This is a genomic window from Gordonia sp. p3-SID1431 (assembly GCF_025143765.1).
Lineage (GTDB): Bacteria > Actinomycetota > Actinomycetes > Mycobacteriales > Mycobacteriaceae > Gordonia > Gordonia hongkongensis.
Map to the genome: position 1 here is coordinate 1 of NZ_JAMBDT010000032.1, position 51,263 is coordinate 51,263.

The 51,263-nt window shown below is 68.4% G+C and carries 46 protein-coding genes; 27 read left to right on the plus strand and 19 right to left on the minus strand.

The genetic code is table 11. The features are described 5' to 3' along the window. Positions 1-16: 16 nt before the first annotated feature. Entirely contained in the window at positions 17-2,254 is a 2,238-nt protein-coding gene (locus tag M4D77_RS10340; RefSeq protein WP_259936149.1) for an NADP-dependent isocitrate dehydrogenase, read from the minus strand. 327 nt (positions 2,255-2,581) lie between these two features. Further along, the gene (gene sigK / locus M4D77_RS10345; RefSeq protein ID WP_058249824.1) at positions 2,582-3,136 is read right to left on the minus strand and encodes an ECF RNA polymerase sigma factor SigK; all 555 of its coding nucleotides are present in this window, start codon (positions 3,134-3,136) and stop codon (positions 2,582-2,584) included. A gap of 255 nt (positions 3,137-3,391) precedes the next feature. Here sigK and M4D77_RS10350 point away from each other — a divergent pair, with 255 nt between their 5' ends. The 3 genes from M4D77_RS10350 to M4D77_RS10360 are packed head-to-tail and all read left to right on the plus strand — an operon-like array spanning position 3,392 to position 5,165. Continuing rightward, positions 3,392-3,997 (plus strand): DNA-3-methyladenine glycosylase I, encoded by a 606-nt coding sequence (locus M4D77_RS10350; RefSeq protein WP_259936150.1) that lies wholly within the window; start codon positions 3,392-3,394, stop codon positions 3,995-3,997. A 29-nt stretch (positions 3,998-4,026) separates the two neighbouring features. Further along, positions 4,027-4,773 carry an Asp/Glu/hydantoin racemase gene (locus M4D77_RS10355; RefSeq protein ID WP_068971208.1) on the plus strand — a complete coding sequence of 249 codons (747 nt, stop codon included), beginning with the start codon at positions 4,027-4,029 and terminating at the stop codon, positions 4,771-4,773. Beyond that, positions 4,770-5,165: a PPOX class F420-dependent oxidoreductase gene (locus tag M4D77_RS10360; protein ID WP_259936151.1), complete on the plus strand. Its 396-nt coding sequence runs from the start codon at positions 4,770-4,772 to the stop codon at positions 5,163-5,165. The genes M4D77_RS10355 and M4D77_RS10360 overlap by 4 nt, the downstream gene beginning before the upstream one ends. Here M4D77_RS10360 and M4D77_RS10365 read toward each other — a convergent pair. Next, complete coding sequence (locus tag M4D77_RS10365) at positions 5,149-5,676, minus strand: DUF6611 family protein (protein WP_259936152.1); 528 nt, start codon at positions 5,674-5,676, stop codon at positions 5,149-5,151. The two genes, M4D77_RS10360 and M4D77_RS10365, sit on opposite strands and share 17 nt — an antisense overlap. Positions 5,677-6,039: 363 nt before the next feature. On the opposite strand from M4D77_RS10365, the gene M4D77_RS10370 reads away from it, so the two are divergent. Genes M4D77_RS10370 through M4D77_RS10400 form a run of 7 tightly spaced genes read left to right on the plus strand, consistent with a single transcriptional unit; the run spans position 6,040 to position 14,919 of the window. Further along, positions 6,040-6,138, plus strand: a complete 99-nt coding sequence (locus M4D77_RS10370; protein ID WP_211539599.1) for a potassium-transporting ATPase subunit F — start codon at positions 6,040-6,042, stop codon at positions 6,136-6,138. A 6-nt stretch (positions 6,139-6,144) separates the two neighbouring features. Beyond that, a complete protein-coding gene (gene kdpA / locus M4D77_RS10375) occupies positions 6,145-7,950 on the plus strand; it encodes a potassium-transporting ATPase subunit KdpA (RefSeq protein ID WP_259936153.1) in 1,806 nt (601 codons plus the stop codon). Further along, positions 7,947-10,073 (plus strand): potassium-transporting ATPase subunit KdpB, encoded by a 2,127-nt coding sequence (gene kdpB / locus M4D77_RS10380; protein WP_259936154.1) that lies wholly within the window; start codon positions 7,947-7,949, stop codon positions 10,071-10,073. The genes kdpA and kdpB overlap by 4 nt, the downstream gene beginning before the upstream one ends. A gap of 5 nt (positions 10,074-10,078) precedes the next feature. Beyond that, complete coding sequence (locus tag M4D77_RS10385) at positions 10,079-10,714, plus strand: potassium-transporting ATPase subunit C (protein ID WP_259936155.1); 636 nt, start codon at positions 10,079-10,081, stop codon at positions 10,712-10,714. Between the two features lie 19 nt (positions 10,715-10,733). Next, complete coding sequence (locus M4D77_RS10390) at positions 10,734-13,292, plus strand: sensor histidine kinase KdpD (RefSeq protein ID WP_259936156.1); 2,559 nt, start codon at positions 10,734-10,736, stop codon at positions 13,290-13,292. Next, a complete protein-coding gene (locus M4D77_RS10395; RefSeq protein WP_259936157.1) occupies positions 13,289-13,993 on the plus strand; it encodes a response regulator in 705 nt (234 codons plus the stop codon). Before M4D77_RS10390 ends, M4D77_RS10395 begins: the two co-directional genes overlap by 4 nt. After that, entirely contained in the window at positions 13,990-14,919 is a 930-nt protein-coding gene (locus M4D77_RS10400) for an aminoglycoside phosphotransferase family protein (protein WP_259936158.1), read from the plus strand. Before M4D77_RS10395 ends, M4D77_RS10400 begins: the two co-directional genes overlap by 4 nt. 614 nt (positions 14,920-15,533) lie before the next feature. Here M4D77_RS10400 and M4D77_RS10405 read toward each other — a convergent pair. Continuing rightward, positions 15,534-16,286: a maleate cis-trans isomerase gene (locus M4D77_RS10405; protein ID WP_259936159.1), complete on the minus strand. Its 753-nt coding sequence runs from the start codon at positions 16,284-16,286 to the stop codon at positions 15,534-15,536. A 54-nt stretch (positions 16,287-16,340) separates the two neighbouring features. Here M4D77_RS10405 and M4D77_RS10410 point away from each other — a divergent pair, with 54 nt between their 5' ends. The 4 genes from M4D77_RS10410 (at position 16,341) to M4D77_RS10425 (ending at position 20,540) form a co-directional block, all read left to right on the plus strand. Continuing rightward, positions 16,341-17,747, plus strand: a complete 1,407-nt coding sequence (locus tag M4D77_RS10410; RefSeq protein ID WP_259936160.1) for an amidase — start codon at positions 16,341-16,343, stop codon at positions 17,745-17,747. Continuing rightward, positions 17,744-18,280 (plus strand): DUF3830 family protein, encoded by a 537-nt coding sequence (locus tag M4D77_RS10415; RefSeq protein ID WP_259936161.1) that lies wholly within the window; start codon positions 17,744-17,746, stop codon positions 18,278-18,280. Before M4D77_RS10410 ends, M4D77_RS10415 begins: the two co-directional genes overlap by 4 nt. Before the next feature lie 10 nt (positions 18,281-18,290). After that, positions 18,291-19,079: a GntR family transcriptional regulator gene (locus M4D77_RS10420; RefSeq protein WP_259936162.1), complete on the plus strand. Its 789-nt coding sequence runs from the start codon at positions 18,291-18,293 to the stop codon at positions 19,077-19,079. A 75-nt stretch (positions 19,080-19,154) separates the two neighbouring features. Continuing rightward, positions 19,155-20,540 (plus strand): MFS transporter, encoded by a 1,386-nt coding sequence (locus M4D77_RS10425; RefSeq protein ID WP_259936163.1) that lies wholly within the window; start codon positions 19,155-19,157, stop codon positions 20,538-20,540. Here the strand turns inward: M4D77_RS10425 and M4D77_RS10430 are convergent. The 11 genes from M4D77_RS10430 to M4D77_RS10480 all read right to left on the minus strand — a co-directional run bounded on the left by M4D77_RS10430 (position 20,537) and on the right by M4D77_RS10480 (position 35,071). After that, positions 20,537-21,745 carry a M20 family metallopeptidase gene (locus M4D77_RS10430; protein ID WP_259936164.1) on the minus strand — a complete coding sequence of 403 codons (1,209 nt, stop codon included), beginning with the start codon at positions 21,743-21,745 and terminating at the stop codon, positions 20,537-20,539. The genes M4D77_RS10425 and M4D77_RS10430 overlap by 4 nt on opposite strands. Then, positions 21,742-22,980 carry a PLP-dependent aminotransferase family protein gene (locus M4D77_RS10435; protein ID WP_259936165.1) on the minus strand — a complete coding sequence of 413 codons (1,239 nt, stop codon included), beginning with the start codon at positions 22,978-22,980 and terminating at the stop codon, positions 21,742-21,744. The genes M4D77_RS10430 and M4D77_RS10435 overlap by 4 nt, the downstream gene beginning before the upstream one ends. Positions 22,981-23,169: 189 nt before the next feature. Next, complete coding sequence (locus tag M4D77_RS10440; protein ID WP_259936166.1) at positions 23,170-24,363, minus strand: M24 family metallopeptidase; 1,194 nt, start codon at positions 24,361-24,363, stop codon at positions 23,170-23,172. 45 nt (positions 24,364-24,408) lie between these two features. Further along, a complete protein-coding gene (locus tag M4D77_RS10445; protein ID WP_259936167.1) occupies positions 24,409-25,917 on the minus strand; it encodes an NAD-dependent succinate-semialdehyde dehydrogenase in 1,509 nt (502 codons plus the stop codon). Continuing rightward, positions 25,914-28,898 (minus strand): FAD-binding and (Fe-S)-binding domain-containing protein, encoded by a 2,985-nt coding sequence (locus tag M4D77_RS10450; protein ID WP_259936168.1) that lies wholly within the window; start codon positions 28,896-28,898, stop codon positions 25,914-25,916. Before M4D77_RS10450 ends, M4D77_RS10445 begins: the two co-directional genes overlap by 4 nt. Before the next feature lie 20 nt (positions 28,899-28,918). Then, positions 28,919-30,241 (minus strand): aspartate aminotransferase family protein, encoded by a 1,323-nt coding sequence (locus M4D77_RS10455; protein WP_259936169.1) that lies wholly within the window; start codon positions 30,239-30,241, stop codon positions 28,919-28,921. Positions 30,242-30,286: 45 nt separating this feature from the next. After that, the gene (locus M4D77_RS10460; protein ID WP_065629559.1) at positions 30,287-30,733 is read right to left on the minus strand and encodes a MarR family winged helix-turn-helix transcriptional regulator; all 447 of its coding nucleotides are present in this window, start codon (positions 30,731-30,733) and stop codon (positions 30,287-30,289) included. Next, entirely contained in the window at positions 30,730-31,335 is a 606-nt protein-coding gene (locus tag M4D77_RS10465) for a DJ-1/PfpI family protein (protein WP_259936170.1), read from the minus strand. Before M4D77_RS10465 ends, M4D77_RS10460 begins: the two co-directional genes overlap by 4 nt. A gap of 74 nt (positions 31,336-31,409) precedes the next feature. Beyond that, positions 31,410-32,771: an MFS transporter gene (locus tag M4D77_RS10470; RefSeq protein ID WP_259936171.1), complete on the minus strand. Its 1,362-nt coding sequence runs from the start codon at positions 32,769-32,771 to the stop codon at positions 31,410-31,412. 204 nt (positions 32,772-32,975) lie between these two features. Then, entirely contained in the window at positions 32,976-33,965 is a 990-nt protein-coding gene (locus tag M4D77_RS10475; RefSeq protein WP_065629562.1) for a 3-hydroxybutyryl-CoA dehydrogenase, read from the minus strand. After that, positions 33,962-35,071: an NAD/NADP-dependent octopine/nopaline dehydrogenase family protein gene (locus M4D77_RS10480; RefSeq protein WP_065629563.1), complete on the minus strand. Its 1,110-nt coding sequence runs from the start codon at positions 35,069-35,071 to the stop codon at positions 33,962-33,964. The genes M4D77_RS10475 and M4D77_RS10480 overlap by 4 nt, the downstream gene beginning before the upstream one ends. 134 nt (positions 35,072-35,205) lie before the next feature. On the opposite strand from M4D77_RS10480, the gene M4D77_RS10485 reads away from it, so the two are divergent. From M4D77_RS10485 to M4D77_RS10510, 6 genes are read left to right on the plus strand one after another with little or no spacing between them, the layout of a single operon-like run. Continuing rightward, positions 35,206-36,192 (plus strand): Lrp/AsnC family transcriptional regulator, encoded by a 987-nt coding sequence (locus M4D77_RS10485; RefSeq protein ID WP_259936172.1) that lies wholly within the window; start codon positions 35,206-35,208, stop codon positions 36,190-36,192. After that, positions 36,189-36,866 carry a YoaK family protein gene (locus tag M4D77_RS10490; RefSeq protein WP_101819762.1) on the plus strand — a complete coding sequence of 226 codons (678 nt, stop codon included), beginning with the start codon at positions 36,189-36,191 and terminating at the stop codon, positions 36,864-36,866. The genes M4D77_RS10485 and M4D77_RS10490 overlap by 4 nt, the downstream gene beginning before the upstream one ends. Further along, positions 36,863-37,864, plus strand: a complete 1,002-nt coding sequence (locus M4D77_RS10495) for a D-2-hydroxyacid dehydrogenase (RefSeq protein WP_159371437.1) — start codon at positions 36,863-36,865, stop codon at positions 37,862-37,864. The genes M4D77_RS10490 and M4D77_RS10495 overlap by 4 nt, the downstream gene beginning before the upstream one ends. Positions 37,865-37,901: 37 nt before the next feature. Further along, on the plus strand, positions 37,902-38,813 hold the full coding sequence (locus tag M4D77_RS10500; protein WP_068971820.1) for a hypothetical protein: 912 nt from the start codon (positions 37,902-37,904) through the stop codon (positions 38,811-38,813). 38 nt (positions 38,814-38,851) lie between these two features. Beyond that, entirely contained in the window at positions 38,852-39,430 is a 579-nt protein-coding gene (gene pyrE / locus M4D77_RS10505) for an orotate phosphoribosyltransferase (protein ID WP_259936173.1), read from the plus strand. Continuing rightward, complete coding sequence (locus tag M4D77_RS10510) at positions 39,423-40,124, plus strand: RNA methyltransferase (RefSeq protein WP_259936174.1); 702 nt, start codon at positions 39,423-39,425, stop codon at positions 40,122-40,124. The genes pyrE and M4D77_RS10510 overlap by 8 nt, the downstream gene beginning before the upstream one ends. A 119-nt stretch (positions 40,125-40,243) precedes the next feature. Here the strand turns inward: M4D77_RS10510 and M4D77_RS10515 are convergent, their stop codons facing one another. Continuing rightward, a complete protein-coding gene (locus M4D77_RS10515; RefSeq protein ID WP_068971817.1) occupies positions 40,244-40,978 on the minus strand; it encodes a VTT domain-containing protein in 735 nt (244 codons plus the stop codon). Between the two features lie 227 nt (positions 40,979-41,205). Here M4D77_RS10515 and fbaA point away from each other — a divergent pair, with 227 nt between their 5' ends. Continuing rightward, positions 41,206-42,243, plus strand: a complete 1,038-nt coding sequence (fbaA, locus tag M4D77_RS10520; protein WP_065629627.1) for a class II fructose-bisphosphate aldolase — start codon at positions 41,206-41,208, stop codon at positions 42,241-42,243. 90 nt (positions 42,244-42,333) lie between these two features. Here fbaA and M4D77_RS10525 read toward each other — a convergent pair whose 3' ends face one another. Both M4D77_RS10525 and M4D77_RS10530 read right to left on the minus strand, forming a co-directional pair. Next, positions 42,334-42,627 carry a hypothetical protein gene (locus M4D77_RS10525; protein WP_189340127.1) on the minus strand — a complete coding sequence of 98 codons (294 nt, stop codon included), beginning with the start codon at positions 42,625-42,627 and terminating at the stop codon, positions 42,334-42,336. Beyond that, the gene (locus tag M4D77_RS10530) at positions 42,624-44,417 is read right to left on the minus strand and encodes a hypothetical protein (protein WP_259936175.1); all 1,794 of its coding nucleotides are present in this window, start codon (positions 44,415-44,417) and stop codon (positions 42,624-42,626) included. Before M4D77_RS10530 ends, M4D77_RS10525 begins: the two co-directional genes overlap by 4 nt. A 379-nt stretch (positions 44,418-44,796) precedes the next feature. Between M4D77_RS10530 and M4D77_RS10535 the strand changes: the two genes are divergently transcribed. From M4D77_RS10535 to M4D77_RS10555, 5 genes are all read left to right on the plus strand, one after another. Then, a complete protein-coding gene (locus M4D77_RS10535; RefSeq protein WP_065629570.1) occupies positions 44,797-45,249 on the plus strand; it encodes a DUF3151 domain-containing protein in 453 nt (150 codons plus the stop codon). A gap of 42 nt (positions 45,250-45,291) precedes the next feature. Continuing rightward, positions 45,292-46,416, plus strand: a complete 1,125-nt coding sequence (locus tag M4D77_RS10540) for an aromatic acid exporter family protein (protein ID WP_086533916.1) — start codon at positions 45,292-45,294, stop codon at positions 46,414-46,416. A 48-nt stretch (positions 46,417-46,464) separates the two neighbouring features. Continuing rightward, positions 46,465-47,379 carry a cation diffusion facilitator family transporter gene (locus tag M4D77_RS10545; RefSeq protein ID WP_086533915.1) on the plus strand — a complete coding sequence of 305 codons (915 nt, stop codon included), beginning with the start codon at positions 46,465-46,467 and terminating at the stop codon, positions 47,377-47,379. Between the two features lie 49 nt (positions 47,380-47,428). Continuing rightward, a complete protein-coding gene (locus M4D77_RS10550) occupies positions 47,429-48,253 on the plus strand; it encodes a polysaccharide deacetylase family protein (protein ID WP_259936176.1) in 825 nt (274 codons plus the stop codon). Between the two features lie 115 nt (positions 48,254-48,368). After that, a complete protein-coding gene (locus tag M4D77_RS10555) occupies positions 48,369-49,721 on the plus strand; it encodes an MFS transporter (RefSeq protein ID WP_259936177.1) in 1,353 nt (450 codons plus the stop codon). 8 nt (positions 49,722-49,729) lie between these two features. Here M4D77_RS10555 and M4D77_RS10560 read toward each other — a convergent pair whose 3' ends face one another. Then, positions 49,730-50,386, minus strand: a complete 657-nt coding sequence (locus M4D77_RS10560; protein WP_259936178.1) for a hypothetical protein — start codon at positions 50,384-50,386, stop codon at positions 49,730-49,732. Positions 50,387-50,467: 81 nt separating this feature from the next. Here M4D77_RS10560 and M4D77_RS10565 point away from each other — a divergent pair. Then, on the plus strand, positions 50,468-51,263 hold a 796-nt coding region (locus M4D77_RS10565; RefSeq protein WP_259936179.1), incomplete at its 3' end, for an adenylosuccinate synthetase.

Sequence of the window (51,263 nt, forward strand, 5' to 3'; positions counted from 1 at the left end):
CCCCCCCACTTCCAGATCAGCGCTGCGCGTTCGCGAGTGCCTCGTTGAACGTCGTGCTCGGACGCATGACGGCGGCGGTCTTGTCCCAGTCGGGGTAGTAGTAGCCGCCGATGTCGACCTGCTCGCCCTGCACCGCGTTCAGCTCCTCGACGATCTTGTCCTCGTTGGCCGCGAGGGTTTCGGCCAGCGACGAGAAGTGCTTCGCGAGGTCGTCGTCCTCGGTCTGCGCGGCGAGTTCCTGAGCCCAGTAGAGCGCGAGGTAGAACTGGCTGCCGCGGTTGTCGAGTTCGCCGGTCTTGCGCGACGGCCCCTTGTCGTTCTCGAGCAGCTTGCCGGTGGCGGTGTCGAGGGCCTTCGCGAGGAGAACGGCGCGCTTGTCGTCGAACTTCTTGCCCACGTCCTCGAGGCTCACCGCGAGCGCGAGGAACTCGCCGAGCGAGTCCCAGCGGAGGTGGTTCTCCTCGATGAGCTGCTTGACGTGCTTCGGTGCCGAGCCGCCCGCGCCGGTCTCGTAGAGTCCGCCGCCGGCCATCAGCGGGACGATCGACAGCATTTTGGCGCTGGTGCCGAGTTCCAGGATCGGGAACAGGTCGGTCAGGTAGTCGCGCAGGATGTTGCCCGTGGCCGAGATGGTGTCCAGGCCGCGGACGACGCGCTCGAGGGTGTACCGCATGGCGCGGACCTGCGACATGATCTGGATGTCGAGGCCCTCGGTGTCGTGATCCGGCAGGTACTTGTGGACCTTCTTGATCAGCTCGTTCTCGTGCGGGCGGTACGGGTCGAGCCAGAAGAGCACCGGCATCCCGGAATCGCGGCACCGGTTTACGGCCAGCTTGATCCAGTCCTGGATGGGCGCGTCTTTGACGATGCACAGACGCCAGATGTCGCCCTCTTCGACGGTCTGGGTGAGCAGCACCTCACCGGTCTCCAGATCGGTGATGTTGGCGGTGCCGCCCGCGGGGACCTCGAAGGTCTTGTCGTGCGAGCCGTACTCTTCGGCCTTCTGCGCCATCAGGCCGACGTTGGGCACCGTGCCCATCGTCGTGGGATCGAACTGCCCGTTGGTCTTACAGAAGTTGATCATCTCCTGGTAGATGCGGGAGAAGGTCGACTCCGGGTTGACGGCCTTGGTGTCCTTGAGCCGGCCGTCGGCGCCGTACATCTTGCCGCCCGCGCGGATCATGGCCGGCATCGAGGCGTCGACGATGACGTCGCTGGGGGAGTGGAAGTTGGTGATGCCGCGGGCCGAGTCGACCATCGCCAGCTCGGGGCGATGCTCGTGGCACTTGTGCAGGTCGTCGATGATCTCCTCGCGCTGCGCGCTGGGCAGCGACTCGATCTTGCTGTAGAGATCCGACAGTCCGTTGTTGACGTTGACGCCGAGCTCGTCGAAGAGTTCGCCGTGCTTCTCGAAGGCCTCGCGGTAGAAGACCTTGACCGCGTGCCCGAAGACGATCGGGTGCGAGACCCGCATCATGGTGGCCTTGACGTGCAGCGAGAACATCACGCCGGTCTTGTAGGCGTCGTCGATCTGTTCCTCGTAGAACTTGATCAGGGCCTTCTTGCTCATGAACATGCTGTCGATGACGTCACCGTCGGTCAGCGACACCTCGGGCTTGAGCACGAGGGTCTCGCCGGCGTCGGTGATCAGCTCCATCTTGACCTTGCGGTCGCCGGAGACGGTCATCGACTTCTCGCCGTGGTAGAAGTCGCCTTCGCGCATATGGGCGACGTGGGTGCGCGACGCCATCGACCACTCACCCATGCTGTGCGGGTGCTTCTTCGCGTACTCCTTGACCGCCTTCGGTGCTCGACGGTCCGAGTTGCCTTCGCGCAGAACGGGGTTCACGGCGCTACCGAGGCACTTGGTGTACCGGTGGCGAATCGCGCGCTCCTCGTCGGTCTTCGGGTTGCCCGGGAAGTCGGGCAGGTCGTAACCCTTGCCCTGGAGCTCCTTGATGGCGGCGAGCAGCTGGGGGACCGACGCGGAGATGTTGGGGAGCTTGATGATGTTGGTGTCGGACTTCTGGGTCAGCTTGCCGAGCTCGCCCAGGTTGTCGGTGACCTTCTGGTCATCGGGCAGGAGGTCGGAGAACTCGGCGAGGATGCGAGCCGCGACTGAGATGTCGCTGGTCTCGACGGTGATCCCGGCCGCCCCGGCGAACGTGCGCACGACCGGCAGAAACGCGTGAGTGGCGAGCATGGGTGCCTCGTCGGTCAGCGTATAGATGATGGTCGGCTGTTCGGCACTCATGCGATGTGTTCTCGATTCTGTCTTGGTCGACGCGTTTGTGTGTTCGGCCTTGTGGGTCCGGTTTTACCGATATCACGACGGGGATGGACTCGCGTGACATCCACCCATGATTTTGCCTGTCCGGGCCGGGCGGCGGGAGACGTGGTCGGTGGATTCGCGTCGAACGCCAGGTGGTAACGGCTGTGACCTGGCCTGCGTCCCAAAATTTGTGTGGTCGACGCCACAGATGGTTCGCCCGGGTGCCGACATGAGTCGACCCCACTCGGTTGGCGGGTGATCGCCGTCGAGCGGGGTCGGTCGGGACGGTGGGGCTTGGCGCGGGTGGTGTCAGGCGACGCGAACCGGCACGGTCTGCCGGAGTCTGATCAGGCCGTCCCGGATGCGGGACTTGACGGTCGGCAGGGCGACGTCGAGATGCTCGGCGACCTCGCGGTAGGTGAGCCCATGGAAGTAGGCGAGCTCGATCGCCTGGCGCTGCAGCGGGGTGAGGGTTTCCAGGCCGGTGTGGATCAGGCGGGCGATCTCGCGTCGCTCCACCGATTCGCTGACCTCGTCGACCTCGCGACCGGTGTCGGCGATGCCGTAGGCGACGGTCCGGCGGGTCGCCGCCGACTCGGAGCGCACGCGATCGACCGCGCGACGATGCGCGAGAGTGAGAATCCACGACAGTGCGGAGCCGGACGCGGGATCGTAGGCGTCGGCATTGCGCCAGACCGCCAGGAACGTCTCCTGGGTGGCCTCCTCGCTGTAACCCGGATCGCGGAGGACCCGCAGCGTCATGCCGTAGACCCGGTCGCACGTCGCGTCGTAGAACTGCGCGAACGCGTCCATGTCGCCGGTGGCCACCCGGGCGAGGAGAGTGCTCAGTTCGGTGTCTTTCATCACGAAGCTCCTTGCCGCAGATGGATTGTCCCGCTCTCGGGGCTCACATCGGGCGGCATTGCGCCGGGTGGCCGAGTTGCGATGTGTCCAACGCTAGGCCCCGCGCTGCGAAAAGTGATCATCGCGACACACAACGGGACGCTTTCGCAATACTTGGTAACGGGGAGATAACGGCGGCGCTCGCGCCCTCCGAATCGCCGGTGAGCTGGGATGTCGGTGTCGCGGAGTAGCCTCCTCGCGACGAGAGGGGCGTGCATGCCTGACGACACCATAACGATCGCCGACGGTCGAGCGCGTTGCCTGTGGGCGGCGCGTGAGCCGGAGACCACCTACCACGACACGGAGTGGGGATTCCCGATCGCCGGCGACACGGCGCTGTTCGAGCGCGTCTGCCTCGAGGGTTTCCAGTCCGGGCTGAGCTGGCGGACGATTCTGATCAAGCGGGAGAATTTCCGGGCCGCGTTCGCCGGATTCGACATCGAGCGCGTGGCACGCTTTACCGACGCCGACGTCGCCAGGCTGCTCGCCGACGCCGGCATCATCCGACACCGCGGCAAGATCGAGGCATCAATCAACAATGCGCGCCGGGCCGTTGAGCTGATCGACGAGCAGGGGTCGCTGGAGTCCTATTTCTGGAAGTATGCCCCCGCCGGGGACCACGTGCCGGGTTCGATGACGACCTCGCCCGAGTCGCTCGCTCTGTCGAAGGACCTGAAGAAGCGCGGCTGGCGATTCGTCGGTCCGACCACGATGTTCGCCCTCATGCAGGCGACGGGAATGGTCAACGACCACGCCTACGGCTGCGTGATCCGCGAGGACGTGGAAGCGGCGCTGCGCAAGGCGACCCCGCACAAATTGTAGACAATCCGACAATGTGCCATCATCCCTGCATGACGGCCCAAATCGGCATCGGGATGGTGTGCCCGTTCGACATGGCTCTCGATCGTGAGCTGTGGCGGTGGATGCCGGATTCGGTGTCGCTGTACTTCACCCGCACCGGTTTCATCGACGCGCCCGTGGACGTGGAACTGTGCCGCGACCTGAACAACCACGCCGAGATCGCCGCCGCCGTGCGGGCCGTCTCGTCGGTCGGGCCGCGCGCCTTCGGTTACGCCTGCGCATCCGGCAGCTTCGTTTACGGAATGGCGGGCGCGCTCGAGATCTCGAACTGCATGCTCGCGGCCGGCGCCGACCGGGCGGTGACGACGTCCGAGGCCCTGATCCGCGCCCTTGATGCGCTGAACGTCGGTACGCTCTCGGTCGCCACGCCGTACACCGCGTCCCTCACCGGCCTGCTGTGCGATTTCCTCGCCGAGTCCGGCCGGAGCGTCGTCGCCCAGGCGGGACTCGGCCGGAACTCCGAGATCTGGACCATTCCGTACCACGTGACCGCGGACCTCATCCGCGCCGCGGACCACCCCGACGCCGACGCGATCTTCGTGTCCTGCACCAACCTGTGGACCTACGACATCCTCGCCGGGCTCGAAGCCGAACTCGGCAAGCCCGTCCTGTCGGCGAACCAGGTCACCGCCTGGGCGACCCTGTGCGACGCCGGGGTTCTCGGTGAGATCAACGGGCCCGCCGGCTCGTCGGACGGCCATGCGCAGACACTGTTTGCCCGTAGCATTGCCGCATGACCTCGAGCGCGGCGACATTCGGCGAAGCAGGCACCGCCAAGTACGTGAATCTGACGACCTACCGCAAGGACGGCACTGCGGTGACCTCGCCGCTGTGGGCGGCGCTCGACGGCGACCAGCTCGTCATGTGGACCGTCGCGGATTCGTGGAAGGTCAAGCGTCTGCGACGCGATCCGCGCGTCGTCGTGCAGGCCTGTGACGTCCGGGGCCACAAGACTTTCGGTGCACCCGTCAGCGGCACCGCCGAGGTGCTCGACGCCGCGGACAGCGGCCGCGTCAAGAAGGCGATCGCCGACAAGTACGGACTCCTCGGCAAGATCACCATGCTCGGCAGCAAGCTCCGCCGGGGCGACCACGGCAGCGTGGGGATCGTCATCACGCCTGCGGTCTGACGCGCTGCTGGGTGCACAGTCCACGGATGTGGGAGTGGCATTCGGTCCAGATCTGCTCGTGGGCGACCGCGTCGATCTGGCCGGATCGAAGCTGGTCGTCGGCTCGGCGCAGCCGTGCGGCGACCATTCGAAGTGCATCTCGCCGCTCGGTCTCGCATCTTGGGCGCATCCTGGGGTCCTCGATCCACACCTCCATCATCGCCTGGCGTGGCCGGGTCTCGCGGGTGGCGAGCCACGCGGCCACCGCCGGAATCGGTGTCAGGATCACCGCGCCGACGACCGCCACCGCACCGGAGGTACCCACCGCGGCCGCCAGGACGATGGTGACCAGGAGCAGCACCCCCGTGATCGCTGCACTGTGATGCCACGCCCGCAGCCAACGACGCTCTCGTACGGTCGCCCCGGGCGGGAAGACGGTGATTCGGTGACAGGTGTCGTGATGCGCATGGTCCGTCGTGGCGAAGCCCCAGAGGGGTCCGGCGTCGAATACTCGCGTGATGATCCCGGTCATGGCACCGATGTCTACTCGCGCCGGCGCCTCACACAGACCGTCTGAACGCGATCTGAACGTCGCAGCGGGCGATCCGTACGCGATCTTGACACCCCCGTCGACTCGGTGCGTCCGTACGATTCGCGGCCCGGATCACCGGCTCTGCCAACGCCTCGTCAATTTCGCTCCCCGGCGCGTATGGAACGCGTTAAGGACTGCCGCAGACGACGTCGATGCGCACCATCCTGTCATGAGCCCACAGATCGGTGGGCTGTGCGAAAGGGAGTGAGTGATCGTGGCGGATGTGTTGTACGTCGTGCTCGCCGTGGGAGGGTTCGCCCTGCTCGTGCTTGCATTGCGCGGAATCGACCTCAGGATCAAGAAGTGACCGTGGATGGGGTGACCAACGTCGTCCTGCTCGCCCTGGCGACGGCGGTGGTCGCCTTTCTGTTGGTGGCGCTGGTGTTTCCGGAGAGGTTCTGATCCCAGATGAGCACAACCGTTTCAGGCCTGCTGCAACTCACCGCACTCGTACTGGTGCTTGCCGCTGTGTACGTTCCCCTCGGCGACTACATGGCGCGCGTCTACACCAGCGACCGGGACCTCTTCGCCGAGCGCGTCTTCTACCGCGTGGCCCGTATCGATCCGCGGAGTCGACAGACCTGGCTGGGCTATACGTTGGCGGTTCTCGGCTTCTCGCTGATGTCGTTTCTCGCATTGTTTCTCATCCAGCGCATGCAAGGGGTCCTGCCGTGGTCGGACGGTAAGCCGGGAGTGGATCCGTCGATGGCCTTCAACACGGCGATCTCGTTCGTCAGCAACACCAACTGGCAGTCGTACTCACCCGAGGTCGTGATGAGCAACCTCACCCAGATGGTCGGGTTGGCGGTCCAGAACTTCGCATCCGCGGCCGTGGGGATGGCCGTGGCGATCGCGGTGATCCGCGGCATCATCGACCGTCGTGCCAGCGGCCAACTCGGCAACTTCTGGGTTGACCTGGTGCGAGGTGTAATCCGAATCCTGTTGCCACTCAGTCTGATCGTCGCGACGTTGCTACTGACACAAGGTGTGGTGCAGTCATGGCACTCCGGCTTCGGGTGGACCGCGCTCGACGGCACCGACGCACGCAGTGTGATCGGTCCATTCGCCTCCCAGGAAGCGATCAAGGAGCTCGGTACCAATGGCGGCGGTACGTTGTCGGCGAACTCCGCGCACCCGTTCTCCAACCCGACCCCGTTGTCGAACATCATCGAGAACCTCGCGCTCCTGCTGATCCCGGTGTGCCTGACGCGCACCTACGGAACGCTGGTCCGTGACCGGCGGCAGGGGATGACCATCCTCGGCGTCATGGCGGCCATCTGGGCAATCATGCTCACGGTCGTCTGGACGTTCGAGAGCGGCACGGCCGGAGCGGCATCCGCTGCTGCGGGGGCCATGATGGAGGGCAAGGAGGTACGGCTCGGGGTGCCGGCCTCGGCCTTGTTCGCCGTGTCGACCACCGGGACCTCGACCGGTGCCGTCAACTCCATGCACGACAGTTTCTCCGCCGCCGGCGGGGGAGCGCTGATCTGGAACATGCTCCTCGGGGAGGTCGCGCCAGGCGGGGTGGGATCGGGGCTCTACGGCATCCTGGTGATGGCGGTGATCACCGTGTTCATCGGGGGGCTCCTGGTCGGGCGGTCACCGACCTTCCTCGGCAAGCGGATCGGCCAGCACGAGATCACCTTGGCGGCTCTGTATGTGCTGGTCATGCCGGCACTAGTGCTGGCGGGTGTGGGCATCTCGATGATCCTGGGCTCGACCACCGATGCGCAAGGCAACAGCGGAGATCCGGGAACGCCGGGCTCGATCCACGGCTTCGGCGAAGTGCTCTACGCCTATGCCTCGGCCGCCAACAACAATGGCAGTGCATTCGGTGGGCTCACCGTCACCAGCGATTGGTTCCAGGCCTCGCTCGGAGTGGCGATGTTGCTCGGACGGTTCCTGCCTATCGTGCTCGTGCTCGCTCTGGCCGGTCTGCTGGCGCGGCAACGTCCCCGCGGCATCGAGATGTCGGGTGGTGACGGGGTCAGCGCAGATGCGATGCTGGCCGCCGAGATGCCAGCGGGAGGATCGAATGGGGCGCGCACCGCAGTGCTGTCCGCCCCGGCCGAGGCCGAGGAGTCGGCCCGTGCCACCCTGCCCACCCACGGACTGCTGTTCGGATTCCTGCTCGCGGCGACGATCCTGCTCGTCGCGGGACTCACCTTCTTCCCGGCGATGGCGCTGGGACCGATAGCCGAGGCCCTTCTGTGACAACGCAACTCTCTGAAACCGACGATCCCGCGGACACTCGGGACGCCCCGGATCGCGACGCCACTCCGGCACTGGTGTCGAGCGGTGCGTTCGACGCCCGCTCGCTCGTGACCTCCCTGCCGCTCGCGCTCCGCAAGCTCGACCCGCGTGATCAGGCGCGCAACCCGGTGATGTTCGTGGTGTTCCTCGGTGCGGTCGTGACCACGGTTCTCGCTGTGGCACAACCGTCGTGGTTCACCGCGACGGTGGCGGCCTGGCTGTGGTTCACCGTGCTGTTCGCCAACCTGGCCGAGGCCGTGGCCGAGGGTCGCGGACGCGCGCAGGCAGACAGCTTGCGAAAGGTCAAGCGCGACACGATCGCTCGTCGAATGCGGCAGGACGGCTCGATCGAGGAGGTGTCGGGCAGCACGTTGGCCATCGGCGACCTCGTGGTCGTCGAGGCAGGTGAGACGATCGCCGGCGACGGCGATGTCGTCGATGGGATCGCCACCGTGGACGAGTCGGCGATCACCGGTGAGTCGGCGCCGGTCGTCCGCGAATCCGGCGGCGATCGCTCGGCGGTGACCGGCGGAACCGTGGTGCTCTCCGACCGCATCGTCGTCCGGATCACCACGGCCCCCGGGGAGACCTTCGTCGACCGGATGATCGCGTTGGTCGAAGGTGCCGCCCGTAAGAAGACCCCCAACGAGATCGCGCTCGACATCCTGCTGACCAGTCTCACGGTTCTCTTCGTGCTCGCCGTGGTGGCCGTGGGGCCGATGCAGGAATATGCCGGACAGTCGCCCGACCCGGTGAAGCTGATCGCGCTCCTGGTCTGCCTCATCCCCACCACGATCGGGGCGCTGCTGAGCTCGATCGGCATCGCCGGCATGGATCGGCTGGTGCAGCGCAACGTCCTGGCCATGTCGGGGCGCGCGGTCGAGGCGGCCGGCGACATCGACACCCTGCTGATGGACAAGACCGGGACGATCACCTACGGCAATCGTCGTGCCACCGACCTGTTCCCGGCACCGGGAGTGTCCGTCGAGGAACTGGCACGGGTCGCCCACCGGTGCAGCCTCGCCGACGACACCCCAGAGGGACGAAGCATCGTCGACCTCTGCCGGACCGCGTACGGGGTGGCCGCCGCTTACCAGGGGACCGACACGATCATCCCGTTCACCGCGCAGACCCGGATGAGTGGAGTGGACTCCCGGGCCGATGGTGTGACAAGCGGCGGGGCCCCGGTCGAATACCGCAAGGGCGCCGCCGATGCGGTCACCCGGTGGGTCACGGCCGGGAAAGGCGTCGTCGACGACACGGTCGCCGCCGACGTGGAACGGATCTCGTCGGCGGGTGGCACACCCCTGGTGGTCGGCGTCCGTGCCCACGGGCAACCGGCCCGGGTCATGGGCGTGATCGCGCTGTCCGATGTGGTGAAGCCCGGCATGACAGCGCGGTTCGCGCAGCTCCGCGCGATGGGCATCCGCACCGTGATGGTCACCGGAGACAATCCGCTCACCGCACGGGCGATCGCCGACGAGGCCGGTGTGGACGACTTCGTCGCCGAGGCGACACCCGAGCAGAAACTGGATCTCATCCGGTCCGAGCAGGCCGCCGGACGGCTCGTCGCGATGACCGGCGACGGTACCAACGACGCACCCGCACTGGCGCAGGCCGACGTGGGGCTGGCGATGAACACCGGAACCTCGGCGGCCAAGGAAGCCGGCAACATGGTGGACCTCGACTCCGACCCGACCAAACTCATCGAGGTCGTCGCCATCGGCAAGCAGTTGCTGATCACCCGGGGTGCGCTCACGACGTTCTCGCTCGCCAACGATCTAGCGAAGTACTTCGCGATCCTGCCCGCGATGTTCACCGCCGTCTATCCGCAGCTCGATGCACTCAACATCATGGGACTCCACTCGGCGCAGTCGGCCATCGTGTCCGCGGTGATCTTCAACGCACTGATCATCGTGGCGCTCATCCCGCTGTCCCTGCGTGGTGTGCGATACCGGCCGGGCTCGGCGTCGACATTGTTGGGACGCAACCTGCTCGTCTACGGGATCGGCGGCGTGCTCACACCGTTCGTCGGCATCTGGCTGATCGATCTCGTCGTTCGATTCGTACCGGGAATGGGCTGATCACCATGAACACACTTCTGTCCGCATTCTTACGCCAGTGCGTTGCCGCCGCCGTCGTGCTCCTCGGCCTGACGATGCTCGTGGGGGCCGCCTATCCCGCTGCGGTCTGGGCGATATCGCGAGTGGATACGTCCAAGGCCGAGGGCTCGCGACTGACGGACGCGGCCGGTTGCACGATCGGCTCGTCCCTCATCGGTGTCGATCCCCAGGTGTCCCCGGGGGCGCCTGACCCGTATCTACACGCGCGAGTGGTCGGTGCCGAGGGCGAACCGATGGCGACTGGCGACCCATCGGCGTCCGCAGCGAGCAACCAGGGCCCGAACAGCGAGCTCCTGCTGACCAACGTCACCGCGCGTCGCGCGCTGATCGCCGCACGGGAGGGAGTGACACCCGCGCAGGTGCCCGCCGACGCGGTGACCGGGTCGGGGTCGGGACTCGACCCGCACATCAGTCCCGCCTATGCCGGGCTACAGGTCGCCCGGCTCGCGCGCGAGAACCGTCGGTCACCCGCGGAGATCGAGGCGGTCATCGCCGCGCACACCGAGGACAGACAGTTCGGATTCCTCGGTGAGTCCCGCGTGAACGTCCTCGAGGTGAACCTCGAGCTGGGGCACGTGCCGCCCGGCTGTCGCGCCCCGTGAGCGCGGTTAGACTCGGCCGATGACGTCAGCGGCGACCGGGCACCACGATGGTCGCGGCAAGCTGCGGGTCTTCCTCGGATGCGCGCCCGGTGTCGGCAAGACCTACGAGATGCTCGCGCAGGCCAGAACCCTTGTCGACGAGGGCACGGACGTCGTGATCGGGGTCGTCGAATCCCACGGTCGGGTCGCGACCGCCGCTCTCTCGGAAGGTGTGGAGGTCGTCCCGCGCACCAGACGCCCCTACCGCGGGACACCGCTGGAGGACATGGACCTCGACGCGGTGCTGGCTCGCCGGCCGCAGGTGGTGCTGGTCGACGAGCTCGCACACACGAATGTCCCCGGGCTCCGAAATCGCAAGCGGTGGGAGGACATCGAGGATTTGCTCGCCGCCGGGATCGACGTCTACTCGACGATCAACATTCAGCACCTGGAGAGTCTGAACGACGTCGTCGCCCAGATCACCGGAGTGGTGCAACGGGAGACCGTGCCCGACGACATCGTGCGTGGTGCCGACGAGATCGAACTCGTCGACATAGATCCGCAAGCGTTGCGCCAGCGCCTGTCCGCGGGCAAGGTCTACCCGAACGGGCGGGTCGACGGTGCCCTGGCCAACTACTTCCGGCAGGGCAACCTCACCGCTCTGCGTGAGCTCGCGCTGCTGTGGCTGGCCGACCAGGTCGATGACAAGCTCGCGGATTACCGTGCGGCACATTCGATCACCGACACCTGGGAGGCGCGTGAGCGTGTCGTCGTGGCCCTGACGGGCGGCGCCGAGTCCCCGACACTGCTGCGGCGTGCGAGCCGGATCGCGTCGCGGTCGAGTGCCGAACTGCTCGCGGTGCATGTGGTCCGAGGTGACGGACTCACCGGTACCGGTGTCGATCTCGCCGCGCTCAAAGAGCTCGCGACCGGGTTCGGCGCGCGGGTCCACACCGTGGTCGGCGACGACGTGCCGCGGACCCTGCTCGAGTTCGCGCGCGGCGTGAACGCCACCCAGCTGGTGCTGGGAACCTCTCGACGCCCGCGGTGGCAGCGGGTCTTCGACGAGGGCGTCGGGGCGACTGTGGTGAGCGAGAGCGGTCGCATCGACGTTCACATGGTGACCCACGATGAGACATCGCGCCGGTCCCGCCTCGACATCCGGGACACCCGATACCACCGCCCACTGAGCTGGGTGTTCGCCGCCCTCGTCCCGCTCGCCCTGACCGGGGTGTTACGTCTGCTGGATCCGTGGCTCGGCTTCGCCAGCCAGTCGGCTCTGTACTTCGTTGCGGTGCTGGCGGTGTCGATGCTGGGCGGCATCCTGCCGGCCGCCCTGTCGGCCGTGATCTCGGGCCTGCTGCTCAACTACTTCTTCACCGATCCGCGGTTCACCTTCACGATCAGCCAGCCCGACAACCTGATCACCATCCTGGTGATGCTGCTCATCGCGGTAGCGGTTGCCGCACTAGTGGATTCGGCGACCGTGCGCCGCGCCCAGGCGCAGGAGGCGACGCGGGAGGCCGAACTGCTGGCGCTGTTCTCCAGCGTCGTGCTCGGCGGTGCGGACGTACCGGTCCTGCTGGAACGGCTCCGGGAGACCTACGATCAGGCGGCGGTGTCGGTCGTGCGGCGGACCTCGCGCGAGGGCCGGATCGTCGAGGCCGCGATCGGCGGATCGCCGCCGACGGTGCCGGACGACGCCGACACCGTGTGCGTCGTGCCGGGCGACGAATTCGAGTTGCTGCTACGCGGACCGAAACTCGGAGCCCGGGATCGACGGGTGCTGGCCGCCGTGGCCGGCCAGGCCGCGGGTGCGGTGCAGCGTCATGCGCTGGAGGTCGAGGCGGCCAACGCCGAGGCCCTGGCACGGACCGACGAGCTACGGCGGGCCCTGCTGTCGGCGGTCGGACACGACCTGCGGACGCCGCTGGCCGCAGCCAAGGCCGCCGTGTCGAGTCTGCGCGGCGACGACGTCACATTCAGCCCCGAGGACACCGCCGAACTGCTCGCGACCGTCGACGAGTCGGTCGACCATCTCACGTCGCTCGTGGGTAATCTGCTCGACTCCTCCCGACTCGCCGCGGGTGCTGTCCGGCCACACCTCCGGCGGACCTTCCTCCCGGAGGTGGTGCACCGCGCGGCGGCCACGGTGACCGGCACCGGATTCGGCCCGGAGCAGGTCCCTGTGCTGGATATCGCACACGCGTGGGCCTACACCGATCCGGGGTTGCTCGAACGTGCGTTGGCGAACCTCATCGACAACGCGCGCCGACACGGCGGCGGCGGGCAGGTCGAGATCACCGCCCGGCTGACCCCCGCCGACCCACCCCGATGTGTGATCCGGGTCGTCGACCACGGAACCGGTCTCCCGGTCGCGGATCGAGACCAGATCTTCGTGCCCTTCCATCAGGGTGGCGACACCAGCGGCGCGTCTTCGGGGGTGGGTCTGGGGCTGTCGGTGGCACGGGGATTCGTCACGGCCATCGGGGGTGTGCTGAGCGTCGAGGACACGCCGGGCGGTGGCGCCACCATGGTCGTCGACCTGCCCGCGACCGACGAGGACACGCACACACAGACCGAAGGGCCCACTCGATGAGCGCCGAGAAGACGCGGGTCCTGGTCGTCGACGACGAACCGCAGTTGTTGCGGGCCCTACGGATCAACCTCAACGCGCGTGGCTTCGCGGTGACGACCGCGGCCACCGGTGCCGCCGCGCTGACAGCGGCCGCGCGGGAGAACCCGCACGTCGTGGTCCTCGATCTCGGCCTGCCCGACATCGACGGCCTGACGGTTCTCGAGGGACTGCGCGGATGGACGACGGTGCCCGTCATCGTCCTGTCGGCGCGCACCGACGCTGCCGACAAGGTCGTCGCCCTGGACTCGGGTGCCGACGACTACGTCACCAAACCGTTCGGCATGGAGGAGTTCTTGGCCCGTCTGCGAGCCGCGCTACGGCGCGGAGCAGTGTCGCACGCGACGTCGGAGTCCCCGGTGGTGGACGCGGGTGCCTTCGTCGTGGATCTGGCCGCCAAGCAGGTGACGCGGGGGGAGGTTCCGGTCCACCTGACGCCGACCGAGTGGGGCATCCTGGAGATGCTGGTGCGTCACGAGGGAAAACTGGTGTCGCAGAGTGACATCCTGACCACGGTGTGGGGCCCGGGGTACCTGGGACAGAGCAACTACCTGCGCGTCTACCTGGCGAGTCTTCGACGCAAACTCGAGGAGGACCCGGCGCATCCGCGGCACCTCCTGACCGAGGCCGGGATGGGCTACCGGTTCGTCCGTGGCGCACCGTGATCACGGCGTCGGACATCCCGGTCGGTCTGGCCGAGCAGGCCGCGCTCGGTCCGCTGTGGGTGGACTGGCTGTCGCGTCTACCGGGCGCGGTCTCGGCCCTCCTGGGCGAGTGGGGATTGAGTCGTGACGGCGACGAGTTGTGGCACGGGTTCGAGTCACTCGTCGTTCCCGTGCTCGATCGGCAGGGTGCGCGGGCGGTCCTCAAGGTGGCGTTCGACGGTGACGACGAAGGTGCGCAAGAAGCTCTGGGACTGCAACATTGGCATGGTCGCGGAGCGGTACGCATGTTGCGCGCCGATCCACGTCGTCGCGCGATCCTCCTCGAACGACTGACGCGACGCGATCTGACCACCGTCGACGATGACGAAGCATGTCGGGTGGTCGCCGGTCTCTACGGCCGGTTGCACGTCCCCGCGCCGGGGCGTCTGGCGCTCCTCACCACACATCTCGAGCGCTGGCTGGACAACCTGGCCGGCATCCCGCGGGACGCGCCGGTACCGCGACGGTTCGTCGAGCAGGCGCTGTCGGTCGGCCGAGACTTCCTGGCCGACACGGCCACGGTGGGTGTCATCGTGCACGGCGACCTGCACCACGAGAACGTCCTCGCCGATGCCGACGGCCGATGGGTCGCCATCGACCCCAGCCCGATGTCGGGGGATGCGCACTACGAACTCGCCCCCATGCTGTGGAATCGCCTCGGCCCGCGCGTATCCGACGTCCGGTACGACATCCGCCGCCGCTTCTACACCATCACCGATGCGGCGGACCTCGATCCGGACCGGGCCCGCGACTGGGTCATCGTCCGGATGATCCTCAACGCGCACTGGGCGATCGAGGACGCCGACCGCGCGTCACGCCCGCTCCGACCGGCCGACCGGGAGTGGATCACCACCTGCATCACCGTCGCGAAAGCGGTGATCGACTGATCCGTCGACCGTGCGCCGATTCTCGTTGACAGCGCGTCGAGGTCGAGGAGCCCTCCCTCCGCTGGTTGAGCCGGCACGTCTCGCTGGTTGAGCCGGCACCCCCCCTCCGCTGGTTGAGGCGGCACCCCCCTCCGCTGGTTGAGGCGGCACCCCGCTCCGCTGGTTGAGCCGGCACCCCCCTCCGCTGGTTGAGGCGGCACCCCCTCCGCTGGTTGAGCCGGCAACGAGCCGCTAGGCGAGTCGCCGTGTCGAAACCACCTGGTGACCCGAGAAACTCAACTGCCGACAATCAGGCCGGCGTCATTCCGGACTGTCTCAGGATTTCGGCCTGCCGGCGTGACACGCCAGCACGCCTGGCTACGCCTCCGCGACGACATCGACTCGACGTACACATGTGCGGCGCTTTCGGGTTGGTCGAATAAGGGCCGAGATCCATATGGGTTTGTCTGGTTACCAGGTGGTTTCGACACGGCGCCTCGCTCCGCTCGGGGCCGGCTCAACCAGCGGGTGGGGACACCCCTCAACCAGCGAGTGGGGACGCCCCTCAACCAGCGGGTGGGGACACCCTCAACCAGCGGGTGGGGACACCCTCAACCAGCGGGCGGGGACACCCCTCAACCAGGGGGTGGGCCGGGCGGAGAGGTGAACAAGCTCCCGAGTCCGGGAGCGTCGACCGTGAGCCCGGTGAGTCGGAGCCCCTCCCACGCGGTGACCTGATTCGCGGTCAGCACGGATTTGCCGAACTTGGCCTCGAGGTCGACGACCCACATCGCGGTGTGTAACGCGGTGTCGGGGACCAGGATTGCCTGTGCCGATGTGGAATCGGCGGCCGACAGCATCTCGAACAATTCGTCGCCGTCGAACATCCCTGCCTCGGTCGCCGTCCCGATGTCGTTGGCGCGCAGGACCACCACCTCGACACCCGCGTCGGCGAGAAACCCGATGAAGCGGCTCGCCAGTGGTTCCGGATAGGTGGCGGCGACCGCGACCCGTGACAGACCGAGATGCCGGCAGGCCGCGACGAAGGCCAGTGACGTCGACGACGCCGGACGGCCGGACTTTCCGGCGACATCGGCGGCCTGGCGTCGGGCGCCGTCGAAACCGAAGACGAAGCTGCCCGAGGTGCACGCCCACATCAGCGCCGATGGGTGGTGGGCCTGCGCTCGCCGCACGCCGTTGAAGAGGCGGTCCTGCTCGCCGACCGCAGCCATGGCCTCGACGGTGTGGTCGTCGGAGTCCACCTCGGTGATCACGACCGGCAATCGGACCTCGGAATGGGGCTCGACAGCGCCGATCGCGGCCTCGATCAGTTCGAAGTCGTCCTCGGCTGCGTGGCCGGGATAGAGCATCGCGACGGTGGTTGTCACGCCCACACCTCCAAGGTAGATTGTCAACAATCTACCAATCTTCCGAGGGGACGCATGACGGACGCCACGCGGTGGCTCAGCGCCACGGAACTGGCCGAGGCCTACCGTACCGGCGAGCTGACGCCGGATTCGGTGGCGGCGGAGATGCTCGACGCCATCGATGACGTCGATCCGTCCATCAACGCGTTCTGCCTCATCGACCGCGAACGCACGTGCGCCGAGGCCCGGGAGTCCACTGAGCGATTCGCCGCCGGGACACCCCGCGGACCGCTCGACGGCGTTCCGGTCTCGATCAAGGACCTGTTGCTGACCGCCGGATGGCCGACGCTGCGCGGCTCGCTGATGATCGAGCCCGATCAGATGGTGTGGGACATCGACGCTCCCGCGGTGGCACGTCTTCGTGAGGCAGGTGCGGTCCTGCTCGGAAAGGTCACCACACCGGAATTCGGATGGAAGGGCGTCACCGACAGTCCGCGCACGGGCGTCACCCGCAATCCGTGGGACACCTCGTGTACGTCGGGCGGGTCGAGCGGAGGCAGTGCCGCGGCGCTCGCGGCCGGCTTGGGTCCGCTGTCGGTCGGCACCGATGGTGGCGGTTCCATCCGGATACCGGCCGCCTACTGCGGCGTCGTCGGGTTCAAGCCGACACTCGGCCGGGTGCCCATGTATCCGCCGAGCCCGTTCGCGCCGGTCGCCCACGTCGGTCCGATGACGCGGACGGTATCGGATTGTGCTGCGCTGCTCGATGTTTTGAGCGGGTTCGATCCCCGTGACTGGTCCGCATTGCCGTCGCCGACAACCAGTGCGGTCACCGCGGTCGCCGACGTTCGCGACCTCGCCGATCTGCGTGTCGGCTACAGCGCCGATCTCGGCTTCGGCACCAACGACCCAGGCGTACAGGCCAACACCGACCGGGTGGCGTCGGTACTGGAACAGCTCGGGGCGACCGTGGAGAAGGTCGATCTCGGATGGGAGGACCCGGCCTGGGCCTACCACGTCATCTGGTTCGCGGGTGCCGACGTCGTCGTCCGCGGGCTCGGACCGCACGCGGCCGAACTCGTGGACCCGCTGCTGATCGACGCGGTGGAACGGCATTCCGGTTTCACTGCAACAGATTTCGTCAGCGCGACCGCGCTACGGATGGAGATGGGTACCCAGATGGGCCTGCTCCATGAGGAATTCGACGTCCTGCTGACGCCGACGATGCCGACGGTGGCGTTCGAGGCCGGTCGTATCGTCCCGGACGGGGCGGGGTCGCCCGACTGGACATCCTGGACTCCCTACAGCTACCCGTTCAATCTCACCGGTCAGCCGGCGATCACCGTACCGAGTGGATTCGCCGATGGTCTGCCGACCGGCGCGCAGTTCGTCGGCGCCCGGCATCACGACGCGACGGTGTTGCGCGTCGCGGCAGCGTACGAGGCGGCCGCCGGCTTCACGATGTTGGGAGACCGCGCGTGACCGACGAACAGCGAACCGGCCCCGCGGCCCGACATGACCGGTTCATCACCGTGACATTGGAGAAGCGCGGGGTCACGGCGGTCGCCCGGATGCTCGATGCCGAAGCGCCTCGCACCGCAGCCGCGGTCTGGGACGCGTTGCCGCTGGGCGGTCAGGTGTTTCACGGAAAGTTCGCCCGCAACGAGATCTACACTCTACTACCGGCCTTCTGCGCGACCGAACCGGGCATGGAGAACACCACCATCACGCCCATCCCGGGCGACCTGTGTTACTTCACCTTCGACGGGGTGCTCGAGAACCCGGCGTATGGCTACGAGCTCGGCTCGGCCCCCGCCGAGCACCGGCTCCTCATCGACCTCGCAGTGTTCTACGGCCGCAACAATCTGCTGGTCAACGGTGACGTCGGATGGGTGCCGGGCAATGTGTTCGCCACGATCATCGAGGGTCTGGACGACTTCGCCGCAGCCTGCAATGACGTCTGGATGGGCGGCGCGCGCGGGGAAACACTGACTTACGCGCGCCATTCACGGTAAGAAAGAGGGAATGACGGTGACCATGAAGGTGGGGGCGAAGACGCCGGGTCCACAGGACCCGGGGACGAATCGAACCGTCGTCGACCAGGCGAAACAGGACAAATCGCCACGTCGGCGGGTGCTGTCGCCGCTGGTCCAGGAATCGACACCGGCGATCATCGCGCGTAAGTTGCACGATGCGATCGCAAACGGGGACTTCGCACCCGGCTCGCAGTTGACGGAGTCGGGGCTGGCGGCCGATCTGGGCGTCAGTCGTGGTCCGCTGCGCGAGGCCATGCAGCGACTGACCGCGGAAGGACTGCTGGTCAGCCACCGTAACCGCGGCTTGTTCGTCGTCTCGATGGAAGAGGACGATATCCGGGACATGTACGTCGCGCGCACTGCGGTGGAACGCGCTGCTGTGCAACAGGTGATCGCGCGGCGCGAGCAGGAGGCGGTGGAGGCACTGGGCGGCGCGGTCGACGCGATGCGCGTGTTCGTCGACGAGCCGAACGGCGCGGGGATGGCCGAGGCCGACATGACCTTCCACCAGACCTTGGTGGAATATGCTAGAAGTCAACGGCTTTCGCGGTTGCACGAGACGATCCTCGTGGAGACGCGGATGTGTTTGCGAGCCATGCGAGGGACGTACTCCTCGGGAAAGGACCGGATCGACGAACACCAGGCGTTGGTGGACGCCATTGCCGCGGGAGACGCCGCGGCGGCCGATGCTCTGATGATCGAGCACATGGCCGACGGGTTGCGTCGCCTGCTCGGGGACGGCGAGGACGCCGCGAACCTGCAGGTGGCGAGGGGCTGATCGCCCGCGGCCCCGGGTCCACCGATCGCAGCAACGAGATCGACCCTCAGCGGCCCCACGACTCAGGAAGCGCAGATGAGCGACACGACGACAGCAGACAGTTACGAGCAGCTCGCACCAGACCCGAACTCACCAGAGGGCAAGAGGCTTCTCCGCAAGGCCATCGGCGCCTCGGCGATCGGCAATGCGACCGAGTGGTATGACTACGGCGTCTACGCCGCGGCCTCGGTCTACCTGACGCAGGCGTTCTTCCCGGGGGAGTTCGGAACCGTCGGCACCATGCTGGGTTTCGCGATCTCCTTCGTCCTGAGGCCCCTCGGCGGTATGGTCTGGGGACCGATCGGCGACCGCATCGGCCGCAAATCGGTTCTGGCGATGACGATCCTGCTCATCTCCGGCGCGACCGCACTGATCGGTCTGCTGCCCACGCATGCGTCGATCGGGTTCTGGGCGCCCGTCCTGCTCATCCTGCTCCGTGTCATCCAGGGATTCTCGACCGGCGGCGAATACGGCGGTGCCGCAACGTTCATGGCCGAGTACGCGCCCGACAACAAGCGCGGAAAGTACGGTTCGTTCCTCGAATTCGGCACCCTGGCCGGTTTCTGCGGCGGGACACTTTTCGTCCTCCTGCTGCAATTGGCGTTGTCCGACAGCCAGATGGATCAGTGGGGTTGGCGCATCCCGTTCCTGCTCGCACTGCCGATGGGCCTGATCGGGCTGTACCTGCGGTCGCAGATGGAGGACACGCCGGTGTTCCAGGAACTGGAGCAGGACAACGAGATCAAGGGCTCGGCCTGGACCCGGTTCAAGGATCTGCTGGTCAACTACCGGCGTCCGATCATCACCATGTTCGGTCTGGTGATCGCTCTCAACGTGGCCAACTACACCCTGCTGGCCTACCAGCCGACCTACCTGCAGAACACCATCGATCTGTCCGAGACCTCGGCCAGCATCGTCAACCTCATCGGCCAGCTCGTGATGATGCTGCTGATCCCGTTCTTCGGATGGTGGTCGGACTCGACGGGCCGCAAACCCATGTGGTGGGGTTCGCTGATCGGCCTGTTCGTCCTCGCGCTGCCGCTCTACTGGCTGATGGGGCAGGGATTCGCCTGGGCCATCGTGGCATTCGTCATCCTGGGTGTGCTGTACATCCCTCAGCTGGCGACCATCTCCGCCACCTTCCCGGCGATGTTCCCGACCCAGGTCCGATACGCCGGGTTCGCGATCTCCTACAACGTCGCGACCGCGGCATTCGGCGGAACCGCGCCGCTCGTCAACGATGCAGTGGTCGAGAGTACCGACTGGAACCTGTTCCCCGCGGTCTACATGATGGGCGCCTGCGCCATCGGCATGGTCGCCCTTTGCTTCCTGAAGGAGACCGCCGGTGCCTCGCTGCGCGGTACCGAGATCCCCAGTCTCGAGAACGATTTCACGGCGCTGCAGAAGCAGAAGGTGAACTAGGGGCCCAGCAGCCGCATCGCGGCGAGGGCGTAGGCTCTCGCCGCGATGACCAGGTCGGCGATGGCCACCGACTCGTCCGGTTGGTGGGCGTCGGTGTTGATGTTGCCCGGACCGAGAACGATCGACGGGACACCGAGGTCGCGGCTGACGAAGCCACCGTCGCAGGCGGCAGTCCAGCCGCCGACCGAGATGTCCGCCCCGGCATCGGTGACCGCACCGACCGCTGTGGTGACGAGCGGGTGCGTGGCTTCCGTCGCGAAACCGGGCATCTCCATGGTCACCCGGACGTCGACGCTGATGCCGTCGGTGTCGATTCTTCTGTCGCTGATCGCTCTTCGCAGATCGTCGGCGATCCGATGCGGGTCCTCATCGGGCATCAGGCGCCGGTCGATGCCGAGCGAACAACCCGGTGCCACCACCGAGATGCCCTGTCCGCCTGTGATGGTGCCGACATTCCAGGTGCCGTGACCGAGCAGGTCGTCGGCCGTCTCGGCCAGCCGTTCACCGTCGGCGCGGATGATGTCGACGATGGCCGCCGCGGCGTCGATGGCGCTGCGACCATCGGTGGGACGTCCGGAATGAGCCGCGCGACCGGTCACCTCGATCTCGATGTACGACGCACCGCGGCAACCCCGGACCACCTGCATGTCGGTGGGTTCGGCGACCACGCAGCCGCGGAACTCGAGGTCGGCGGGGCGGCCCACGAAGTCCCGCACCCCGGTCCCGTGTTCCTCCTCGTCGACGGTGCACACCAGGCGGACCGGTCCGGAGAGTTCGACCCCGACCTCGGCGGCCCGGCGCAGCGCGGTCATCGCCGCGACGACGGCGGCGAGTCCGCCTTTCATGTCGGTGGCACCGCGGCCGTAGATGCGGCCGTCGCGGATGCGGACCGTGTACGGGTCCGCTGACCAGCCGGGACCGGCCGGTACCACGTCCGAATGTCCGAGGAACATCAGTCCCGCTCCGGTGCCGGCAGGCACGGTGGCGACGAGATTGGGCCGCCCCGGTGCCACTTCGTGGGTCACGACGTCGAAACCGAGCGCGCGGCAGGCACTCTCGAGCACTTCGACCGCGGCTTCTTCGGTACCGCCCGGGTTCTCGCTGGACGCCTCGACCAGTGCCGAGGTGAGCGAGATGATCGCGGCCTCGTCGATGAAGCCGAGCACCGCGGTCTCGGCGGCGGTCAGGTCTGGTTCACGACTCACCCGGCCATCTTCTCAAGACTGGCCGTGAGACGTCGGACACCCTCGTCGATCCGTTCCGGGGTGCTCGATGCGAAGCAGAGACGCATCGAGTTGCGGAAGCGTTTACCGGGCGACAGCGCGGGGCCGGGGATGAACGCCACCCCGTCCGCGAGCGCGACCTCGAAGAGTTCGCGCGTGTCGATCTCGGCGAACTCGTCGCGCAACGTGACCCACAGGAAGAAGCCGCCCTCGGGGTCCGTGGTCACCACCCGATCGCCGAGATGACGTCTGATGGCGTCGAGCATGGCCTCTTTGCGCTCGCGGTACAGCAGGCGAATCCCGGCGAGATGGTCCTCGAGTCCGCCGCGGGCGATGTACTCGGCGACGATGTGCTGGTTGGGCACGTTGGTGCAGGTGTCCATCGCCTGCTTGCCGTTGATCAGCAGCTGGCGTAGGGAGGGATCGGCGTCGACCCAGCCGACACGCCAGCCCGGCGCGAGGATCTTGGAGAACGTACGGACCGAGAAGATCAGCGGGTCGCCGGGGCTGAGCGTCTGGAAGGTCGGGATGTCGGTGCCGGCGAACCGCAACAGCCCGTACGGGTCGTCGTCGATGATGACCGACCCCCAGGTGTGCGCCAGCCGCAGCAGTTCGCGGCGGCGCTCCTCGGACATGGTGACGCCGGACGGATTCTGGAATGTCGGGATCGTGTAGATCGCCTTCGGCGTCTGACGGGTGCGTGCGACGAGTGCCTCGAGCTGATCGACCTGCATGCCGTCGTCGTCGACGGGAACCTCGAGCAGCTGCGCGCCGTAGGACAGCGCGGTCGCACTGCCGTTGGTGTACGTGGGGGATTCGACGATGACCAGATCCCCGGGATCGACGAACAGCTTGCAGGCGAGGTCGAGTCCCTGCATCCCGCCGGTGGTGATGACCAACCGGTCGAGGGACGACGGGTCGGGGGTCGTGGCGAGATAGTCGACGAGCAGTTGCAGCAGCCGGGGCTCGCCTTCCGTGGCACCGTAGGTGAACGAGGTGTGATCGAGGATCTCACCGGCGATCTGACGGAACTCGTCGGCCGGTACGGCCTCGTCCGCGGGGGAGCCCATCGCGAACCGCACGATGTCGTGGGACTGCGCGGCGAGCAGCGAGGTCGACGAGTCGATCATCGAACCGACGAGGTCCTTGGCGCGGCCCGCCAACGGCAGTGTCGGTGCCGAATGTCGGTTGTGATAGGCGGTTTCGGTTGTGGTCACTTTCTTCACCTCGTCTCGGCAGCCCTTCGTGGCTCGTCGCTTGCGCTCCTCGCACCTCAGGGATCAGATTGTGTGGTCGTCGTGTTGGTTTCGGACCTCAGGGATCAGGTGGTGTGGTCGTCGTGTTGGTTTCGGACCTCAGGGATCAGATTGTGTGGTCGTCGTGCTGGTGTCGATCAGGTTGTGTGGCTACTTCTGGATCAGTTCGCGCGGGAAGTCGGTGAAGCATTCGACGCCGGTCGGGCTGACCCGAACCGACTCGGACAGCTCGAAACCGTAGTTGTCCATCCACATTCCGCAGACGATGTGGAAAGTCATGTTGGTCTCCAGTACCGACTCGTCCTCGCTGCGGATGCTGATCGTGCGCTCGCCCCAGTCGGGCGGGTAGCCGATGCCGATCGAATAGCCCAGGCGCGAGGGTTTCTCGAGGCCGTACTTCGCAAGTGTCCAGTTCCACGTCGAGGCGAGCTCGCGCGTGGCCACGCCCGGCTTGATGGCCTCCAGCACGTTGTTCAGGCCCTCGGCGGTTGCCTTGGCGACGTAGTCCAGGTCTTTGCTCGGGGTGCCGAGGGACACCGTCCGGGCAAGCGGACAGTGGTATCGGTTGTGCGCACCGGTCAATTCGATGACGACCGCCTCGTCCTCGACGAAAGTGCCCTGGTGCCAGGTGAGGTGCGGGGTGTCGGCCGCCGCGCCGGTGGGCATCATCGGGACGATCGCCGGGTAGTCGCCGCCGTACTCCGGGGTGCCCGTGATCTGCGCCTGCGAGATGGCCGCGGCCGCATCGCATTGCCGGACCCCGATGTCGATGGTGTCGATGGCGGCGCGCATGGCCTCCGAGCACACCATCCCGGCTTGCCGCATCAGCTGAATCTCGGCGTCGGACTTCACCGACCGCACCCAGTTGACGAGTTCGAAGTTGTCGACGAGTTTCCACTCCGGGATCGCGTTGAACAGCGCCCGATAGGCTTTGGGAGAGAAGAAATGCGAGTCCATCTCCAGCCCCACCGAGCCGGCCTTGGACGCCGGTGCGATCTGGTGGCGCTGTCGCAGTGACCAGGCGACCCAGTCGAACGGGTGCAGATGTGGGCGCTGCACGTAACTCTCCGGGTAGCCGACGATCTGGTCGGCAGGCAACCACGACGTGCGATGTGCGCCATGCGCATCCATCTCCCGGGCGTAGAAGATCATCTCGCCGTCGATCGGCACGAACAGCATCTGCGGGGTGTAGAACGACCAGGCGTTGTAACCGATCAGATAGAAGATGTTGGCCGGATCGGTGACGATGATCGCCGACAGACCCTGACGGTCCATGAGCTCACGGACACGTCTCAGGCGCTGTTCGTACTCGCTGTCGGTGAACAGCTGAGCACCCAGGTACATGGTCTTCTCGCTCCTGTCTGAACGGGATGGATAACGGAACCCCTGTCAGCGACGGGGAATCGGCGTGGCGGTGTACTTCATGTCGAGGAATTCCTCGATACCCACGCGTCCGCCCTCGCGGCCGAGTCCCGATTCCTTGACGCCCCCGAACGGGGCTGCGGGATTGGACACGGCGCCGGTGTTGACCCCGACCATACCGGTTTCCAGCGCGGCCGACAGCCTGGCGCAGCGGTCGACGTCCTGGCTGAACAAGTAGCTGACCAACCCCCACGGGGTGTCGTTGGCCAGTGCGATGACCTCGTCGTCGGCCGCGGGATCGTCCGCGTCGTCGGCGTTTCCGAACGGGATGATCGCGGCGACGGGCCCAAAGATCTCGGTACGAGTGAGATCCGCGTCGAGCCCGACGTCGGTCAGGACGGTCGGCGGATAGAAGAAGCCCGGGCCGTCCGGGTTCTCGCCCCCGCAGACGACCGTGGCGCCTTTGGCCACGGCATCGGACACCAGCGCCGAGACCTTCTCGACGGCTTTCGATTCGACGAGCGGGCCGACCTGCACACCGTCGGCCGCACCATCACCCACCTGCAACGCAGCCATCTTCGCGGCAAAGGCGTCGGTGAACTCGTCGATCACGCTGCGGTGCACGAAGACTCGATTGGCGGCCGTGCAGGCCTGACCGATGTTGCGCATCTTGGCGAACATCAGGCCGTCGACGGCCCGCGGGATGTCCGCGTCGGCGCAGACGATGAACGGCGCGTTGCCGCCCAGCTCCATCGACGTCCGCATGACCGTGCCCGCCGCCTGACGCAGGAGTAGTTTCCCGACCTCGGTCGACCCGGTGAAGCTGACCTTGCGGGCGAGTCCGCTCTCCATCCACTCGGTGACGACGGTCGACGGGTCGCTGGTCGTGACGATGTTCAGCACCCCCGCGGGCAGACCGGCCTCGACGAGGATGTCGGCCAGCAGCAGGGAGGTGAGCGGGGTGAGTTCGGCGGGCTTGAAGACCATGGTGCAACCGGCCGCGACGGCCGGCCCGATCTTGCGGGTCGCCATGGCCAGCGGGAAGTTCCACGGCGTGATGAGGATGCACGGGCCGACGGGCTGCCTGGTCACCACGACCCGGTGCGATCCGTCGCCGGTGGTGGTGGAGTCGCCACCGATGCGCACGGCTTCCTCGGCGAACCAGCGGAAGAACTCGGCGCCATAGGCGACCTCGCCCTTGGCCTCAGCGAGGGGCTTGCCCATCTCCGCGGTCATCACCGCGGCGATCTCGTCCGCGCGCGTCATGATGAGTTGATGTGCGCGATAGAGGATCTCACTGCGGAACCGCGGTGAGGTCGTGGCCCACTCGGCCTGGTGCGCGGCCGCGGTCTCGAGCGCGCGCCGAGCGTCGACGGCGTCGGCGTCGGCCACCTGGGCGAGTACCTCTTCCGTGGCCGGGTTCACGACGTCGAAGCGCTTGCCCGACGCGGCCGGAGCCCACTCGCCGTCGACGAACAGGTCGGTGTGGACGCGGGACACTGCTTCGGCAGCGGTCTGGGGCGCGATGGTCGTCATGGTTGTACTCCTGGAGTATCGGTATCGGGTGATGCCCTGAGCAGTTCGGCGAGATGGATTCCGCGTACGCGCGCGGGGGCGAGGGCGTCGTCGACGGCGGCGAGGTGTTCGACGGCCATCGCGCAGCTGAACCCGTCGGTGACGACGGCCCGCTGCGGCGCGTTCCGCAGCGCCGGTGCGAGTCCGTTCTCGGCGACGGCCATGCTCACCTCGTAGTGACCCTTCTCGAAACCGAAGTTGCCTGCCACGCCACAACAACCGTCCGCGGTGTGCACGGTGACCCCCAGGGCCTCCAGGGCGGTGATGCCGACCCGGGCGCCGAACACCGCGTACTCGTGGCAATGGGTCTGCAACGTCACCTCGTCGGGCAGTGGTGGTGGTCGCCAGCCGGCATCGAGCAGAGTGGGCACATGGGCGGCGAAACTTCGCACGCGTGCAGCCACGCGACGGGCGGCGTCGGTCGGCACGAGTTCGGGCAGGTCCTTCGCGAGCGCCGCGGCGCAACTGGGTTCGACGACGACGATCGGTCGGTCCGTCCCGTCGTCGAGGTCGGCGACGGTACGGCGCAGCACCTTTCGGGCATGATCGAGCTGGCCGGTGGAGATCCACGTGAGGCCGCAGCAGTTGTCGGCCGCACAGCCGACGGAAGCTGATGCACGGTCGACGGGATCTGACGCACGGTCGACGGAGTGGGCGGCCCGGAGGATCTCGGCGACCGCGGTGGCCACCTGCGGCCGGAAGGCGCGGGTGAAGGAGTCGACGAACAGCACGACCGTGGACGACGCGTCGACCGGTGAGAGTGCACCGAGATGGGTGCGCCGCGCACGCTGTGTCGCAAAGGCGGGCATCGTGCGCCGGGGGTCGAGTCCGCCGGCGCGCGCGGCGAGACCGCTCAGCCTGGATCGCAGTGCGCGGTTGAGGACCGGTGCCGCGAGCCCCGCCGCCGACAGCCACGCGGGCATCCAGCCGAGGGAGTAGTGCGACAGCGGGCGGAGCCGACGTCGATAGTGGTGGTCGAGGAACTCCGACTTGTAGGTGGCCATGTCGACGCCGGTCGGGCAGTCGGTGGAACACGCCTTGCACGACAGGCACAGTTCGAGCGCCTCCGCGACATCGGTGGACCGCCATCCCTCGTCGACGCTCGGCGCGGTGCGGACCATGTCCTGCAGCACACGGGCGCGCCCGCGGGTGGAGTCCTTTTCGTCGCGGGTGGCCTTGTAGCTCGGACACATCACCCCGCCGGAGTCCGCCCGGCACCGTCCGACGCCGATGCATCCCTGTACCGCGTGGACGAACGGGTCGACGAGCGGGAGTTCGTGCCCCAGGTCGAAAGCGGTGGGCCAGTGGCGACGCGGCACGTCGGCGAGGGCGAGGTCGGCGGTGATCGGGGGCGGATCGACGATGCTGCCCGGGTTGAGGATTCCGTGCGGGTCCCAGATCGCCTTGAAGCGGGTGAAGGCCGACATCATCGCCGGGCTGTACATGAGCGGCAGCAGCGCCGACCGGGCGCGTCCGTCACCGTGCTCACCGGACAGTGAACCGCCGTGTCGCACCACGAGTTCGGCGGCCTCGGTGCAGAAGCGTGCCATCACCGCGCGCCCCTCGGGGGAGCGCAGGTCGAACGTGATGCGCACGTGCATGCACCCGGCGCCGAAGTGGCCGTACATGACCCCGGTGAGGCCGTGCCGGTCGAGCAGGCCGGCGAACTCGTCGAGGTAGTCGGCGAGCCGCTCGGGTGCGACGGCCGCGTCCTCCCATCCGGGCCACGACTCGTAGCCCGCGCCGATGCTCTCGTCGTCGGGGTCGGCGAGGCGCGACGACAGACCCGCGCCGTCCTCGCGGACCCGCCACAGCGCCCGGCGGCGGGCGGGGTCGTCGACCACCGTGGCGTCGGTCATCCGTCCCTGCGCACGCAGGTGGTCGAGCAACCGCTTGGCGGTCGCCGGCACATCTGACTCGGATTGCGCGGCAGCGCTGTCCTCGTCGACGTCGATGAACAACCACGCGGATCCGTCGGGCAGGCCGGCGACGGCGTCGTGGCCACGCCGCGCCGCCATCGTGGCGACGATCTTGCGGTCGATGCCCTCGATGGCCGACGGTGCGAACGGAAGGATCGCCGGTACGTCCCGGGCGGCGTCGGCGGGGGAGTGGTAGCCGACGCACAGCAGGAGCTGAGACGTCGGGACCGGTACCAGCGTGACGCGTGCCGACACGACGATCGCGCAGGTCCCCTCGCTGCCGACGAGTGCGCGAGCCACGTCGAAACCGTTCTCCGGCAGCAGCTTCGCGAGATGGTAACCGGAGACCTGCCGCGGGATGGTCTCGAGCTGGGTGCGCAGGATCGCGAGGTTCGCGGTGGTCAGCTCCCGCAGGGACGCGGTGATCTCGGCCGCGCGCTCCGCTGCCGCGGCATCGGCGGCCTCGGTGGCGCGGAGCCCGTCACGAGTTGCGGTGAGCATCAGGCCGTCGGCGGTGACGAGGTGCAGTTCGACGATGTGGTCGCTGGTACGGCCGTACCGAACCGAGTGATTGCCGCAGGCGTCGTTGCCGATCGCGCCGCCGAGGGTCGCGCGCGAGGCCGAGGACGGGTCCGGCGCAAAGGTGAGCCTGCCGCCGGTGGCGGCTCGTGCGTCGGCGGCCAGTGTGGTCAGGACGATCCCGGCGCCCGCGACCGCGGTCGCGGATTCGGCGTCGACGGACAGGACGTGGTCGAGATGCCGGGACAGGTCGAGCACGACGCCGGGCCCGATCGCGTTGCCGGCCATGGAGGTCCCACCGCCGCGGGGAACCACCGGGACGCGGTGGTCATGACACCACCCGACCACCGTCGCGACGTCGCGGGCGCTGCGCGGGAAGGTGACCGCCAGGGGCGGGACACGGTAATTGGAGGCGTCGTAGGAGTATTCGGCCAGGCGACGTGTCGAGGCGTCCGCATCGACACCGAGAGCGGTGAGTTCGGCTGCGATGTCCACCCGTGGCATGTGAGACCGGGCTGTCAGGTCTAGCCCAGGGCCGCGGCGAGCGCGGCACCGAAGCGGGCGATGCCGAGGTCGATCTCCTCGGCGGTGACGACCAGGGCGGGGATCAGGCGCACGACGTTGGCCGACGGCCCGCACGTGAGTGAGAGCAACCCCTGGGTGGTGGTGGCCTGCTGAACGGCGAGCGCGGCCGCCGCGTCGGGCGTCGTGTTCCCGGCGGCATCGGTCGTGATGAACTCGATGCCGGCCATCAGCCCCAGCCCGCGGACGTCGCCGACGCCCGGGAACGGTGCACACACCTGCCGCAGACCGGCGAGCAGCTGCTCACCGCGGACGCGCGCGTTCTCGACGAGGCCCTCTGACTCGATCACCTCGAGGGTCGCGATCGCGGCGGCGGCCGCGACGGCGTTGCCGCCGTACGTGCCGCCCTGCGACCCCGGCCACGCCTTGCTCATCAGTTCCGTCGGCGCCGCGATCGCCGAGATCGGGAATCCCGACGCCAGGCCCTTGGCGGTGATCAGGATGTCGGGGGTCAGGCCCGCCGCGTGCTGGTGACCCCAGAACCTGCCGGTGCGACCGAATCCCGCCTGTACCTCGTCGAGGACGAGGAGGATGCCGTGGCGGTCGGCGCGCTCGCGCAGGCCCTGCAGGAAGCGGGGCGGGGTGGGCAGGTATCCGCCGTCGCCCAGCACCGGCTCGATGAGGAAGGCCGCGGTGTCGTTGGGCGCGACGCGCGACTGCAGCAGATAGTCGAGTTCACGGAGTGCGAAGTCGACCGCGGTGTCGGTGTCCCAGCCGTAGCGGTAGGCGTAGGGGAACGGAGCCATGTGCACGCCACTCATCAGGGGCGAGAAACCGGCGGAGAAGCGGGTTCCGGCGGTCGTCAGGCTGGCCGCGGCGACGGTCCGGCCGTGAAAGCCGCCCTGGAACACGATGATGTTGGGCTTCGCGGTGGCCATCCGGGCGAGACGGACGGCGGCCTCCACGGCTTCGGAACCGGAGTTCGCGTAGAAGACGGAGTCGAGGCCCGTGGGCAGTACCGCCCCGAGTCGGGCGGTGAGCTCGAGGAGCGGGGTGTGCATCACGGTGGTGTACTGCGCGTGGATGATCTTCGCGCACTGCGCCTGCGCGGCCGCGACGACGTGCGGGTGGCAATGGCCGGTACTGGTCACGCCGATACCGGTGGTGAAGTCGAGGTAGTCGCGACCGTCGGTGCCCCGAATCCACGAACCGGCCGCAGTGTCGACGACGACGGGAGTCGCCTGTTTCAGGGCGGGGCTCAGCGACGCGATCCGGTCGGTGCGGACCTGGGAACTGTGGATCTGGGACTCGACGCCGGCAGTCATGGCTACACGGTGACGCTCGATCGTACGATTGTCAACAATTAGACATCAACGCTGGTCGTCGAGTTCGTCGAGGGCGGCGCTGAGATCGCGGAGTGCGGTCAAGGCGTGCTCCCACCGGGCCGGGTCGAGTGCGGCCGCCAACCGGATGGCCGCCGTGCGATGGCCCGGGTTGATCGCCCGGACGGCCGCGAGGCCGGCCGCGGTGGGGGCGACGAGCTTGGCGCGACGGTGGGCCGGATTGTCGCGGTACTCGGCCAGTCCGTCGGCGACGAGGAGGTCGGCGGTGCGCTGCACGCTCTGGCGCGTGATCCCCATCGCCCGTGCGATGCCCGCGACCGGCAGCGGTTCGTCGAGCACCGCGCCGAGCACCTGCCACCGCGTGGCGGTCAGCCCGGCGGGTTCGGCGAGACGCTCGGCGAGTGCGAGAAACTGCCCGTTCAGCCGGAACGCTGTCAGCGCGGAGGCTGACAGCAGGTCCTGCGGGTCTCTCACTGCTCGCCGGCTAGCGCGTAGAAGCCGCTGGGATCCTGGTGGCCGTAGAGCTGATGCCAGGCGTCGAGCACCGGCGGCGTGTAGACGCCGAGCAACGCGAAGACCTCCCGTGCGAAGTCGACCGGGGCGATCGCCGCCGCGGTGATGACACCGCGATCGGTGACGGCGGGGGCGTCGACGTAGTGGGCGGCCCCGGCATAACCGGTGGGCGACAACTGCTCCGGCGCGTTGCTGGTGTGGCGTCGGTCGTCGAGTAGTCCGGCCCGCGCGAGACCCATTGTCGCGCCGCAGATCCCGGCAACCGGGGTGCCGGCTTCGGACCAGCGCCGCGCGGCGTCGACGAAGGCGTCGTTGGTCTCCCAGATCTGGGCGCCGGGCAGGACGAGCATCGCGCTGTCCTCGGGCGTGATCGCGTCGAGCGTCGTGTCGGGCACCATCGTGACCCCGCCGATGGTGCGGACCGGCTCGGTCGTCGCGCCGACGGTCACGATCCGGAACGTTCCCGGCTCGGCCTGGTACTCGGGATTGTTGATGCCGGACGCGACGTACCCGAACTCCCAATCGGCGAGCGTCGGGTACAGGGCGAGATGGACGGTCTTCATGGTGCCTCCTTCGGACGACTATGACAGCATCCTGTCATTAATGACAGGATGCTGTCAATGGTTGGCCCGCGAGGTCAGCTGCGCAGACGTTGTCGCAACGTGGGTCGCCCGGCGAGCGCGGGAGCCGTCTCGCGGATGACCATCAGGCAGCAGAGGCTGATCGCCATCAGGGCCGCCGCATAGAAGCCGACGGGGATCACGCTGCCGGTGGCGCTGACGATCCGGTTCGCGATCATCGGCGCCAGGCCGCCGCCCAGCACCGCGCCGACCTGGAAACCGATCCCGATGCCGCTGTAGCGCTGCGTGATCGGGAACAGCTCGGCGAAGGTGGTGAGCATCGGACCATAGACGAACCCGGTCAGTGCGAAGCCGATGGAGATGACCGTGATGCAGGCGGCCAACGACCCGGATGCGGTGACGGAGAACAGGATCGGAGCGAACAGCAGCGACGTGATCATCCCGAATCCGATCACCGTCTTGCGGCCCAGCCGGTCGGACAGGTAGCTGCCCAGCACGACCGTCGCGGCGTGGCAGGCGAGCGCCAGCGTGCTGCCGAAGACCACCGGGGACCGGTCGAAGCCGCGTCCCGGATCGGTCTCGGTCAGGAAGGAGAGCATGAACGTGAACAGCAGGAAGGCGTAACAGTTCTGTCCGACGTTGATACCGGCGGCCAGCGCGACGCGACGCCAGTTCTGGCGGAGCACGGCGAAGGCCGGCGGCGACTTCTCCTCGGCCTGCTTGGACTCGACGAAGTCCGGAGTCTCGCTGACGCGGGACCGGGTCCACACCCCGATCGCCAGCACGACACCGCCGATGAGGAACGGGATCCGCCAGCCCCAGGCCAGGACTTGTTCCATCGGCAACAGCAGGACGAGGGCGAACGACAGGTTGGCCAGGATGCCGCCGACCGGCGAACCGAGGGTGACGAAGCAGCCGTACAGACCGCGCCGGTGCGTCGGCGCGTGTTCGGCGGCGAGCAGGGCGGCGCCGCCGATCTCACCGCCGCGCGAGATGCCGTGCACCATGCGCAGGAAGACCAGGATGATCGGTGCCACGATCCCGATGGCCTGGTAGTCGGGGAGGACGCCCATGGCCAGGGTCGATCCGCCCATGAGCAGGAAGGCGGCGGTCAGCGCCTTGCGTCGACCGAATTTGTCCCCGAAGTGTCCGAAGATCAGGGCGCCGATCGGCGCCATCACGAAGCCGACCGCGAAGGTCGCGAAGCCCAGGAAGGTGCCGAACCAGGGATCGTCGACGTTGAAGAAGATCTTGTTGAAGACCAGTGCCGTCGCGGTGCCGTAGATCGCGAAGTCGTAGAACTCCATGATCGTGCCGACACCGGACGCGACGGCGACGCGGGTGGTCCGTTCCCGGCGCGGCCGGCCGGTGCCGGTGGCCGAGGGGTCGGGTGGTGCAGAATTGTCGAGAGTTACCACGGATCACTCCTCATCGGTGGGCGAACGGACCCTCGAGGCCGTCGTTCGTTGGCTGTACTCGTGGATGGATCGATTGTGTCGAACCCGCGAGGCGGTGGGAATCGGGAAAAGCTTTACCGCGCTCAGCTATTGGCCGCGTTCGGGCACGCTTCACCGCGCCACCGGAACCGGGTCCGGTGGCGGGTGAGGTCGTCGCCCGATCCGTCAGTCGGCCGTGCTGAACTCCTCGTGCCGGGCGAGACGCCCGACCGCGTCGAGTACGCGGGCGAAGTCGGCGATCCGCTGTGCGCGGTAGTCGGCCACGGTGGCCGGGTCGAACTCGTAAAAGCCTGCGCCGTCGGATATCCCACGACGCCCAGAGGTCATGTTGGACTCGACCAGCGGGGCGGGCGCGAACCGCTCGCCGAGTTCACCACGCAGGTAATTCGACGCGTGGAACAAGGTGTCGCAACCACCCCAGTCGATGAACTCGAGCAGGCCGAGAACCGCGAAGCGCGAGCCGAATCCGATGCGCACCGCGGTGTCGATGTCCTCGGCGCTAGCCACCCCCTCGTCGACCATCCGGGCCGCCTCGTTCATCACGAGCGCCTGCAGCCGGGGCACGATGTACCCGGGCGACGGGGCGCACACGACGGGTACCTTGCCGACCGCGACGAGCAGGTCGCGGGTGGCGTCGACGACCCCGCGGCCGGTGGCGGTGCCCGGCGCGACCTCGACGAGCGGCATGAGGTCAGCCGGATTCAGCCAGTGCGCGTTGAGGAATCGCTCCGGGGCCGACAACGCCCCGGCGAGCTCGTCGACGAGGAAGCTCGAGGTGGTCGACGCGATGGGGACGGTGTCGCCGACCATCGCCTCGATCCACGCGAGCGCGTCGCGCTTGATCTCGGCGACCTCGGGTACCGCCTCGAACACCAGATCGGCGCCGGCCATCGGACCCAGGGCGTCGACCTCGCCGACGACGGTGACCAGCGCCGCGACGTCGTCGAGGTCCTCGATCGCCAGCAGGCCGAGCGTGACCTTGTGCGCCAGTGCCTGACGGACCGCGGTGCGAACCCCGTCGAGGTAGGCCGCGGCGTCGGCACCGCGGTCGCGGAGGTCGACGACCGTGACCGACACGTTCCCGAAGGCCAGCGCGGCGGCGATGCCCTGACCCATCCGGCCGGCGCCGACGACGGCGACGTGGCGACCCGTCACTGGGCCGGTCCGTCGTGGAGCAGTGCCTGCATGCCGGACCGGTCGAGGTCGGCCAGTCCCAGGTTCTCCAGGGTCCGGCCGCCGGTTGCGGCCGGACGTCCGGTGACCGCGCCGGCGAGGGCGAGCAGGCCGTCGGCCACCGGCGTCGGTACCGACGCCCACCGCCCCACCGAGCTCAGCAGCGCCAGCCCGATCTCGACGTCCTCGGTCATGTAGCGGTGGGTGTGCAGGTCGATGTTCTCGCGCCAGTCGCCGCTGTCGGTGAGCTTCTCGTGGGCGGCATTGCCGTACATCCACTCGTCGCCGTCGGCGGTGTAGTGGTCGGCGAGCGGGAAGTGCGGTGCGCCGTAGCCGAGCGCCTCCCGGACCGCGATGCGTTCGGCGTCGAGCGCGGAGGTGACCCGCCGGATGGCGTCCTGGGTGCCCTCGTTGTGGATGTCCCACGACGGGAAGTGTTCCAGCGGACCGGCATTCATCAGGATCAGCGGCGGGTGGATGATCGGGCCGGCGTTCATGAGCGCGCCGCTGAGGGCGTCCTCGCTGCGTTCGACGGCGGGATAGACCTCACCGAGGACCGCCAGCGCCCGATCGGTGTGCCGGGCCGGGAACACTCCGGTGGGCAGACGGGTGGCGTACCCGCTGACGACGACCCGGGTGTCGCCGTGCTTGCGTGCGAGGTAGGGCAGGGTCCCAGTCTCGGCGAACGCGACGTCCGCGGGATTGCCGGCCGCGCGCACCGCCCGCGCGAAGACGAACGACCCGAAGCTGCCCGGCGGCAGGTAGACGACCTGGCCGTCGCGCAGGTGCGGGGCGAGCTGCCGCGCGAGCGACTCGTGGGCGAACGCCGGAACCGGCGCGACGATGACCTCGGCGTTGGACACCGCCTCGGCGAGGTCGGCGACGATCGAGATCCCGCCGCCCGCTCCGCCGTCGACGCCGATCTGCCGCCGGCCGCGGTGGTCGTCGATCTCGAGCGTGCCGCGCTCGACCAGGGACGAGAACGCTGCGCCGTCCCGTCGCCACCAGGTGACATGGTGGTCCTTCTCGCTGAGCTCGGCCGCGGCCGCATAAGAGCCGTGACCTCCGCCGATGACGCAGACCTTCACGAATCGTCCTCCTCGATCTCGGGCCGCTCAAGCGGCCACTGGGGTGTTGGGAGGAAACGTAGGAGCGCTGCCGCGGACTGTCCCGGCGTCTGCCGAAACCGAAAAAAGTTCACCTCGTGATGCAGGATTGTTGCGTGCCGGACGACCTCGATTATCAGATCGTTCACGCTCTGCAGGTCGCGCCGAGGGCGCCGTGGGGCGTCGTCGGCGACGTCGTGGGCGTGAGCGCGGCGACCGCGGCCCGACGCTGGGAGCGGCTCGTCGACAGCGGTCTCGCCTGGATCGTGACCTATCCCGGGGCCGCGTACCTGAACACCCGCTGCAGCGCGTTCGTCGAGGTCCAGACCTCGTCACGGCGTGCGGCGCTCGTCGAGCGGTTGTCGGCGGACCGGCACGTGGCCACCATCCAGCGCACCGCGGGCGACGGCGACCTGCTGCTGACCGTGATGGTCCCCGATCTCGGCTTCCTCGGCGACTGGGTGCAGCGACTCGCCGACCTCGAGGGGGTCGCCCGGACCCGGACGAGGGTGGTGATGCGTGTCTTCGGCGAGAGCGAACGCTGGCGGGTGCACACACTGTCCGACGCCGAGGAGTCGGTGCTCGCCGAGCACCGACCCGAGCACCGCCCGCTGGCGCACGAACCCGATGAGATGGATCTGAAGCTCATCGCCGCCCTGGCGCAGGACGGCCGGCGTTCGGCGGTCGATCTGGCGACCGCGAGTGGTCTGAGCGCGCCGACCGTCCGGCGTCGGCTGACCGCACTCGTCGCCGAACGCGTCCTGTCGATCAGATGCGAGGTGTCGCACGTGATCAGCGGATGGCCCGTCACGGCGAACGTCTGGGCGCGGGCGTCGTCGAGGTCGATCTCGGCGCTCGTCGACGCGCTCGACGAACTACCCCAGGTACGGGTCTGCTGTGAGGTCACCGGTACCGCGAACATCCTGATGGCTGTCTGGCTGCACACCGTCGGCGAACTGTCCGAGTTCGAGCAGCAGCTCGAGAGCCGGGTGCCGGGACTCGTCGTCGCCGACCGCTCGGTCACGCTGGAGACCCCGAAGCGACTGGGTTCGCTGCTCGACCGGTCGGGGTGCCGGACCGGTTCGATCCCGGTGGTCCTGTGACCACGTCGACGTCGCTGCGCTTCGCCCTGCTGATCACCGCGGCGTGCGGTTTTCTCGACAGCTACACGTATCTGTCCCGGGGCGGGGTGTTCGCCAACGCCCAGACCGGGAACGTCATCCTGCTCGCGCTGAATCTGTCGGAGCAGCACTGGTATCAGGCCTCCGGTCATCTCTGGCCGATCCTCGCGTTCCTCGTCGGCGTCGTGCTGGCGGTGCACGTGAAGGCCGGCCGCTTCGACCATCTCCTCGTGTACCCGATCCGCGTGACGATGGCGCTGCAGGTGAGCATCCTCGTCGTGATCGGCTTCGTCCCCACCTCCGTCCCGCACTCGTTCGTCACCATCCCCATCTCGTTCATCACCGCCATGCAGATCGAGTTGTTCCGCAACATCGGCGATCTCAACTACATCGCGGTGGCCACGACCGGGAATCTGATGCGCCTCGTGGAGGCCGGGTACGGCGTCACCGTCGACCGGGCCCCGGACGCGCGCAAGGCCCTGACGGTCTACGGCCGCGTGGTCGGGGTGTTCGCCGGCGGCGCACTCGTCGGGGCGGTCTGCACCCAGGTGATGGGTGGCCGCGCCGCCTGGGTGCCGGCGGGTTTCCTTGCGGTGACGCTGCTGCTCTTCGTCATCGACGAACGCACCGACCCGTCACCTACGGTGGGGTCATGACCCCACACGCGCCCGTGGTCGCCCTGCTGATCTCGCCCGACGATCCCCCGCCGGGCAACCTCGCCGAGCTCGAGAAGCTCGCGACGGTACGGCTCTGCACGGCCGACGATCTCGGCGCGGCCCTGCCGGGTGCGGACGTTCTCGTGTTGTGGGACTTCTTCTCCCGTGGCCTCGCCGACCACTGGGGCGCGGCCACGGCATCGTTGCGCTGGGTTCATGTGTGTGCGGCGGGCGTCGACTCGTTGCTCTTCGACGGGCTACGGGCCTCCGACGTCGTGGTGACCAACGCCCACGGCGTCTTCGACCGGCCGATCGCGGAGTTCGTCCTCGCCGCAGTCCTCGCGCGGCACAAGGGTTTACACGAATCGATGGCGCTGCAGCGCGATCATGAATGGCGACACCGCGAGACCGTGGCGACCCACCGCACCTCCGCTCTGGTGATCGGGACCGGCGGGATCGGCCGCGCGATCGCGAAACTGCTTCGCGCGGTGGGTGTCCGGGTGGTCGGGGCCGGCCGGACCGCTCGCGACTCGGATCCGGACTTCGGGCATGTCGTGGCCACCGACGATCTCGCCGCACAGGTCGGCGGATTCGACACCGTAGTCGCAATCGCGCCGCTGACCGAGCAGACCGCCGGGATGATCGACGCGACGGTGCTGGCGGCGATGAAACCCGGCGCCCACCTCGTCAACGTCGGCCGCGGCGAACTCGTCGACGAGGCGGCCCTCGTCGAGTCGCTCCGCTCGGGCCACCTCGGCGCGGCCACGCTCGACGTCTTCGTGACCGAGCCGCTGCCCGCCGACAGCCCGCTGTGGGATCTGCCCGGGGTCGCGATCTCGGCGCACATGAGCGGAGATGCCGTCGGATGGCGCGAGGCGCTGGCCGAGCAGGTCCTCGACAACCTGCGGCGCTATGTCGCGGCGGGTACCGCGGACCCGGCCGAGATGCTGGTCAACGTCGTCGACAAGGAACGCGGGTACATCCGGGTAGGCGGATGACCTCACCGCGGGACCGCCGATAGTAGGCTGTAGCGCGATGACCACCGTCTATTTCCTGATCGCCGCCGTGGCCCTACTGGGTGCGGGTGTCCTGTTGTGGCTCGACCGCCAGCGGTCGAGCGTCGCACGGCACCAGCGTGCGGTCTGGGGCGATGAGCACGAGTTCAAGTTCCGCGAGTCGGACACCAAGCTGCGCAAGGTCTTTCGGCGCGCCACGATGAACGTCGGCGACCACATCCCGGTCCAGGACGTCGCCTACGGCCACTACGCCGGGGTGGAGGCCGTGGTCTTCGACCTGGCCGAGACCGCGACCGTGATCGCCGTCCGACGCTCCTCACCCTCGCACGTCGTCGTCGACCTCCGGCACGAGGACGTCCTCGCGCCCGCCGAGGAAGACGTGGAACTGCTGGGCGCGATGGGCCCGCGCGTCATGTTCTCCAACAACCTCGACGTCGCCCGCCGGGTCTGCGACCGCCGCATGGTGGCCCTCGCCAACAAGGCGCCCGCGTTCGTCGAGGTCCTGTGGAACGAGGGCAACTGGGCGCTCGGCTCGATGCCGGTGACCAACGACCCGGCCAAGCTGAACACCGGCCTGGAGGTCGTCCGCCGGTTCGCCGATCTGCTCCGGGTGCTGCCGCCGATGCGAGAGCCGGAGGATTCACCCGATCCGCGCGACCCGCACGGACCCACGCGGGCCGAGCTCGCCGACGAGAAGACCGAGTCCCTCCGCGACAAGCGCCGTCGGCAGGCCGCCGGCACCTCGACGGCACCGGCGTCCCAGACCGGCGCGTCCGCAGATCCCGAGAGCCCGGCTGCGGCCCGCAAGCCCCCGGCCCCTTCAACCGGGGGCCGCCGGATGTCGCCGATGCCCGTCCGCGGGTCCGCCGGGACCTCCGACGACGCACCCCGCCGCGACACCGGCGAGCGGCCCAACCGGCACCGCAACTGATCGCCTGACGCTCCATGTTCGACCGAGAGGGAAGCCGCATGTCCTCGTCCGCCCCGGTTCCCGCCGAGACCCCGCAGGTCGATCCGACCGCGAAGGCACGGCTCGCCGAGCTCGTCCGCGACCTCGCCGTGGTCCACGGCAAGGTGACGCTGTCGTCGGGCAAGGAGGCCGACTACTACGTCGACCTGCGCCGCGCGACGCTGCACCACGAGGCGTCCCGCCTCATCGGCCGGTTGATGCGGGAACTGACCGCGGACTGGGACTACGTCGCCGTGGGCGGTCTCACCCTCGGGGCGGACCCGGTGGCGACGTCGATCATGCACGCCGACGGCCGGCCGATCGACGCCTTCGTCGTCCGCAAGGCGGCCAAGGCACACGGCATGCAACGCCAGATCGAGGGCCCCGACATCCTCGGTCGCGACGTGCTCGTCGTCGAGGACACCAGCACGACCGGCGCCTCTCCGTCGACGGCTGTCGAAGCCGTCCGCGGTATCGGCGGCAACGTCGTCGGAGTGGCCACTGTCGTCGACCGCGCGACCGGCGCGGACGCGGTCATCACGGGTCTCGGCGTGCCGTACCGCTCGCTCCTCGATCTCGGCGACCTCGGGCTTGACTGAGGCCGGCCCGGCGGGTTCCGCCGACGAGTCCGGCGCGGTACCCGGTCCCACCGAATGGCAGACCGGGCCGGCCGTGGGAGTCGGGCCCTGGGCCGTCGAACATCCCGGTGAACTCGCACCCGCCGACCCGCGCCTCGACGCCGAGTTGCTCGCCCACGGCGACACCCGCAACGTCGTCGACGCCTACCGGTACTGGTCGCGCGAGGCGATCGTCGCCGACATCGATGCCCGGCGGCATCCGCTGCACGTCGCCATCGAGAACTTCGCCCACGACGCCAACATCGGCACCGTGGTGCGCACCGCCAACGCCTTCGCGGTGGCCGCCGTCCACATCGTCGGACGACGTCGGTGGAATCGTCGCGGAGCGATGGTGACCGACCGCTATCAACACCTGATGCACCACGAGACGGTGGCAGATCTCATCGACTGGGCTCGTGACGAGGGACTGACCGTGGTGGCGGTCGACAACACGCCGGGAGCCCTGCCGCTCGAGACGGCGGATCTACCGCGCGACTGCGTGCTGGTCTTCGGGCAGGAGGGTCCGGGGGTCAGTGACGACGCGCAGCGCGCGGCCGACCTCACCGTGTCGATTGCGCAATTCGGTTCGACGCGCAGTATCAACGCGGGCGTCGCGGCCGGGATCGCCATGCACGCGTGGGTCCGTCAGCACGCGGAACTCGACGCCGCGTGGTGACGGGCGCGGGTGGCTTCGACTCGGCGCCGCGACCTCGACGCGCTCCTTCGTCGCTTGCTCGGCCCGGCGGCTTCGCTCGGGGCCGGCTCAACCAGCGGGGGTAGGCGTGGTGACGGAGCTCAACCAGCGGGAGGGGCGGAGTTGTTGGCCTCGTCGGAGGCGGGGAGGGGCTCCTCCTCGACGACCTTCTTCCGCGAGCGCAGGATGCGCTTGACGATCTCGGAGATGATCGGCAGCACCGAGATGAAGACGATGAACAGGAAGATGTAATCGATGTTGTCGCGGATGAACTCGATCTGGCCCAGGAAGTAGCCGAGCAGGGTGACACCCGCGCCCCAGGCGATCGCGCCGACGATGTTGTACGTGAGGAAGATCGGGTACCGCATCTTCGCGGCGCCGGCGACGAGCGGCGCATAGGTGCGCACGATCGGGACGAAACGCGCGAGGATGATCGTCACCGGGCCGTGCTTCTCGAAGAACTCGTGCGCTTCCTCGATGTAGACCTGCTTCAGGATCTTCGCGTCCGGCCGGAACAGCGAGTACCCCGCCTTCTTGCCGATCCAGTAGCCGACCTGGTCGCCCAGGAACGCCGCGATGGGGATCAGGACGAGCAGCACCCACAGCGGGGCGAAGGGCTCGATCTCCGCCGACTTCGCCGCGACGATGAGGCCCGCGGTGAAGAGCAGCGAGTCGCCGGGGAGCAGCGGGAACAGCAGACCCGACTCGATGAACACGACCAGCAGCAGACCGGCCAGCATCCACGTGCCGAACGAATTCAGCAGGTTCACCGGATCCAGGAATCCCGGTAGCAGCGCCAGGTTGGTGGTCGTGGTGGCAAGTGCGGAGTCGATCACGGGGAGCCAGAGTACCTGCGCGTCCGTCGAGGACAGAATCTCACGGGTCCGCCACCGCCGTTTTCCAGCAGGTCCGGGCACGAATGGTGCCCGCGCCGGGCGATGTGGCACCTGCCATACTGGGAGAAGTCCGGCCGCGGGAAGTCCGGCTGCTCGCCACCGAAACATCAGTCGACGGCGAGAGAACCCGAACACCAGAGCACATCACCACCCTGGAGGATTCGTCGATGCCCATTGCAACCCCGGAGCAGTACGCCGAGATGTTCGACAAGGCGAAGAAGGGCGGTTACGCATTCCCCGCGATCAACTGCACCTCGTCGTCGACGATCAACGCCGCGATCAAGGGTTTCGCCGATGCCGGCAGTGACGGGATCATCCAGTTCTCGACCGGCGGCGCCGAGTTCGGGTCCGGCCAGGGTGTCAAGGACATGGTGACCGGAGCGGTCGCCCTCGCCGAGTTCGCGCACGTCGTCGCGGCCAAGTACGACGTCCTGATCGGTCTGCACACCGATCACTGCCCCAAGGACAAGCTCGACACCTACGTCCGGCCGCTGCTGCAGATCTCGCAGGAGCGCGTCGACGCCGGTCGCAACCCGCTCTTCCAGTCGCACATGTGGGACGGCAGCGCCGTACCGCTCGACGAGAACCTGGAGATCGCCAAAGAACTGCTGGCCAAGGCGGGAGCGGCCAACATCATCCTGGAGATCGAGATCGGCGTGGTCGGCGGTGAGGAAGACGGCGTCGAGAACGAGATCAACGACAAGTTGTTCACCACCCCCGAGGACTTCGAGAAGACGATCGAGGCGCTCGGTGCCAGCGACTCCGGCAACCGCTACCTGCTCGCGGCGACCTTCGGCAACGTGCACGGCGTCTACAAGCCGGGCAACGTCAAGCTGCGTCCCGACGTCCTCAACACCGGCCAGGAGGTCGCGGCCAAGAAGCTCGGCCTCGGCGACGCCGCCAAGCCCTTCGACTTCGTGTTCCACGGCGGTTCGGGCTCGCTGAAGAGCGAGATCGACGAGGCCCTGAGCTACGGCGTCGTGAAGATGAACGTCGACACCGACACGCAGTACGCCTACAGCCGCCCGGTCGCCGGCCACATGTTCAGCAACTACGACGGTGTGCTGAAGGTCGACGGCGACGTCGGCAACAAGAAGGTCTACGACCCGCGTAGCTGGTCCAAGAAGGCCGAGACCAGCATGAGCGAGCGCGTCGTCGAGGCGTGCAACGACCTCAAGTCCAACGGCAAGTCCCTGACCGCCTGACGGTCACAAAGCACTCTGCCCGCACCCTGAAAGGGGTGCGGGCAGAACTGTTTTCAGGCTTGGAAGGCCCGGTCCCCTCGGCGGCCGGGTTCAGGTGATGGCGAGTCCGACGACGACCGCACCCGCGAGAGCGATCATCACGAGCGCCGCGATCACGACGGCCGGGTCGACACGCGACCGCGATCGCCGCGGCGGCTCGACCGCATAGGGCCGGATTCGATTGCTCGGTACCCGGCTCTGCCCTACGAGACGGTTGTCCGCGGCGGGACGCGGCCGCGGCGTCGATGCGGCGGGTGCCACCGGACGGGACGGCGGGGTGTAGAAACCCGGCGCGGAGCGGCCACCCGGTCCGGGCGGCGGGCCCGGCCGGTGTCCGCTCGTCACGTGGGGTTGCACACCTTCCAGTCGTCGCCGTCGCGCTGCAGGTTCAGCGTGACGGTTTCGGGCTGGTCCGGGGCGTTGGTGTGCACCGCGACGACTTCGACGACAGCCTGATTGCCGCCCTCGACGACCCGGACCGCGTTGATTCCCTGCGTCTGTACGAGCTCGTTGCGAGACCGCTGGGCCTCGTAGGTCCGCTCGTACGCGGCGTCGTCGAAGTCGGTGTAGAACGCATTGAGTTCACCGCAGGTGACCGATCGCAGGGTCTCGAGGTCGCCCTCGTAGAGCGCGGTGGTGTAGTCCATGGCCACGGTCGCGGCTTCGTCCGCGGGCGCCGGTGCCTGCAGGCTGCTGTAGGCGAAGATACCGCCGACGACGGCCACGATGGCCACCACGATCGCTGCCGCGGCGATCAGCAGACCCTTGCCGCGCTTCTTGCGCGGTGCCTTGGGGTCACTGCCCGGGATGACCTGGGGCTCCCGGTCGGTGGTCGTCCATCCGGCGGTCGACGCGGCCACGGCCGGCTCCGGGGTCGTCCGCGCGTCGTCGTCGGCCGGCGCGTCGGGCTCGGTCCGGGCTTTGGCGGCGGCGGATGCCGCTACTGCCGCCGGGATGACGGCCGTCGCCGCGTCCGAACCGGAGTCGTCCTCGTCCTCGGTGTCGGTGTCGGCGTTGTCCGGCTCGGTGGCGTCGGTGTTCTCGCCGGTCGGGACGGCGATCGCCTCGGTGGGGGAGTCGGCGTCGGAGTCAACGTCGGCGGCAGCGTCGGTCTCGGTCGGCGAGTCGACCTCCGTCACGGCCGAGTCGTCTGCTGTCGAGGCGTCTGCTGTCGCCGCGTCCGCGGGGGTCTCATCCTGGACAGGCTGTTCCGCGACCGGCTCCCCCGGTGCTGGTTCGGTCTCGACGCCGTCGGCCTCTGCGCCCTCTGCCTCTGCGCCCTCGGCTTCGGCCGGCTCGTCGTCGGCGTCCGACTCGGCGACGGGGTCCTGGTGAGCCTCTGCGTCGTCTGCTGTGGCCTCGTCCGTCGCTGCCTCGTCTGGAGCCACGTCGGTGTCCACGGACTCGGACTCGGACTCGTCGTCGGCGTCACGAGTCGTTCCGGCTGCCACGGCCGCAGCGCCCGCCGCGGCCACACCGGCGCTGACCGCGGTGCCCGTCGACGGGTCCGTGTCGTCGTCGGCAAGCGCCGGTTCGGCGGCCGCACCGGTGTCCTGATCCGACTCGGATTCGGGCGCAGACCCGGACTCGGTGGACGCGGTCTCGGCGTCGGAGCCCTCGGTCGTGGAGTCGGCGCTCGCTTCTCCGGCGGACGCTGCCTCGGGCCCCGGGGCCGTCGGGTCGATGTCGTCGAGGTCCTCGAGCTCAGCGGCGTCCGGGAGGTCCGAGCGACGGATGACGGTGGTCGCGGAGTCGCTCGGGCCGAGCCGGGCCGGCGCCGGCGGGGCGGCCTCGGCGTCGTCGGGCTCGGTCTTTTCGGTCTCCGCGGTGTCGGAGGCCTCGCTGAGCGGGTCGATGTCGTCCAGGTCCTCGAGGTCCTCGGCGGACGGGAGGTTGTCGCGGTTGATGATCTGGGTGGCGCCGTCGATCCCACGCCCCCCTCTCGGGGTGGGTGCCGCGGGCTGCTTCGCGGCCTTGTCCGTCGCCGCGTCCCTGTCCGTCGCGTCCCTGTCGGTCGCTGCCTTGCGCGTCGTGGTCTCCTCGGACGTGGACGCGTCTGTCGTGGACTCCGCTGGGGTCGCCTCGGTCGGGGCGGCCGTGTCGTCGGCGGTCTCGTTCTCGGTGGGATCGTCCACGGGTGGCTCGTGACCCTCTCTGCTGGTGCTGGGTGGAGCGGCGTCGGTGCCGGTCGGAACAGTATCGGGGGTCGGCCGCGTGTCCGTCTGACGAGCCCGGTGCTCGTCCCGCACCTGCTTGAGCGTCGACAGAGCCTTGGTGACAGCGGCTCTCGGCCTGTCGGATCGCGCCATCGACTGAATCACCCCGCATCTCGCCCGTGCACGACTACGGCCCGGCCGCCCGGCGTCGCCGTTCAGCGGCGGGCAGCAGGACCGATTGCGCCATTCACCCTAGCGAACGGCCCGGCGGTCCAGCACTAGGGCATTTGATCGAATGGGCGCCGGCCGCCGCGAGCGAACGGCGTCGGAGTCCGCAGGCGGTGCTTGAATAGAGGACATGACGTCTTTCGGAGATCTACTCGGCCCGCAACCCGTTCTGCTCACCGGGGACGACGACGCCGAATCGGACCTGCTCAACGGCGCCGCGCCGGCCGCGGTCGCAGCCGCACACCCGACCGCCTCGATCGCCTGGGCCTACCTGGCCGAGGCGGCTCTCGAGTCGTCGAAGACGGCCTCCGCCGGCGACGACATCGACACCGCCGCGGTCATCGCGGCCTATGCCTACGCCCGGACCGGTTACCACCGCGGCCTCGATCAGCTACGACGACACGGCTGGAAGGGTTTCGGGCCAGTGCCGTGGAGCCATGAACCCAATCGCGGCTTCCTGCGGTGCGTCGGGGCGCTGGCCCGGGCCGCCGAACTGATCGGCGAGGAGGACGAGCACCTGCGGTGCCTCGATCTGCTCAATGACAGCGATCCACGCGCGGCCGCCGAACTCGGCCTCGTGTGATCGCACCGAGTCGACCGGTCACCCGCGGATGACATCCGCCTGATGGCATCGACTGCCGCGAACCCGTCGTATCCGCGCCGGGTGTTCAACGCGATGCCCGCGCCGCTGAAGAACCGGCTGCGCCGGTTACGCGTGTCGCTGGTGCCGATCGTCCAGTGTGCGCTGGCGGCGGGGGTGTCGTGGTGGATCGCGGTGGAGATCTTCATCCACCCCGACCCGTTCTTCGCGCCCATCGCCGCGGTGATCTCGCTGGGCCTGTCCCTGGGGCAGCGGTGGCGCCGGGCCGCCGAACTCGTCGGCGGTGTCGCGATCGGCATCCTCGTCGGCGATCTCTTCATCAGCCTGGTCGGTGAGGGGGCCTGGCAGATCATGGTCGTCGTCGCCCTGGCGATGACGGTGGCGGTCTTTCTCGACGACGGCCCGCTGGTCCCCATGCAGGCGGCGTCGTCGGCCGCGCTGGTCGCGACACTCCTCCCGCCCGGCGGCGTGGCGGGTTTCCATCGCGCGCTCGACGCGCTCATCGGCGGGCTGGTCGGCATCCTCGTCGGGGCGCTGCTGCCGGTGAACCCGGCGAGCCGGGCGCGCCGGGACGCGGCCGGCGTCCTGGCGACCGTGCGGGACGCGGCACGCCAGCTGGCCACCGGACTCCGCGAACGCGACGAGGAGCTCATCGCGGCCGCCCTGGAATCCGGTCGCGGGACGCAGGCCGCGATCAACAAGATGCGGTCGGACATGACCGGCGGACGCGAGGTCACAAGGATCTCACCGCTCTACTGGGGTTCGCGGATGCGGCTGGACCGGATCTCGGCCACCGCCGACCCGATCGACAACGCGGTCCGCAACTTCCGGATCATCGCGCGACGGTCGCTCGGCATGACCCAGCGGGGGGTGCCGGTGCTCCCCGAGCTGATCGAGATCATCGACGATCTCGCCGGCGCCTTCGAGGTGCTGCGCGCGATGATGATGGCCGACCCCGGCGAAGAACCCGACCAGGCCGACGCGGCCCGGGTCATCCGCAGCATCGTGCGCAAGGCCCGCATCGACCTGGTCACCAACAGCGATCTGTCGGAGGCCGCGCTGCTCGCCGAGATCCGTTCGCTGCTCGTCGACCTGCTGATGACCGCGGGTCTGCGCCGGTCCTCCGCGCTGGCGACGCTGCGGAGCTGACCAGCCTGTTGCCACATATGCGAACTTCTGCATATATTGACCGGCATCATGGGGCACTCACATTCGCACTCGCACGCGCCCGCCGCCGGGACCGCGGGGCAGCGTCGGCTCTGGCCGATGGTGCTGGCGGTCGGGCTGATCGGCAGCTACTTCGTCGTCGAGCTCGTCACCGGCATCCTGGTGAACTCGCTGGCGCTGATCGCCGACGCCGGACACATGCTGACCGATGTCGTCGCGCTCGTGATGGGCCTGATCGCGCTGTTGCTCGGCCGGCACGGGCGGATCACCGACACCCGTAGTTTCGGCTGGCATCGCGCCGAGGTGTTCACCGCGGTCGCCAACGCCGTGCTGCTGATGGGGGTCGCCGCCTTCGTGCTCTACGAGGCGGTCGAGCGGATCGGCAGCGATCCCCAGGTCCCGGGGCTCACCCTGATCGTCGTCGCGCTGGTGGGCCTCCTCGTGAACCTCGGGGTGATGCTGCTGTTGCGGGCCGACGCAAAGGAATCGATCGCGGTCCGCGGCGCCTACCTGGAGGTGCTGGCCGATGCCGTCGGCAGCGTCGGCGTACTGGTGGCCGGCATCGTCGCCATGACGACCGGTTGGGGGTACGCCGACATCGTCGTCGCGGTGCTGATCGCGCTGTGGGTGGTCCCGCGGGCAGTGCGGCTCGCGCTCGACGCGCTGCGGATCCTCAACCAGCAGGCGCCGGCCCACGTCGACGTCGAGGCGCTGCGGGCCGACCTGGCCGACATCCCCGTCGTCGACGACGTGCACGACCTCCATGTCTGGACGCTCACGACCGGGATGGACGTGGCCACCGTCCACCTCGGCAGCAGTCGGCCCAACGGTGAGGTGTTGCCCGCCGCGCAGGCCGTCCTGGCCCGTCACGGCCTCGAGCATGCGACGGTGCAGATCGATCCCGACGACCACCAGCGGCGATGTCGTGACGAGATGACCTGGTGACCGTGCGTCGTGGCGCCGTGAATGTCGGTTATGCCCTACATTGCGGCGAATGGAACGACGCGATTTTCTCGCGGTGCTCGCCGCCGGCACCGTGGGGGCTCTGACCTCGAGCGCCCTCGTGGGCTGCGCGACGCCGGTCCCGGCGGCCGAGATCGACCCGGCCGATGGGCCGTCCACCCCGCCGCGGCCGACCAGCACGACGCCCGTCCCGTCGTCGGGACTGTTGCCGCCGGCGGTCGGAACCCGCCGACCGCTGCCCGACGGGGCCATCACCGCACTGCCCGGTCCCGGCCGGTGTCTCGCGCTCACGGTCGACGACGGCGCGAGCTCGGAGGTGATCGGCGCCTATGTGAAGTTCGCCCGGGACACCGGCGCCCGGTTCACCTTCTTCGTCACCGGTTCGTTCGACGGCTGGACCGACCACCGCAGCACCCTGCGGCCGCTCGTCGAGTCCGGCCAGATCCAGCTGGGCAATCACACGTGGAGTCATCCCGCGCTCACCGAGCTGTCCTCGCGCGGGGTGGCCGACGAACTGCGCCGGACCAAACGGTTCCTCACCAACCAGTTCGGTGTCGACGGGACGCCGTACTATCGCCCGCCGTTCGGGTACCACAACGCAGGCGTCGACGCGGTGGCCGCCGACCTCGGTTACACGGTGCCGACCCTCTGGTACGGCTCGTTGTCCGACTCCGGCCTGATCACCGAGAGGTACCTCATCCGCTGCGCGCGCAAGTACTTCCGTCCGCAGAGCATCGTCATCGGCCACGCCAATCACGATCCGGTGACCAAGGTGTATCCGGAACTCGTCGAGATCATCCGAAATCGGAAGCTGCGCATGGTGACACTCGACGATTACTTCGCCGCGGGCCGCTGAGGTCCGACCGCACCTCCGGTGGCGGCGGCGAGGTGCGGACGCCGACCGCAACTTTTCGTTCACGCTGATTCGTAGTCGTCGGATCGGGTCGCCGCGTCGTTACCGTGTGTCGGTCATGGCTACCTCCACACTTCCACCCGTGCTCGCCGGCGAGACCGACGTCGAACGTCGCAAACGGCTCCGGACCGTCGTCGCCGCAAGCCTTCTCGGCACCACGGTCGAGTGGTACGACTTCTTCCTCTACGCGACCGCGGCGAGCCTCGTGTTCAACCAGTTGTTCTTCCCCGACCAGAGTTCGTTCGTCGGCACCCTGCTGTCCTTCGCGACGTTCGCGGTGGGCTTCGTCGTGCGCCCGATCGGCGGAGTCGTCTTCGGGCACATCGGTGATCGCATCGGCCGCAAGCGCACGCTCGCGATCACCATGGTGATGATGGGCGTCGCGACCGCCCTGATGGGTGTGCTGCCCACCGCCGAGACGGTCGGTGTGCTCGCCCCGATCCTCCTGCTTCTCCTGCGCATCGCGCAGGGTTTCGCGCTGGGCGGGGAGTGGGCAGGTGCGGTGCTGCTGTCGGTCGAGCACAGCCCGGACGGCAAGCGCGGTCTGTTCGGGAGCATCCCGCAGATCGGCCTTGCCCTCGGACTCGCCTTGGGCACCGGAGTGTTCGCGCTGCTGCAGGTGGCCCTCGACGAGCAGGCGTTCCTGACCTACGGCTGGCGCATCGCGTTCCTGGTGAGCATCGTCCTGGTGGTCATCGGGTTCGTCGTGCGGTTGAAGGTCGACGAGACGCCGGCGTTCGCCGAAGTGGCCGAGCTCGCCAAGAAGTCCACGGCACCACTGCGCGACGTCGTGGTCCCGCCGAACACGCGCAACACCGTCCTCGGCCTCCTCGCCCGGTGGGGTGAGGGGTCGGCCTTCAACACCTGGGGCGTCTTCGCGATCGCCTACGCGACCAGCGAACTCGACATGGAGAAGGTCCCGGTCCTGGTGGCCGTGACCATCGCCTCGCTCGTGATGGCGGCCCTGCTGCCGTTCTCCGGACTGCTCACGGACCGGTACGGCGCCAAGACGATCTACCTGATCGGGATCACCGCCTACGGCGTCGCGGTCTATCCGGTCTTCGCACTGTTCGGGACCTCGAACCTGCTGTGGTTCACCGTGGGACTGGTGATCGTCTTCGGGGTGATCCACGCACTCTTCTACGGCGCGCAGGGCACCCTGTTCGCGAGTCTGTACCCGACCCCGGTGCGGTACACCGGACTGTCGGTCGTCTACCAGTTCTCCGGCATCTACGCCTCGGGCCTGACGCCGCTGATCCTCACCGCGCTGATCGGGGCGGCCGGTGGGTCACCGTGGCTCGCCGCCGGCTACCTCGTGCTGACCGCGGTCATCAGTGTCGTGGCCACGACGCTCATCCGGCGCGACGATCTCCACCTCACGACGGGCCCGCAGGCGTGGCCGGTCGGCTGAGTCGCGGATCAGGGGCGCACCAGCAGGAGATCGGTGACGTGGCGGTAGAACGTCGACCGCTTGAGCACGCGCGGGTTCACGACGCCCTCGCGCTCGACGACGACGTTGGTGCCTCCCGTCTGGCACGCGCGCCCGGTGAACCACCTGCCCGGCAACAACATCCGCTCCACCTGCGCGCGGAGGCCGGGTGCGGTCACGGTCGGTTCGATGAGGATCGAACGCACCTCGCCGTCGAAAAGTCGCTCGTTGTCGACGTAGGTCTCACCGTGCAGCTTCGCGCCCTCGGCGCCCAGGTGACGCGCGCTGCCGACCATGACGGTCGCGGCGTCGTCGCGGATGAGCGGCACCGCGACCGCGGTGCCGTGTTCGGCGAGCTCGCGCGCCGCCGGCCCGTGCGGCAACCGGTAGCGACGCGTCGCGGGCGTGGCCTCGGCGGAGACGTATGCGATCTCGACGTCGAGTCGTTCGGTGACCATCAATGCGGCCAGCACCTGGGACAGGAAGATGTCGTTCTCGTGCGCCACGGTCGGTGCGAAGCGCTCCGCGACACGCGGCTCGACGACGAGTCGGGTGACGTCGGGATCGGTGAGGGCGTCGGCGACCGCGGCGCGGACGGCCTTGTTGTCGTCGGCGCGGCTGGTCTGGCTCAGAAGGGCAAACGGCACGCGGATAGCGTATCGAGCGCGCCGACCCAGTAGTGTTGGTCAGGTTTGGTCCCAAGCGCGCCACACAAAGGAGTACCGGACATGGCCGCGATCGTGCTTATCGGAGCCCAGTGGGGTGACGAGGGCAAAGGCAAAGCGACCGACCTCCTCGGAGGCCGGATCAACTGGGTTGTCCGCTACCAGGGTGGCAACAACGCCGGGCACACCGTCGTACTCCCCACCGGGGAATCCTTCGCGCTGCACCTCATCCCGTCCGGCATCCTGACGCCCGGCGTGCAGAACGTCATCGGCAACGGCGTGGTCGTCGACCCCGGCGTGCTGCTCACCGAGCTCGGTGGCCTCGAGGACCGCGACGTCGACACCTCCGGCCTGCTGATCTCCGCCGATGCGCATCTGCTCATGCCATACCACGTCGCGATCGACAAGGTCACCGAGCGTTTCCTGGGCAACAAGAAGATCGGGACCACGGGCCGCGGCATCGGTCCCTGCTACCAGGACAAGATCGCTCGCGTCGGCGTGCGCGTCGCCGACGTCCTCGACGAGAAGATCCTCACCCAGAAGGTCGAGGCGGCGCTCGAGCTGAAGAACCAGATCCTGGTCAAGATCTACAACCGCAAGGCCCTTGACCCGGCGCAGGTCGTCGACGAGGTCCTCGGGCAGGCCGAAGGATTCAAGCACCGCATCGCCGACACCCGGCTGCTGCTCAACCAGGCCCTGGAGAGCGGCGAGACGGTGCTGCTCGAGGGCTCCCAGGGCACCCTGCTCGATGTCGACCACGGCACCTATCCGTATGTGACGTCGTCCAATCCGACCGCCGGGGGGGGGGCCGGGGGGGCGCCCGCCCGGGCCGCCCCCCCCCCCCCGCCACTCGAGCGCC

Bases quoted from the DNA above. Each gene is read 5' to 3' on its own strand.
- M4D77_RS10340 (WP_259936149.1), bottom strand. From the start codon at position 2,254: ATGAGTGCCGAACAGCCGACCATCATCTATACGCTGACCGACGAGGCA.
- sigK (WP_058249824.1), bottom strand. From the start codon at position 3,136: ATGAAAGACACCGAACTGAGCACTCTCCTCGCCCGGGTGGCCACCGGC.
- M4D77_RS10350 (WP_259936150.1), top strand. From the start codon at position 3,392: ATGCCTGACGACACCATAACGATCGCCGACGGTCGAGCGCGTTGCCTG.
- M4D77_RS10355 (WP_068971208.1), top strand. From the start codon at position 4,027: ATGACGGCCCAAATCGGCATCGGGATGGTGTGCCCGTTCGACATGGCT.
- M4D77_RS10360 (WP_259936151.1), top strand. From the start codon at position 4,770: ATGACCTCGAGCGCGGCGACATTCGGCGAAGCAGGCACCGCCAAGTAC.
- M4D77_RS10365 (WP_259936152.1), bottom strand. From the start codon at position 5,676: ATGACCGGGATCATCACGCGAGTATTCGACGCCGGACCCCTCTGGGGC.
- kdpA (WP_259936153.1), top strand. From the start codon at position 6,145: ATGAGCACAACCGTTTCAGGCCTGCTGCAACTCACCGCACTCGTACTG.
- M4D77_RS10385 (WP_259936155.1), top strand. From the start codon at position 10,079: ATGAACACACTTCTGTCCGCATTCTTACGCCAGTGCGTTGCCGCCGCC.
- M4D77_RS10390 (WP_259936156.1), top strand. From the start codon at position 10,734: ATGACGTCAGCGGCGACCGGGCACCACGATGGTCGCGGCAAGCTGCGG.
- M4D77_RS10395 (WP_259936157.1), top strand. From the start codon at position 13,289: ATGAGCGCCGAGAAGACGCGGGTCCTGGTCGTCGACGACGAACCGCAG.
- M4D77_RS10410 (WP_259936160.1), top strand. From the start codon at position 16,341: ATGACGGACGCCACGCGGTGGCTCAGCGCCACGGAACTGGCCGAGGCC.
- M4D77_RS10420 (WP_259936162.1), top strand. From the start codon at position 18,291: ATGACGGTGACCATGAAGGTGGGGGCGAAGACGCCGGGTCCACAGGAC.
- M4D77_RS10425 (WP_259936163.1), top strand. From the start codon at position 19,155: ATGAGCGACACGACGACAGCAGACAGTTACGAGCAGCTCGCACCAGAC.
- M4D77_RS10440 (WP_259936166.1), bottom strand. From the start codon at position 24,363: ATGTACCTGGGTGCTCAGCTGTTCACCGACAGCGAGTACGAACAGCGC.
- M4D77_RS10445 (WP_259936167.1), bottom strand. From the start codon at position 25,917: ATGACGACCATCGCGCCCCAGACCGCTGCCGAAGCAGTGTCCCGCGTC.
- M4D77_RS10450 (WP_259936168.1), bottom strand. From the start codon at position 28,898: ATGCCACGGGTGGACATCGCAGCCGAACTCACCGCTCTCGGTGTCGAT.
- M4D77_RS10455 (WP_259936169.1), bottom strand. From the start codon at position 30,241: ATGACTGCCGGCGTCGAGTCCCAGATCCACAGTTCCCAGGTCCGCACC.
- M4D77_RS10465 (WP_259936170.1), bottom strand. From the start codon at position 31,335: ATGAAGACCGTCCATCTCGCCCTGTACCCGACGCTCGCCGATTGGGAG.
- M4D77_RS10495 (WP_159371437.1), top strand. From the start codon at position 36,863: ATGACCCCACACGCGCCCGTGGTCGCCCTGCTGATCTCGCCCGACGAT.
- M4D77_RS10500 (WP_068971820.1), top strand. From the start codon at position 37,902: ATGACCACCGTCTATTTCCTGATCGCCGCCGTGGCCCTACTGGGTGCG.
- pyrE (WP_259936173.1), top strand. From the start codon at position 38,852: ATGTCCTCGTCCGCCCCGGTTCCCGCCGAGACCCCGCAGGTCGATCCG.
- fbaA (WP_065629627.1), top strand. From the start codon at position 41,206: ATGCCCATTGCAACCCCGGAGCAGTACGCCGAGATGTTCGACAAGGCG.
- M4D77_RS10535 (WP_065629570.1), top strand. From the start codon at position 44,797: ATGACGTCTTTCGGAGATCTACTCGGCCCGCAACCCGTTCTGCTCACC.
- M4D77_RS10540 (WP_086533916.1), top strand. From the start codon at position 45,292: ATGGCATCGACTGCCGCGAACCCGTCGTATCCGCGCCGGGTGTTCAAC.
- M4D77_RS10545 (WP_086533915.1), top strand. From the start codon at position 46,465: ATGGGGCACTCACATTCGCACTCGCACGCGCCCGCCGCCGGGACCGCG.
- M4D77_RS10550 (WP_259936176.1), top strand. From the start codon at position 47,429: ATGGAACGACGCGATTTTCTCGCGGTGCTCGCCGCCGGCACCGTGGGG.
- M4D77_RS10555 (WP_259936177.1), top strand. From the start codon at position 48,369: ATGGCTACCTCCACACTTCCACCCGTGCTCGCCGGCGAGACCGACGTC.